This is a genomic window from Nonomuraea sp. NPDC049400, assembly GCF_044466425.1.
Lineage (GTDB): Bacteria > Actinomycetota > Actinomycetes > Streptosporangiales > Streptosporangiaceae > Nonomuraea.
The window spans coordinates 1-57,671 of record NZ_JBITMP010000016.1; the positions used below are offsets into that span (position 1 = coordinate 1).

Below are 57,671 nucleotides of genomic sequence, written 5' to 3' on the forward strand. Positions count from 1 at the left end.
ATGACACTAATGTGACGATTGATGCTATTGCTGCTTAAATAGGCACAGATCGCAGAGTGGTCTCATTCTCATACACCACGATCTTGGACGCGGCCCGCCCAGCCTGCCCAAAGCCGTCTGGATCAACGAACCTATCAAGGAGGAAACCAACTCCGATACAGAACAAGTCGCCTGAAACGTCTCAAACGGTTTGACAGCTACCGGACGGCAGACGGGCAGGCGTGAGCATCGCGAGGGACGATCCGAGCGATCTGCGCTCACGATATACCGAAAATATACCGCGCCTCAGCAAGGTCAAGCGCACCTTGATCGGCAATCAAAGGAGCAGTAATGCAGCTCGAGTGGAGACAACCTTGAATGGTCTCGAATTCTATTTGCGCGGCGGAAGCGTCGAGTACCGATGCTCCGATGACCGGCTCGTTCCCCTCGCCGTCTTGCTCTCCTTCGACGTTGGAAACAACTTCGGACGCTGTCTGGACATCCTCGCCAGCGTGTCCAAGGCGACCGCGGGAGAGAAAGCGAAGGAGTACCCGGGAAACATCTACACGCCTACTTCGTCGGGGACACGGTTCACGTCGAGCACAACTTCTTGGAGAAAACGACCGAATACGGTCTTGGCGATGTCCAGCGCGCGGCCGAGGAGTACTGGACGGTGCTGCTGCGAAAGTCTGAGGATCCCGACGTCACCCGTTATCTTCGCCCGGACCTCCCCGAGGATCTCGCTTACCTGTACTTCTGGGAAGAGACTTGGCAGGAACCTCATCCGTACCGCGGCCGGCTCGGCATTCCCGCGTAAGGATAAGAATGATGAGCGGAAACGGGAGGAATTGCGACGGTTCGCTTCATATCATCGGCTCGTAAGCTGCCGCTTCATTTTCCATCGCCGTGATCAAGCAGAAATTTTCCGTGTGCCCCCAAAGCCATTTGTCTCGGGCTCATGCTTAGGCGTCAGTCCGAGAGGCGTGATTGGCTGAGAGCCCCGAAGGGGAGCAGGTCGGGAGCCACACACGAGGAACGAGTGTGAACCGGTCTGGACTCCATTGACCGGCCTAACCTCGCACCCGAGCCAGCGCGAACTGATCAAAACGCCAAAAGTCTCGTTCGAGTCCTATTGCGGGAGCTTTGGTAGAGCCTGAGTCGTTCCAGGAGCCACTACCCAGTTTGATCTCCGTTGCCGAAGACAGCATCCACGGTCTCAACGGAGCCCGAAATCCTCATCGACCACACCCAGCAGACGACTCGTCGCGACTGTCGCCCGCTCCACCCGGTAGTACCGAGCGAATGCATTTGTCATTCCGGTACGGATCGCGTTCGAGCGCAGAATAGCCCTCGGCCCCCGCTGATCACTCGAAGACGACCGCGTCCAGGGTGGGCCCGAACGCGTTCAAGCTCTCGTTGTTGTAGATGGCCAGGCGCTTGCCGTCCCAGAGCGCGCTGGTGCCGAAGCGTCCGAAGGAGGAGGTGCCGGTCAGATTGCGCAGGGATGTGGTCGAGTCGGAGGGCAAGGCCATGAGCGGGGTGTCCCTGCCGGTGGCGGGATCGATGGCGACCACCAGCCCCGGCACGCCCGCCCATGTGGACCTGCGGCTTCTTTTATGCCGAGTCTGCGGAGGCAGGGCTTCCTGGTAAGCGATGATCTTCCCATCGGTGACCGTGATCACGCCGAGCGTCCGGTTCTGTATCACCGGGGTGGTCCAGACCGTCTTGCCCGTCTCCAGGTCCACGGCGAACAGTTCCCCGTGGGTATTGGCATGATCGTGAGTTCCCTCGTGCTTTTCAGCGGATGGGTAGATCTTGGCGCGTACGGTGTGCAGGACGAGCTTCTCACCGATGATGGCGCCGCGCGGGCAGTGACGCAGGCCGGGGGCGTGCGGGTCGCAGGGCGAGGTGTCGCCGTGGGTTCCCTTCCACACCGTGGTGTGCCTACCGAACTCCCGATCGACCTTCCAGACCTCCGCGTCGCGGCTGCGCGGGTCGAGGGTGACCATGACGACGAGCGGATCGGCGGAGAGCACCTGCGCGAGCTTCGGCCAGTTCTCGCCTTCGCCCTGCGCCTGCGGCAACGACCACTGCCACGCACTCTCACCCGCCTCGCCGAACGCCTCGAGCCCCTCGCCGGTCGCTGGGCAGACGCGTCTGGCCAGCAGGAGCCCGTCGACGACAGTGAAGCGGAATCCCCGGCAGCCCTGCGTGGATTCGACCGTTTCCGGCGCCCCCGTCGCCAGGTCGAGGAGGTAGTAGCCGTGCCCCGCGCTGATCGCGACCCTTTTCCCGTGGACGACCGGCGCGTCGTACATGGCGGGCCGCGGACCGGAGCTGGGGAGCTCGGTCTGCCAGACCTTCTTGCCGGTGCCGATGTCCAGGAGGGTCAGGGTCGTGCAGTCGATCCTGGAACCGCCCCCGGTCGTGATCACCACCCGGCCATCCACTTGCTCGGCCGAGCTCGGACAGCGGTCGTCGGACGGCAAGCGGTACTCCCAGGCGAGCTTCCCCGTGGCGATCTCGTAGGAGACGACCTTGCCGGACTTCCTGTGCACGAAATGCGTCTGCGTGAACCAGGCCGCCCCCTGGTTCGACGCCAGCGCTCCCTTGCCGATAGCTGCGGCTGTCTTCACCTTGACGTCGGCGATGCCCAGTTTCTCCGCAGCCGCCGACCATGCCCGGTAACCGCCGGTCCCTTTGGGGCCATCATCGTATTCCCATATCAGGATGCCGGCGACTATCAGGACGCCGGCGGCGACCAGCATGACCGCGACCCCAATGACGTCGATGACGCTGCGGCCTGCCGTGCGATTGCGCCTGCGTATCGGAGGCTGACCGTACGGCTGCGCGCCCGAGGGCTGCCGGTGAGGTAGGTGAGGCGGAACGTGGTTCATTGAGCTCCTCGTGCGATCAACGCCGTGAAACGCTATATCCCGCTGGTATGCCGGCGGTATGTCGGGCCCCTGAGGTGTGGGTACGCACTGACAGCGTCCCGACGCCTGGCCGAGGCTGAGCCACGCGTACTGATGACGCTCGTTGAAAGTGCTCAGTCCTGCTCGTTGAAAGTGCCCACCCGGGAGAACTCGCCGGTGGCGGTCGTTCCGTCGCTGGTGAGCTCCCCCGACGCTACGGGTGTCGAAGATCCGTTGTTGTCGGGGGAGCTCACAAGGAGATGCTCACACAGGGGGAAGATGTGGAAGCACATGCGTTGCGGAAGAGGGGCTGGTCGATCTCGGCGATTGCCCGGCATCTGGGCCGAAACCGCAGGACGATCAGGGCCTATCTGAACGGGGAGCGTGAGCCGGGCAAGCGCCGCCCGGCGGGGCCGGACGCGTTCGCGGTGGTGGAGGAGTACTGCCGGATCCGGCTGCGGCAGGATCCGCATCTGCAGGCCACGACATTGTTCGAAGAGATCGCCGCGATGGGGTATGCGGGCGGGTACTCCTCGTTCACGCGGGCGATCCGGGAGCGGGAGCTGCGTCCGCACTGCGAGCCGTGTCATCAGGTCAAGGGCCGCGATGTGGCGATGATCGATCACGAGCCGGGAGCCGAGACGCAATGGGACTGGGTGCATCTGCCGGATCCGCCCCGTGGGTGGGGGTGGCGCAGGGAGGCGTATCTGCTGGTCGGGTCGCTGCCGTACTCGGGCCGGTGGCGGGGCTGGCTGTCGGCGTGTCAGGATCAGCCGCATCTGATCCAGGGCCTGCATCAGGTGGCCGAGCGGCTCGGCGGGCTGACGCTGGGATGGCGGTTCGACCGGATGTCCACGATGTGTGACCCCAAGAGCGGGCAGGTGCTGGCCTCGTTCGCGGCCGTGGCCAAGCATTACGGGGTCTCGGTGGCGATCTGCCCACCCCGTCGGGGACAGCGCAAGGGGTCGGTGGAGAAGTCCAATGACATGGCCGCGCAGCGGTGGTGGCGGACCGTGGCCGACGATGTGACGGCCGAGCAGGCGCAATCGTCGCTGGATGCGTGGTGCGCCCGGACCGCTGATATGCGGGTGCGCTGCCGCAGAAGATGATGGTGGCCACCTTCGCCGGCGCTGAGCCGCTGGCGCCGTTGCCGCAGCCGTTCCCGGCGGTGCTGAGCGTGTCGCGGACGGTCTCGCCGCAGGCGCTGGTGGCCTTCGACGGCAACTTCTACTCCGTTCCACCGGGTCACCGCGACCAGCAGGTCACCGTCACCCGGACGCTGGGCGCCGAGACGATCGACATCGTCTCATCGGCCGGCAACACCCTGGCCCGGCACCCGCTGGAGCCGGTCGGCGCGCACGCGATCGTCCGCTCCGATGAGCATGTGCTGGCGTTGGAGAAGGCCGTGCTGGCCGCCACCTCTGATGATCGAGGGCCGTGTCGCCGCAAGCGGCGCATCCCGCCCTCACCGCAGGCGCTGGCCGAGGCCGAGCAGGTCCGGGCCCGCCTGGCCGGGCAAGCACTGCCCGGCCAACTCGGCGGCCAACTCGGCGGCGGCCCAGAGCAGGCCACCAGCGACATCTAACACCCGCGGCCCCGGCCCGCCAGATTCTCGCCTGCCGACCGCCATGCCAGGGGCGAGGTCACCGGGCCGGGGCTTGCCGATCACACCCATTAACCAGGGGGAACACCATGACCACCACCACGACGATCACCGCGTCGGCCACCGCGACCGGCGATCCGCCCGCGACGTCGGCGCAGATCTATCAGCGGCTGCGCGCCCACCTGGCGTTGTTGAAGATGACCGCGGCGGCCGAGGCACTGCCGCAGGTGCTGGATGCCGCTCGCCAAGAGCAGACCTCGCCGCTGGAGGCGATCGAGGCCCTGCTGGCGGTCCAGGTCGCGGCGACCGAGCACCGCCAGCAGGCCTCCCGGCTGCACTTTGCCAACCTGCCCGCCCCATGGAGCATCGACGACTACGACTTTTCCGCCCAGCCCGGCGTCGATCAGGCCCTCATCCGCGAACTGGCCACCCTGCGCTTCCTCGACGACGCCGCCAACGTGCTGTTCATCGGCCCGCCGGGCGTGGGCAAGACGATGCTGAGCATCTGCCTGGCCCGGCTGGCCGCCCAGGCAGGCCACAAGACCTACTTCACCACCTGCGACGACCTCATCCGCCGGCTGCGCAGAGCGATCGCCGAGCAGCGGCTGGCCACCGTACTGCGCTTCTTCGTTCAGCCCCGCCTTCTGGTGATCGACGAGTTCGGCTACCGCCGCCTGGACGAAGACGGCCGCTCTCTGCTGTTCGAAGTGATCAACGCCCGCTATCTCAAGGGCTCGACCATCACCACCTCCCACGTCGGGATCAACGGATGGGCCGAGCGGCTGGGCGACCCCATGCTCGCCGCCGCCCTCATCGACCGGCTGCTGCACCGCGGCATCATCGTCGGCATCGACGGCATCGACGGCCCGTCCTACCGGATGCGCTCCCACCAAAGCCCGCGCCAACGCCCTGCGCGCCGCCACCACCGGCCCGAACTCCAGGGCGGGCTCGTGATGCGCACCACCATCCGCTTGTGCGCCACCTGTGGCGAGGCGTTCACCTGGACCAGCCGCAACCCACGCCGCCGCTTCTGCACACCGATCTGCAAGGCCCGCTGGTGGCGCGCCGCCAACCACGCCGAAACAGCCGCGGCCACCTCAACCGGCGACCACACCACGCACGACACCACCGGCTCCAGGACACCGGCCAGTACGGCGCGTACGAGGAGTACGCAGGCTCGTACGGCAAAGGCCGTCACGCCCAGTCACGACCCGTACGTCGCCGGATGCGGCAGCGACCAGCCGCCGAGTCCGGTGCAGAACTGCCCGAACTGCCATCAACCAGCCGCCGTCATCAACTTGCTCGTCACGCCAGCCGCTGCGTACGTCAACACGCCGTCACGATCCGTGACAAACACCAGCTATAGCCGTACTGTACTGATCAACCAAGTGGGCACTTCCAATGAGCGGCCCTGGGCATTTTCGCTGAGCGTCATCAGCATCAGCGGCTTTTTGTCTCGCTGGGCAAATCAGCGTGCGAGGACATCAGCCTCCCGCTACTCCGAGAGTTTCCGGTAGGTTGTCGGCCGTCCTTGCCCCTAGTTGCTCGACTAGTCCCATTTCCCCTGGCGGAGAGCCCGTTCCGGGCTGAAAATCGGGGGTGGTCGCCCGCCGACGCCGTAGCTCTATGGTCCACCTGAGGCCGTCGTCTAGTCGGGCGCTGGGAGCCTGCCATGGGCCCTTCATTGTCGCTTCGAGCACGCGGATTAGCACGCGGATTAGCACGCGGATTAGCTTCCGTAAACGCCCCTGGCTTTTGCGGGCGGCTGTGGTTGTCCACCGAGCCAATGGGAGGAACCGGGGTGCTGGTTGAGACCAACGACGACGAAGAGATCGTCCCAAGGATCGCCGCGCTCGACATCGGGAAGGCCGAACTGGTGGCCTGCGTGCGCCTGCCCAGTGAGACCAGCTCCGGTAAACGGCTGCAGGAAGTCATCACCTACTCCACGATGACCCGGTCGCTGCTGGCCATGTCGGATCGCTTCCGCTGCCTGGGCGTGACCCGGGTGGTCATGGAAGCAACGTCCGATTACTGGAAACCCGTCTTCTACCTGCTGGAAACAGCGGGGTTCGAGGTATGGCTGGTCAACGCCAGGGACGTCAAGCACCTGCCCGGCCGGCCCAAGAGCGACACGATCGACGCGGTATGGCTGTGCAAGGTCGCCGAACGGCAGATGATCCGCCCAAGCTTCGTGCCACCGCCCGAAATCCGCCGCCTGCGCGATCTAACCCGCTACCGGGTGGACCTGGTCGGCGCGGCCACCGCCGAGAAGAACCGCGTCGAGAAGCTCCTGGAAGACGCGCACATCAAACTCAGCGTTGTCGCCTCCGACATCTTCGGCGTCTCCGGCCGGGCCATGCTCAAAGCGCTCATCGCCGGTGAGCGCGACCCCAAGACGCTGGCGCAGATGGCCCGCACCCGGATGCGCACCAAGATCGGCGCCCTGGAGGAGGCATTCACCGGCCACTTCACCGATCACCACGCCTACCTGCTGGGCAAGATGGTGGCCCGGGTAGAGGCAATCGAGGCCGACATCGCCGATCTGGACCGCGCGATCGAGGAGGTGATCGCCCCTTTCGCCGACGCGGCGACGCGCCTGGATGAGATCCCCGGCGTCGGCCTGATCGCCGCTCACACGATGATCGCCGAGATCGGCCTGGACATGAGCCGCTTCCCCACCGCGGGCCATCTGTGCTCCTGGGCCAAGTTCACCCCGATCATCAAAGAGTCGGCTGGCAGGAAGAAAGGCAAGAACTCCACCGGCCACGGCAACCGCTACCTCGCCCGCGTCCTGGGCGAAGCCGCAGTGGCCGCAAGCAAGACTCCCACCTTCCTCGGCGAGCGCTACCGCCGCATCGCCCGCCGCCGCGGGAAGAAGAAAGCCGTCGTCGCCGTCGGCCGCTCCATCCTGATCATCGTCTGGCACCTACTGTCCGACCCCGACGCTCGCTTCCACGACCTCGGCACCGACTTCTACGACACCCGCATCCGACCCGACCGCAAGAAACGCACCCACATCCGCCAACTCGAAGCCCTCGGCTACCGCGTCATCCTGGAACCAGCCCCCTGACCAACCCGGCTGATCACAAACCCTGACACACCGTCGTACGCCAGGGTTCGCTGCCGCGTGCCCAGTTACTCTCCGATTTTCGGATTAGACACGTGGCCATCGAGAGATGACTGGCATCCCCGAGCCAGCTGCCCGAGCATCGCACGGACGACGAGTTCCCGATCGACCTGATGCCGAGGCGCTCCCCAACCGGCGCCGCCGACGCCATCAGCCTCCTGATCGAGCGCCTGCCAGGCGTCTCGTTTGCCGTGGCGAGACCCTGAATCACCCAAGATCCATTCTGTCGGGACATCTCGCTGCCGAGCGCGGCTCTCCTCCTCGTACAGCCGGGTCGGCCACATTTATTGCCGGGTCCGGACCGGAGGTCCGGGGCGTAGGTCACCGAGGCCGGTAGCCCTTCCTCTTACGGCGGGCCGGCGCGGCCCGGCGGCCGGAGCCGTTCTGTGCGGGTTTTTGTGCCTGCCGCTGTGCCGGTTTCTCCGCAGGGGAGGCGGGGGTACGGCCCCGCGAGCTGTTCACGGTCCGGCCGCGGACGATGCCGATGAAATCTTCCACCAGGTCAGTGGTCGCGTCCGTGGGCCAGGCCAGCGCGACCTGAGACTGCGGCGCGTCCGGCACCGGCCGGTAAGTGAGATCCTTGCGGTGGTGGAGGCGTGCCAGCGACTGCGGCACGAGGAGAAGCCCGGTGCCGGCCGCCACCAGCTGGACCGCGTCCGCCGTTGTGGCCGGGCGGGTGAACGCGGGCTGCCCGGGCCGGACCGTCCACTCGATGGTGTCGTCCAGAGGATGGAACACCTCGTCGTCGGTCAGGTCGGCGATGACCACCTCGTCGACGGCGGCCACCGCGTGGTCCTTGGGCACCACGACCACCGTGGTCTCCACGTAGAGAGGAATCACGCTGAGCCCGTCCCGGTCGACCGGCAGCCTGACGAATCCGGCGTCGGCGCCGCCATCCCGCAGGAGTCCCACCACCTCGGCGGCGGGAACCGCGACCAGGGTAACCGGCACATCGGGCATCCTCTCGGTCCAGATGTTGACCCATTTCGCGGGTGTCACCCCGGGCACGTACGCCAGCCGGAACACCCTGCCGGTCTCCCCATCAGTCACGTCCTCAGGGTACCGATGTCAGGGGGACCCGTTCCGACTGGCTAATCTTGGCGCCATGACCTCGCCCAAACCGAAGCCCATCCAGACGATGAAGCCCGAGACCGCGGCCAAGAAGCTGGGTATCCTCCTCTCGGCCACTCCCGCCGAGTTCCGGGCGGGAGTCATCTCCAGGGACGAGCTGAACGAGTTGCAGTCGTCGCCGCCCGCCTGGCTCGCTGACCTGCGCCGCAACGGCCCGCACCCCAAGCAGGTCGTCGCCGCGAAGCTCGGGGTCTCCATCTCCGGCCTGACCAGAGGCGGGATCACCGAACCGCTCACCACCGCTGAGATCGACGCGCTGAAGGCGGAGAATCCGGCGTGGCTGGAGCGCGAGCGGTCCATCCAGGCCGAGACCCGCAAGGAAGCACTCCGCCTCAAGCAGCGCTAGACAGCTGAGATCCGCACGTCTCCGACCCTGGACGAGCCCGTCGGATGAGCCGCGCGAATTAAAGAGCCAACGTGCAGGTCGCAGCTGGTGCGTGTCAGATCATGCCTGCGACCGGAGATCTTCGGCTCTGAGGTGATCAGCGCGTCGGCAGTTCCACAGCCATTCCTATAGCGTCGTCCTCGCTGACGGAACCGTCGCAGCCGCGTCCACCCCACATCAACAGTTGGTTTCCGGCGATCACGGGCGTCATCTTGGCAGGGCATCCGCCCGCGAACGCGACCGTCCTTGACGCTGAGTGCAGTCTGGCTGTGCGAGGGTCGTAGGCTGCGACACCTTGCGACGACGCCGACCAGATGCGGCCGCTCGCCATCCACATGCGGTTCGGTGGCCTGTCCCCATGCAACTCGGCTTTCGAACGGAAGACGCGGGAGGAAAACCGGCCCACCTCGCGCCATCGGGTGCCGTCTCCCAACTCGACCATGCGGCTTCGACCGCCTTCACTGAAGATCCCTATCAGGCCGGTCCCATTCCACAGCAGCCCCGCAAAATCCACGCCGGAGCCCAGTGGCAGCTTCGTCGCCCGTTCGAGGCGAGCCAGGCCGCGGTCCAGTCGTTGCGTCATCAGCACGTTTCTGGACGGGTCGAAGGTGAGCGCGACAACCCCGGCGCTGTCACTCACTATGTCGATGACGTGCACCCCGTTGCCCTCGATGGCGCGCCACCGCCTGTTCTGCTGGTCGAAAACCAATAGCGGAACGGCGGGTTTGCCAAGAGGGATGCTGTATCGGGCGGGGGTGAAGATGATACTGCTGCCGTGAACGTGCGGCTCGGCCGCAGACAGCTCCGATGGAGCATCTGGAAGGGCGCGCCACACATTTTTCTGCGGGCTGTACGCGGCGCCGTCACGCAACAGTCCCGACGCATCACCGCCCCAGATGAGCAACTCCGAACCGCTCCACACAGCCAGGTGCTCGCTACGGGGAGAGAGCGATGTCTTGGGCATCATCCGCCACAAACGCGTGGTCGGACTGTACAGGGCACCGTCGGTGAGATACCGGGGCCGCGCTTTGTCGCCGTTCCACCCGCCCCACACAGCCAACTCGCTACCCGTCCAGGTGACAGAATGACCGGTCCGGGCAGCGATAGGAGCTTTCGGGAGCGCAATCGGAGTCACGTGCAGCTTGTCGCCCTCGGAGGGCTCCTCGCTCCGATCGAGGAAGACGGCGCCGCCGGCGACAATGCCTCCGACTGCCGCGGCGCCAACGGCCAAGAAGTTACGACGAGTTATCGGCAAGCGCATCTTTCCCACCTCCAGGACTCGCGGGCTCTGATCCTATTGGTCGGGCTTTTCACCGGCCAGCCGCTTCAAGCAGACGTCAAGCTGGTCGAACGATGCATGCGCACGCTCCCTCGACGATATCCAAATAGCGCGCCCACGTGACAGAACGGATTTTGCAATGAGTGCCGCCGGAGTCACTGTGTCGCCCGAACCGGTCACGATGCAGCGCGGTTCCTTGCCGTAGACGAGTTCGGCGGGCTCGTGCTTCAGCAGGAAACAAGAGGCATGCTTGGCCTCGAGCACACTGGTGACGGAGTTGTACTTCCCGTAGGCGTACGGCCACCCTTTCGCCGCAGAGCAAACCTCTTCGAGGTAGGCGAGATATGCGGGCGACACAGCACCCGCCCCGTAAATCCCCCAGTACTGCTGTGCCAACCGCTGGGCGGCTTGGGCATCCGAGTCCAAGCCGGCGAGGCGCCCGGTAGCAGCAAGTGTTTGCGTATAGCCCACTTCGACCAACGCCGACAAGTAGTCGAAACGCCGCTCGACCCCCGCGATCGAGAGCGCTCGCGGCATGCCCTGGTGGCCGGTCACCCTTCTTTGCATGTCTTCGATGGCGCGTGCGCGTGCGTTCACGATCTGCCGGCCGTCTGCTCCGACCGGGAAGGGGCGGGTCAGGATGGACCAGTCCAGGTTGATGTGACGCAGATAGCCCAGCCGCACGGCACCGAACGAGTGGCCGATGAATCCGGAGTACCGCAGCGACTCCTGTGCGGCCACCTGCTGCAGGATCTTGTTGTAGCTGTCGCCGGTGAAGCCCCAACTCCGCCGCGAATCCTCGGGAAAGCAGTCGGTGGCGACGTCGGCCGAGTAGTCCATCAGCGAGTTTCCGTCGCGGTCACGGATCCATCGAACAAGCTCGCTGAGAGCCTGCGGGCAGTTACTCGGCGAGGCCTTGAGCACCCACGGTTCTTCCAGGAAGAGCAGATTGTAAGCGAGGCCGAGATCGTTGATGGTTCGCGCAAGCTGGGGCAGGCGGATCTGGCCGCTCATGACGGCTACACCTGGGCCACCGACATCCACGATGACAGTGTTCTTCGTGGGGCGAGACGAGCGCAGCAGCGAGTATCTGTAAGGCTCGCCGTCCACCTGGACGCTCGCACAGGCCTCCCGAGTTCCGCCTTCAGCGCAAGGGTCACCAGACGGCGCGGTGGACCGGGCGGGCGCGGGATTGGCCGGCGAATCGGTCGCGGAGCATCCGCTGATGCAAAGCAGGAGCAGGAGCAGGGCGCTCCGCATGGTCCGAAGCGCCCTGTGCCGGTGGGAGAAGCCCTTCAACGACTTACCAGCCGTCCTCTTTCCACAGCAGGGTCTTCTCGTTGGAGATCCCCCAGTCCACCTGCGCCCAGAGATAGTCGGCGTAGATGGGGTTCAAGTCTTCGTCGGCCGACTTGGCGTAGATCGCCGCGCCGAAGTCGAGAGCCAACTGGCCGGTCTCCTCGCCGTTGAAGTCGATCCCCATGGCCTTCGTGGTCGCGTCCGGGAGCACTGACGTGGAAGTGCACTGGTGGATCGGAATCTCAACCCCGGCGTAGTCCGGGAACGAAAGCGATACGTTCATCGTCTCTTCGCAGGTTTTCTGCCCGCCGGCGGGCGTCCATTTGTAGAGGCTCTCCACCCGATCCTCATACCCCTTCCAGGGGCGAGACCGGAGCGTGAAGTCGACGGTCCTGGGGCTGTTCGTCGGCCCTTCGGCCTGCTGGAACACCGCCCACCGGTTGTAGATCCACTTCCTCGTGGTCGGGTCCTGATACTTCTCGTAACACGAAGTGGCGTTGTGGTCCTGTGGCTCCTCCCCGGTCCAGTACTCCGGGTCCCACCACAGCTCGACGCACTCGTGTCCCATCTGGAACATGTCCTTGACGTTGAACGCGCCGTCGAATCCAGCACCACCCTGCCGGCCGGAGGAGGGCGCGTCGGGCGCTTCGGCCATCATCACCCCGATGGCCTTCTGCCCGTCATTGGCACCGGCGCCGTCGCCGACCGCCACGTCGATGCGCTCAGGCTGCCGCGAGCCGTCCCACGCCAGGCGGATCTGGCCGTTGCCGAACGGGTCCGCGACGGAGGCGACCTTGACATCGGACGCGTCCAGCAGCCTGCCCGAGCGGGCCTGCTTGTCCAGATACTTCTGCGCCACGTCGGCGACTTGGGGGTTGGCGGACCTGCTACGCAGGGCCTGTGCGGCAGTCTGCGTGGCCGCCTTCAGCTGAGTCGAGCCGATCGATGCCCGCTGCGGCTCCGCAGCTGCCTCCGCGACACCGGGAGACGCCGACACCGCGGAGATCGCGAGTCCGAGGGTAAGAGTAAGGATTCCGCCGAGTAACGCCCGCATGCATGACCTTTCTCTCGGAACATGTGCAGACATGGTTTTCTGCGCACGATTAGAGACCTTGACATGCCTTGTCGGAGCGAACAAGCGCTACAGAGTAGCCAGACTATTACTCGCCGTTATAAATGCGCGCATATCTTATGGATCACCAGGCTGTATGAATCTGGTGTGATCTATGTCACAGCCGAGCGGATCTCAAGCATCGCTTGCTTTCCCCGTAACGGTTCAGCTTGAGTAACCAATTGCACGGCAATCGGCAACGCCGAGCACCGGCATTACAGAAATGCCATACTGCGACATCGTCCGATTCGATCGGAATCCAGAGCCGCGTGACGATCGCGTACTTCGCTGCGCCGTTCGTGGCGATCGGCTCCCGCAGGTGTCTGCACGAGCCTCACCTGCCGAGTCTCCACAGCGCCGCTCGGCCCCCTGCGGAGGTTTTGGCGTCCTTGGATATCGAGCCGAGTGCATAGATTGTGCCGTCGCGCGTCACCAGGTCGTACACCACCGCGCGGGCGCCATCCAGCACGGGGATGAATTCCAGCGTCCACCGCCCGCCGGACATATGCCACAGAGTGCCGCGCTCGCTGTCATACCTTCCACACGCCGGAGAGGTTACGCATCGCCAAGGGTCGCCTCGGGAAGGCGTCCTCACCCCTCCTCGGCGTCATGCTCCACCCATGCGAAGCTCCCGAGCTCCCAGAACTCCGCAGGATCGGTCCGCACCGCCGCCTCCACATAGCGGGTGCCGACGTCCCCGTCGCCTGCGGCAGCCGTGTCCATGCCGGCCGTCCCAGCGGCGGGCCGCCAGGTGGTCGCCCATGGCCTCGGGCGTGCCGTGGAATGCCCACAGCGCGCCATCTGGCGTGATGGTGCCGCCGTCGAGGTTGCCTCGGGAGTCGTCGGGCATGACCAGCCGCCACCTGGACCCCCGCGCGGTGACCGGCCGCAGTTGGTCGGCCGCTCTGGGGATCCCGGGACAGGCGCCGGGCGAGACGGCGGCGGGGTCGGCGACCTTCTCAGCCAGCGCAGGAGAGCTCGCACGAGACATTCCGGCCGTGTGCGAGCTCACCGCCTGCTCGCGGCCGACCCGCGGTGTTGCGCTCGGCGTCGAAGTCGGGCGCCGCCGTTCACAAGAGCCGCGCTCGCTCGCCGAACGGATTCCACCGGACAACGATGAGCCCGCCATATTGTGCGGCCAGTCTGCGGCGCAGACCCTGGTCGAAGGCATTCGTCTCCAGGACGACCCGGTTGAGCTCCGCGCTGATCCCCATGCCGAGGGCGGTGGATTCGCGGATCGGCCCGTCGCTCTCGTTCACCCGGTTCAGCGCCGCCTGGCTGTTCTCCACCTGCCGCACCTCCGGCACGATCGAGTACGTCACCCGTTTCCCCTCCGACCAGTACGCACCCGAGATCACCGGAGAGGCCAGCGCACGTCCCCGCGCAGTGACGTAGGGAGCGACGAGCCGGTACGGTCCGCCGTGGGCGATGCAAGGGGGCGCGAGATCGTCCGGATAAGCCTCGGCCCTCAGCCGCGCCGTCTCCTGCGCCCGGTTGAACGGCTCGATCCCGTCGTACGACCTGAGCAGCACGGGCGACACGACCTCGTAATACACCTCGACCGCATCAGCCGTGGCGGGCTGCACGACCACCCGCCACTCGCCCGGCAGGAACACGGGCGCCGCGGTGACGGTGTAGACCACGAGAAGCGTGAAGATCGTCTTCAGTCGCATGCGCGCCGAGTGTAAGCCAGATCCACCACGCCGGCGCGGGCGATCATCAGGTGAGGATCAGCGGTTCGCCGTTGGCGAGGACGTACTTGAGCACCAGGTTCTCGACGTGCTCCACCACGCTCGGCGTCGCGGTGGTGCCGAAGTCCACGTCGGTCAGCGTGATGCCGCGGATCGGCGCGTCGGCGTAACCGCGCAGGTTGAGTGCCCGTTTGGCGGTCCGTACGGTCATGTCCCGCACGTCGATCCCGCCCACCGTGGGGTTGAAACCGTGCCCGGGACCCTCCTCGTAGTAGAAGTTGATGTCGATGACCGAGCCGCCGACCTGGCCGATCTCGATGTCCCTGGCGTGGAAGCCCTCGACGAAGCCGCCGCGCACGGAGTTCGTCTTGAACCGCAGCGCGATGTCGAGGTTGGGGCTGGACATCGAGCAGTCCCTGATGAAGACCTCACGCACGCCGCCGGACATCTCGCTGCCGATCGTCATGCCGCCGTGCCCGTCGCGGAAAGTGCAGCCCTCGACCACGATGTACTCGCTGGGCACGTTCACCCGGCGCCCGTCGGCGTTGCGCCCCGACTTGATCGCGATGCAGTCGTCGCCGGTGTCGAACGTGCAGTCGCGGATCACCACCATCCGGCTGGACTCGGGGTTGCAGCCGTCGTTGTTAGGGCCGTGCGTCTCGACCGTGACGTTCTGCACGAGCACGTTCTGGGACAGCGTGGGGTGGATCTCCCACATCGGCGAGTTGACGATGGTGACGCCCTCGATCAACACGTTCGCGCACCGGTAGGGCTGGATGAAGGACGGGCGCAGGTAGCCGCCCTCGCCGTACAGCCGCTGCGCGACCGGCACCCCCTGCTCGGCCTGGGCGAACAGCGCGGCCCTTGCCGCGGCTTGGCGCGGCTCGCCCGGCTCCCAGCCGTAATCGCCCGATCCCTTCCAGGGCCACCAGTGATCGTTGTCCGCCTGCCCGTCGAGCACGCCGGAACCGGTCACCGCGATGTTCCGCTGGCCGTACGCGTAGATCAGCGGGGAGTAGTTGTAGAGCTCGACGCCCTCGAACCTGGTCAGCACCAGCGGGAGGTACGCCTTCGGGTCGGTGCTGAACAGCAGCCTGGCGCCCGCGGTGACGTGCAGGTCCACGTTGCTCAGCAGGTGGATGGCACCGGTCAGGAACTGTCCCTCCGGCACGTCCACATGCCCGCCACCCGCCTCATGACAGGCGCCGATCGCGGAACGGATGGCCGCGGTGCAGTCCGTCACCCCGTCCCCGGCGGCGCCGTAGTCCCTGATGTCGAACCGGCGCCGCGGGAACCTCGGCCCGCGCACCCGCGCCACGACATGGTTGGCCCGCGCCCAGGGGTCGCCCCCGACCGGCGGAGCGGGTGCGGCATGCGCGGCTCCCGTGTGGAGAACCGGGACGGCGAAGGGGGACATCGCCATGGCGCGCATGGCGTTGCGGCGGCTTAACATGGGCGGCTCCCTAGTTGCGGCGGCTTAACTTGGGCGGCTCCCTACCCGCTCGGGACGCCCGGATCATATGCCAGCCCGTCGCAGTGATCTAGATCTCTCTGCGGTATCCGCCGACGCGGACCGTAGAGAGCCCTTGACTCTCATGCAGCCCGAGACCCGACGCTAGTGGCGTGAGCAACGACGACCTGTTGAGCATCGGCGCCTTCGCCCTCGTCAGTGGCCTGTCGATCCCCGCGCTGCGGCACTATGACGAGGTCGGACTCCTCAAGCCCGCCTTCGTCGATCCGGCCACGGGCTACCGCCGCTACCGATCAGAGCAGACTCAGCGAGCTCGGTTGATCGGCACCCTGCGCAGGATCGACCTTCCCATCGACGCCATCCGCGAAGCCCTTGATCAACAGGACGAGGAGGTCCTGCGCCAAGTGCTCGCCCGGCATCAGGCGCACCTGCTCGAACGTGCTCACGCCCTGTCCCAGATGGCCTGCACAGTCGGCCAATACCTCGAACATGGAGTCCCCATGCCCACCGTCAGCAAGCCCCGCATCGTCCAGGTCATGATCCACTTGAGGGACCGAGAGGAGGCCATCGGCTTCTACGAGCAGGCATTCGATGCCACGTTCAACCCCGAGATCTCGTCGTTCCAGTTCGGGACGTGGCCCAGTGACGAGTTCTTCCTGGTGACCATCGCTGACCCTGACCGCGACCTCGCAGACGCGGGTCCGGCACGCTTCGGGCTCCTTGTGCGGGACGTCGACGCCGCCCACCGACGGGCGCTCGACGCCGGAGCGAGCGAACTGTATCCGCCCACGGACGCCCCCTGGAAGCCCCGGTCCTCGTGCGTGATCGATCCCAGCGCCAACCGGATCGACCTCTACCAAGGCTGAGCTCGCCCACCCCGCCCCGGAAGGCCCGCGAGCAGGGTGGACGAGCCCGTACGTCACGGGCGGATCTTCAGCTCGCCGGTGAAGGTACGGCCGTCGGTCAGATGCCCGGTGACGGTCACGGTGACGGTGCCGGTGTAGCCGGCCAGCGCCTTCTCGATGGCGGCGCCGTCCACGCGGAGCCCGCCGTGCGGCAGTGCCGTGGCGCCGAGCTCGACGATCTTCCCGTCGGCGACCGCCCGGACCGTCCCGGGCAGGATCCCGGCGCGAGCGCCGGCGTCCTGCCCGGCTGAGCCACGGTGGGGCAGTGCCACGTCGAGCCGGTCCTTGCGGAGGTGGAGCCGGGCCTGGAGCGGGGAGCCGGTGGTCAGGTACGGCGCCGGCGGCGTGGCCATCCCGGTGCCCAGGAAGAAGGCGGTGTGCGGGGGCTGGTTGTAGCCGACGTTCTGCCAGACGATCCCCGACTGGTAGACCGGGTCGTGCATGAGCGCAGGGAAGCGGTGATCCGTCGCGTACGGCGTGCTGTAGAGCCGCAGCGCGGTGGAGTCCTCGGTCCGGACGATCAGTTCCTCGCGCCAGTCGCCCAGGAGGTCGGCCTGGAGCGAGGGGTTGCCCTTGGTCGTGTTGTTGGAGTAGGCGCCGGTCGCGGTGAGCATGTTGACGGTGGTCTGCGTGGCCGGGTCCCACTTGCCGATGGTCGGCACCCCGGCCAGCTTGTCGGCCGAGTAGTCGTGGTCGAGGATCTCTCTGGACAGGTCGCCGTCCCACCAGATGGAGTTGCTGATCGCCGGCGTCTTCGCCGAGATGAGCTCGCCGGTGGCGGTGCGGAGCCCGGCCCCGGTGGAGGCCCAGGCTTCCTCGCCCGGATGCGCGGGGTCGATGTCGCCGGTCAGGCCGCGGCCGGTGTCCTGGCCGGTCCTGACGCACCAGAGGATTTCGCCGCTGTCGGCGTCGTGCATCTCCAGCCCGCACGGCATGTCGGTGTGTTCGTGCACGCCGACGATCTCCAGGCCGGGGTGTGCCGGGTCGAGGTCGCCCAGGTGCATGGCGTCGCCGTGCTCCAGTTTGGTGGTGTAGAGCCCGGTGCCGTCGTCGTCCAGCGTCATCGCGCCGTAGGCGATCTCGTCCCTGCCGTCGCCGTCCACGTCGGCCACGGACAGGTTGTGGTTGCCCTGGCCGCCGTACCCGGGGTTGTCGGAGCTGGAGAAGGTCCAGCGCTTGGTCAGCTTGCCGCCCCGCCAGTCGTAGGCCACGAGCATGGTCTTGGCGTAGTAGCCACGGGTCATCACGATGCTGGGCAGCACGCCGTCCAGGTGGGCGGCGGCGGCGAGGAAGCGGTCGGAACGGTTGCCGCCGGTGTCGCCCCAGTCGGCCAGGTTGCCGCGGGCCGGCTCGTAGTCGACGGTGGCGAGCGCGGCGCCGCTGCGCCCGTCGAAGACGGTCAGGTACTCCGGCCCGCTCAGGATCCGGCCGCCCGTGGTGCGGTGGTCGGCGGCGGCGTCCCCGATCACGGTCCCGGCGCCGTCCACGGTCCCGTCCGCGGTCTTGACCACGAACTCGGCGCGCCCGTCGCCGTCGAAGTCGTCCACCAGGAACGGGCTGTAGTGGGCCCCGGCCCGGACGTTGCGGCCCAGGTTGATCCTCCAGAGCCTGGTCCCGTCCAGCTCGTAGGCGTCGAAGACGGCCGCACCGGTGTAGCCGCCCTGGGAGTTGTCCTTGGAGTTGGACGGATCCCACTTGAGCACGATCTCGTACTGCCCGTCCCCGTCCAGGTCGGCGGCGGCCGCGTCGTTCGCGCGGTAGTCGTAGCTGCCGCCGCTCGGGGTCACTCCCCCGGTCGGCTTGTCCAGCGGGATGTCCAGGTACGGCGCCGCCCACGGCCGCACCGGCGCCGAGCGGCGGCCCACCCGGCCGTCCAGCACGGCGGCGACGGTGTAGGAGCCGGTGCCGCTGTCCAGATAGTTCGTCTTGCCGGTCGTGGTGAGGAGCTTCCCGTCCCGGTAGAGCTTGAAGCTCACCTCGGCCGGGTCGGTGCCGAGCATGCGCCAGCTCACCAGCGTCCCCTGCCCGGTCGGTACGGCGACCAGGCCACGATCGAGCTTCGCCATCCGGCGCAGCGGATAGGCGGTGACCGGCGAGGTCAGCGTGGCCGAGGAGGCCGACAACCCGCCCGTCCCGGCGGCCACCACCCGGTAGCGGTGCCGGTCGCTGGGCACGATCTCGTCGGTGTAGCCGGCCTCGGTCACGACGCCGATGCGCTTGTCGTCCCGGTAGAGGTGGTAGAGCAGGGCGCCCTCGACCGGCCGCCAGCGCAGCGTGATCTTCTTGCTGGAGGCGGTGACCAGTTCCAGGCTCTCCGGCGCGGCCGGGGCGGGCTGGGTGGCGTCCTTGACGGTTACGGTGAGCGGCGCGCCCAACGTGCCGCCGGGCACGGCGACCGCGTAGACGTAGGTCAGGCCCAGCTCAGGGGTGCTGTCGGTGAAGGCGGGCGCGGAATTGCCGCCCAGCTTGGTCCACGGACCGGCGGTGCTCCCGGCTCGGTAGATCTCGTAGCCGGCGGTGCCGGTCGCGTTCCAGGCGAGCGTGACGCTCGGGGTGGCCGTCGCCTTGATCTCGGTGGCCGCCAGTCCGGTGGGGGCGGTGGCCGGTTTGACCAGGACCGCGTTCACCCGGCCGTCCCTGCCGAAGGCCAGGTCGAGCCGGCCGTCGGCGACCAGGGCGGTCCCCGTGTAGTCGCCGTACGCGCCGGTGCTCGCGGTGATGGTGCCGCGGTCTTCGCCTTCCACGGCGAGCGTGGTGGCGTTCGGGGCGATGGCGTCCCCGGAGATCACGGTGAGCTCGTACTCGCCGTTGGGCACGTCCACGGCGAAGCCGTACGAACCGGAAACGGTGAAGTCACGCGTCACCGGGTCGGCGGTGCCGCGGTCGCGGTAGCCCACCGCCCGGTCCAGGCCGTAGCCGAGGTCGGCGGTGTAGAGGGTGTTGTGTGCGACGCGCGTGTAGCCCTCGGCCAAGGGGCTGGACGTGGAGCCGAAGTCGAACTTGAGTCCGGGGGCCGGGTCGAGGGGGGCCGCCACGGCGGGGGTCGCCGAGACGGTCAGCGTGACCGCGGCGGCGATGAGTGCAAGCCTCACGGGCGTACTCCTGCGGAGTGATCTTAGATTAGAACGTTTTTAGCGGCCCGGAAAGCGCTTGCCAAGGCTTTACTTTGCGGCGCCGATCCGCTAATAGCCCAAGATCAAGACCGAGGTGGGGCCACCGAGGCGCGTTGGATGAGCTCGGAGCGCAAGGTGTGCATGGCGCGAGCCGGCTCGGCGCCGCCCAGGGTGTCGAGGAGGACCTCGGCCGCCTTGGCGCCGAGCTGGTGCACCGGCTGGGCGATCATCGTCAGGGGCGGGTCCATGACCGCCGCCCACGCGCTGTCGTCGAACCCGATCAGTGCCACATCGTCCGGATAGGACAGCCCCGCCTTCCGCAGGGCGCGCAGGGAGCCGGTCATGCCGTCCGTCTCCGTGCAGAACACGGCGGTGACCCGGTCGGGGAGGGCGAGCATGCGGCCGACCTCCCCCACCACCCGCTCCTCCGTCTTGGGCCCGACCATCACCAGCTCGGGGTCGAACGGGATGTGCGCGTCGTCGAGCGCGTCGAGGTAGCCGCGCAACCGCTCGCCGTCGGTCCACAGGTTGCGCGAGGCCGCCGCCAGCAGCTCGCGCCTGGTCGACGGCGGCTGCGCCACCGGCGGCCCCCACACGAACCCGATGCGGCGGTGGCCGGCCGCGATGAGCACCTCGACCGCCTCGCGGGCCGCGTCGCGGTTGTCGATGACGACCGCGTCGAGGTCGAGGGCGGCCACCGCGCGGTCGACGAGCACGACGGGGATGCCCCGGTCCATGGCCGCCCTGATGTGGGCGACCTGGCCGCGGTCGAGGGCGGCCGAGGCGACGATGACGCCGTCGACCCGCTTGTCGATGAGCACGTTGGTGGCCGCGATCTCCTCCTGCAGGTTCTCGTACGTGCTCAGCACGATCACGTCGAACCCCCGCGCCCGCGCGCTGTCGGAGATGCCCCGCAGCAACCCGGCGAAGAAGGGGTTGCCGATGTCGGCCACGATCACGCCCAGGGTGTGGCTCACGCCCGTCGACATGCTGCGCGCGAGCGCGTTGGCGCGGTAGCCGAGTTTCTCGGCCGCCGCGAGCACCCGCGCGCGCAGCTCGGGGCTGACGTAGCCGTAGCCGCCGAGTGTGCGGGCCGCCGTGGCGCGGCCCACGCCGGCCTCGGCCGCGACCTCGGAGATCGTCGGCCCCTGGCCACGGTCAGCTGGCATGGATCCCTTCCCCCGTCCTGATCAGCCCATCACATCGTAGTCAGCCGGCCGTGGCCGAAGGCGCCCTCGACGAAGCACTGGTCGCGGGCCGATTCGGCCCCGCGGCGCAGCGCCCGCGCGATCTGGTCGGGCTCCGGCCGTGCCGTGGAGGTCCAGCCGTCGCGCAGCAGCGAGACGGCGAACCCGGCGAGGAAGGCGTCGCCGCAGCCCATCGTGTCGACGATGCCGTCGGCGCGCTGCGCGGGAGCGCTCACCAAGGCGTAGCCGTCGTGGGCGACGGCGCCCCCCACGCCGCGGGTGCCGACCGCGAGCCGGGCGCCCCGCCGTACCGCCTCGGCGAGGAGGTCGCCGGTGGCGGCCTCGTCGAGGTCGGAGCAGGACAGCAGCACGAGATCGGCGTACGGGCAGACGCGGTCGAGGTAGGCGGGCCTGCGGTACTCCTCCTCGCTGGACAGGTCGAAGCTGACCAGCGTGCGGAGCGCGGCCAGCTTCGGCAGCTCGGGCTCGCTGCGGGAGTAGACGCTCGAATGCACGAGGTCGAAGCCGCTCACGTAGCCGAGCAGGCCGTCGTTGAGCACGAGGGGCTCGCGTACGGTGACGCCGCCGCCGTTCCAGCCGAGGAAGACGCGGTCGCCGTCGTCGACCCGCAGGTGGGAGACGCCGCTCTCGCCCGCCCTGACGACGCAGGCGTCGATCGAGACCCCCTCCGCGGCGATCGACTCCCGCAGGAAACGCCCGAGCGAGTCGTCGCCGAAGACGCCCAGGTAGGCCGACTCGAGGCCGAGGCGGCGGGCGTAGACGGCGACGTTGACGCTGTTGCCGCCGGGGTAGTCGACGCCGCGGTCGATGAACCGGTCGACGATGTTGTCGCCGAAGCCGAGCACTCGCATGAGGGCCTCAGTAGTCCATGACCCGGTAGTAGCGGCGCAGGTCGAGGGAGTGGTCGCGGACCCGCTCCAGGTGCTTGCTGACGCGGCTCATCACGGTGTCGAGCACGAGCGGCGCGAGCAGGCCACGGAACTCGGGGCTGATCCCGGTGAGCGGGTAGTCGCGGGTGTCGAAGACGGTGACGTCCTTGGAGACGCGCCGGGCGAAGGTCTCGGCGCGGTCGGTGATCGGCCGCGTCTCGTCCTCGCCCTGGAAGACGATCACGCTGGTGTGCTCTTCGAGCAGCTCGAGCGAGCCGTGGAAGAACTCCGCGCTGTGCACCCTGGTGGTGCGCAGCCACTGCATCTCCTCGAGGATGCACATGGAGTAGAGGTACGTGAACCCCCAGAGGTTCCCGCCGCCGATGAGGAAGTGGTAGTCGCTGTCCTTGTGCGCCTCGGCGAACGCGGCGGCCACCGGCTCAGCCTGCTTGGCGACCTCGACGAGGATCCCCGGGATGCCCTCGAACTCGGCGGCGAACTTCTCGTATCCGTCGAACTCGCCCCGGCGGGCGAGCAGCCGGGTCATGAACAGCAGCAGCTGCATGTCGAACGGCCAGGTCTTGGGCTGCGAGACGAGCGCCGTGTCCGCCTTCGTGGCCACGGGCGAGTCGGGGTGGCCGGTGAAGGAGACCGTGAAGGCGCCCTTGGACTTGCAGTACTCGATCGCGCGGACGGTGTCGTCGGTGGTGCCGGAGACCGAGGTGAAGATCGCCACGGTGTCCTCTCCCAGGCGGGCGTCACCGGAGACGATCAGCTCGGCGGCGATCGCGGCGCGCACGTCGAGCGTCGAGCTGCGCCGGGCGAGGTGCTCGTACGGCCACATCTGAGCGTAGGTGCCGCCGGCGCCGACGAGGAGCACGTGCTTGAACCCCTCGTCCACGAGCCGGTCGACCAGCTCCTCGATCCGTGGGCGCAGGCCCACCGCGCTCGCCACCTGGGAGAGAAATTCCGGCTCGTTGAACCCGAGCATCTTCGCATCCTTTCCGGGGAAATGTCACGCGACCGACCTGATACCGGTATCACGCGGCAGTCACGTTGACACAGTGAGCCGGGATCCGTCAAACATCCCCACTACCACCAGCGGCTACAGCAGAGATTCCGGCACTCGAACAAAAGATCTTGGCGACTGGGGCTGGTACCGGTATCAGACGCCATGTAAGGTCGGCCAACACCAAAGGCGTTCCTGAAAGAGAAAGGAAGCCCATGCGCCCTCGCGCACTGCCGACGTTCGCGGCACTCCTCGGGACACTCACGCTGGCCGCCTGCTCCGGCGGCGGCCCCGCACAGGCCCCGGCGGCCGACCCGGCCGCCACGCCGGAGTTCTCCGGCACGCTGAGCGTGCTCACCAAGTTCGCCGGTGACCCGACGGACTCCTACTTCGAGGACCTCGCGACCGAGTACCGGAAGAAGCACCCGCAGGTGAAGATCGAGCTGATCCAGGAGACCGACCAGAGCGTCAAGGACAAGCTCAAGACGCTCACGGCCTCGGACGCGCTGCCCGACGTCTACTTCACCTGGACCGGAAACTGGGCGGACAACTACATCCGCGGCGGGCGCGCCGCCGACCTCACCAAGGTGATCGGCCCCGGCACGGAGTGGGGCAAGACGTTCAGCCCTGGCTCGCTGGCCGCCTTCGCCCGCGACGGCAAGAACTACGGGATCCCGCTGTACGGCAACGGCAAGTTCATGGGCTACAGCAAGAGCGCCTTCGCCAAGGCCGGGGTCGAGGCGCCCAAGACGTTCGAGGACCTCGTCGCCGCCTGCGGGCCGCTGCGCAAGGCCGGGTACGAGCCCGTCGCCTTCGGCAACAAGGACGGCTGGCCCGCCCTGCACTACCTGCAGCAGCTGTTCGCCTACAACGTGCCGGACGCCGTGCTCCAGGCCGACTTCGCCCCGGCCACGGCCAAGCTCGACAACCCGGGCTACGTCACCGCGCTCAACCAGTTCAAGACGCTGGTCGACCAGTGCACGGACACCAAGAGCGGCACGAACGGCGTGCTCTACTCCTCCGCGCAGGAGGCCTTCGCCAACGGCAAGGCCGCCATGTACTACCAGGAGATCCTGGAGTTCGACAACGCGACGTCGAGCAACCTCAAGCCCGAGGACTTCGGCATCTTCCAGCTCCCGGTCCCGAAGAACGCCCCCGGCGACCCGGCGGTGCTGGAGGGCTCGCCAGAGGGATATCTGATCAACGCCAAGTCGCCCAGGGTCGCGCTCGCCGTCGACTTCATGAAGTTCGTCACGAGCGCGCAGAACGCCAAGACGCTGTCCGCGCCGCCGTACGGGCAGCCCAGCACGGTCGTCGGCGCCGTCACGCCGGAAACCTCAAGCAAGGCCGTCTACGAGGGCGTCCAGCTGGTCAACAAGGCGCCGAAGCTGGCCATCTGGCTGGACATGGTCACCGTGCCCGAGGTGGCGGACGCGTGGCTGGCCGGCGGCGAGGCGATCGTCAGCGGTGGCAAGACCGCCGAGCAGGTGCTCGAAAGCGTGCGCCAGGCCTCGGCCGAAGCCAAGTAGGGAGACCGCACGTGCGCGCCACGCTCAGGCTGGTGTGGGTCCTGCCCGCACTCGTGCTGGTAGGAGTGTTCGTCTACCTGCCGCTCGTGCAGAACCTGCAGTTCAGCACGCTCAAGTGGGACATCTACAGCGGCAGCCAGGAGTACGTCGGGCTCGGCAACTACGCCAAGCTCGTCGACGACCCGGTGTTCTGGTCGTCGCTGGGCAACAACGCGCTGTACGCGGTGGTCTCCGTCGTGTTCCAAGTGTTCGGCGCGCTCCTGCTCGCCGCGCTCATCGAGAGCATCGGCAGCGAGCGCTGGCGGCGCGGTCTGCGCGCGGTCTACTTCATCCCCTCGGCGATCTCGCTGACCGTCGCGGGACTGCTGTTCTACTTCCTGTACGAGCCGAACCTGGGCCCGCTCAACCACGCGCTCAAGGCCGTGGGCCTCGGCCAGTTCGCGCAGGCGTGGCTCGGCCAGGAGAGCACGGCCATGTCGGCGATCGTCGCGATGAGCCAGTGGCAGGGCTTCGGCTACTCCACGCTGCTGTTCGCGGTCGCGATCCAGCGCATCCCCTCGGAGATCTACGGCGCCGCCGCCATCGACGGCGTCGGCCCGGTCCGCCGGTTCTTCCACGTGACGGTGCCGCTGGTGCGCGAGATGACCGGGCTCATGGCGATCGTCACCATCTCGGGCGCGCTCCAGGTGTTCAACGAGGTCATGGTGATGACCGCCGGCGGGCCGAACAACTCGACCCAGGTGCTGGGCACCTGGCTGTACCGCAGCGGGTTCGTCCGCAACAACTTCGGCTACGCCGCCGCGGTCGCGACCGTCCTGTTCGTGATCACGCTCGGCATCGCGGTGGCACAGCTGTGGGTCACCCGCAGGAGAAGGGTGGAATGGTGACGCGCCTGAGCTTCCTCGGAGCGATCGCCCGCGTCTTCATGTGGGCCTTCCTGCTGGCCCTCGCGGTGGTGGTGCTCTATCCGCTGCTGTGGATGACGCTCAACGGGTTCAAGACCAACGCCGAGCTGTTCGGCGACCCGTTCGCGCTGCCCCTGCACTGGAGTTTCGAGAACTACCAGAAGGCGTGGAACCGCGGCGTCAGCGACTACCTCACCACCAGCGTGCTGGTCACGCTGACCTCGACGGTCGCCACGGTGTTCGTCAGCGCGTGGGCCGCCTACGGCCTCACCCGCGTGAACGTCCCGCTCAACAGGACGCTCACTGCGGCGATACTCGGCGGGCTCATGCTCGCCCCCACCGTGGCGCTCGTGCCGCTGGTGAAGATGTTCCAGGCGATGGGGCTGTACAACACGTTCTGGGCGCTGCTCATCCTCTACACCGCCTTCCGCGTGCCGTTCACGACCTTCCTCATCCGCGCGTACATGATCGACCTGCCCCGCGAGGTGGACGAGGCGGCCGAGATGGACGGCGCGGGCCGGTGGACGGCGTTCTGGCGGATCATCCTGCCGATGTGCAAGCCGATCCTCACCTCGACGGTGCTGCTGCACATCCTGTTCACCTGGAACGAGTACCTCTTCGCGATGATCTTCACCAGCGGCGCCGGCGTGCAGACCCTCCCGGTGGGGCTGACCAGCCTGATGAGCAAGCACGGCACCGAGTACCCGGTCGTCTTCGCCGGCATGGTGATCGCGGCGCTCCCCGTGGTCCTGCTCTTCTTCCTCGGCCAGCGCTACATCGTCAAGGGCCTCGCCGACGGGGTCGGCAAATAGGCGAGCGGGCACGGCTCAAGGGGCCGTCCACTCGAGCAGCCGGTCCACCGGCCACGTGTTGACGATGCGGTCCGCCTCGATGCCGCACCTCGCCGCGCGCTCGCAGCCGTACCGCAGCCAGTCGAGCTGTCCGGGCGCGTGCGCGTCGGAGTCGATCGCGAACACGCACCCCATCTCGTACGCCAGCCGCATCAGCCGCTTGGGCGGATCGAGCCGGTCGGGCCGGGAGTTGATCTCCACCGCCACCCCGAAGCGGCGGCAGGCCTCGAAGACCAGCTCGGCGTCGAACGACGACTCCGGGCGGCGCTCGCCCCGCTTGCCCCCTGCCTGCACCACCCGCCCCGTGCAGTGGCCGAGCACGTCCACCAGGGGGTTCGCGATGGCGGTGACCATCCGGCGGGTCATGTCGTCGCCGTCCATGCGGAGCTTGGAGTGGACGCTGGCCACCACCACGTCCAGCCGCTCCAGCAGCGCGTCCGACTGGTCGAGCGAGCCGTCCAGGTTGATGTCCACCTCGATGCCGGTCAGGATCCGGAACGGGGCCAGCCGCTCGTTCAGCTTGGCCACCACGTCGAGCTGGCGCTCGAGCCGCTCCGCCGACAGCCCCTTGGCCACGCTCAGCCGGGGTGAATGGTCGGTCAGCGCCATGTAGGAGTGGCCGAGCCCGATGGCCGCCTCCGCCATCTCCTCGATCGGCGAGCCGCCGTCCGACCAGTCCGAGTGGCTGTGCAGGTCCCCTTTCAGCGCGGCCCGCAGCGCGGCGGTCTCCTCGTCGAGTTGTACGCCCTCGGTCGCCCGCATTCTGCGCAGATAGGTCGGAACCTGACCATCCAGCGCTTCGTTGATCACCAGTGCGGTGACCTTGCCGATACCCGGCAGGTCACCGAGTCCTCCGGTGCGGGACAACCGTACGAGCTCGTCCCCGGGCAGGTCGGCGACGACCCCGGCGGCGCGGCGGAAGGCCCGCACGCGATATGTGGGCTCTCCGGCGCGCTCCAGCAGGAAGGCGATCTCGCGCAGGGCCTCAACCGGTTCCATACGTCACTTCATACCCCCGGCAAATGACCACTTCCAGATTGAACGCGGACAAGCACCACCGATAGGCTGATCGGCCCATGAAAGCAGGAGCTTGATGGCACCACCGCCCCAGCATCAAGAGGCGCCAGAACGCAAGTCGTCCAAGGCCGTCGCACTGACAGTCGTCGGCGCGCTGTCCGTGACACTGGTCGCCGTCTGGGCGATCGCGGAGTCGAACGACGACGACGACGTCACCGCCGACTGCGTCATCCTCGTGGAGGACGACACCTCCATTCCCACGGACGACTTCACCACCGCGACCCCGACCCCCATCCCAGGCTCCTACCAGGTCGTCGACGACTCCTACTGCGAGGACGACGACGGCCACAGCTCGTACCGGTTCAGCAGCGGCAACTCGCACGGGGCGTACCACTGGTACTACGGCGGCACCAGGAGGGGCGACCGGGTGTACGACGGCACCACCTACCGCCCGTCCGACGTGAACATCTCCAGCCGCTCGGGCAAAGACATCCAGCGCGGTGGCTTCGGCAACCGCTGGAGCAGCGGGAGCTGACACGTGCGCCGTGAGCATGGCACTCCCAGGCCGGGCTGGGAGAAGACGATCGAGAGCCAGGGCCTGGCCTACCACCGGGCCGCGCATCCGTCGGGGCTGACCCGGCCCTACTGGGACGAGTCCGTTCACTACGTCTTCTCGCTGGACGAGGTGGAGGCACTGGAGGAGCAGGTCGAGGAGCTCCACGGCATGTGCCTGCGCGCCGTCGAGCACGTGGTCTCGACGAAGCGCTTCGCCGACTTCGCCGTCCCCGAGTGGGCGTGGGAGGAGGTCGCGCGCTCGTGGGAGCGCCGCGACCCCCACGTGTACGCCCGCTTCGACCTGCGCTACGACGGCACGGGACCGGCGAAGCTGCTGGAGTACAACGCCGACACGCCGACCTCGCTCGTGGAGTCGTCGGTCGTGCAGTGGTTCTGGCTGCAGGACGTCCATCCGGACGCCGACCAGTGGAACTCCGTGCACGAACGGCTCATCGACCGCTGGCGCGAGTTGCGGCTGCCGCCGGGGCCGACGCATTTCGCGTTCACGAACGCGGACGAGACCGGCGAGGAGGCCATGACGGTGGCCTACCTGCAGGAGACCGCCGCGCAGGGGGGCCTGCAGACCATGGCCATCGCCATGGAGGACATCGGCTGGGACTCGCTCAACCGCCGTTTCGTGGACGTCGAGCAGCACCCCATCCGCTCGGTGTTCAAGCTCTACCCCTGGGAGTGGATGCTGGCCGACGAGTTCGGGCGGCACGCCGTACGGCACACCACGTGGATCGAGCCACTGTGGAAGACGCTGCTGTCCAACAAGGCGCTGCTGGCCATCCTGTGGGAGCTCTTCCCCGGCCATCCCAACCTGCTGCCCGCCTACCTCGACGGGCCGCGCGAGCTGACCTCCTACATCGCCAAGCCGCTGCTCGGCAGGGAGGGCGCCTCCATGCGCATCGTCACCCCCGAGGGCGGCCAGGAGACGCCCGGCTCCTACGGCCAGGAGGGCTACGTCTTCCAGGGCTTCGAGGCGCTGCCCGAGTTCGAGGGGCAGCGGCCGGTGCTCGGCGCCTGGGTGGTCGCCGACGAGGCCGCCGGACTGGGTATCAGGGAGACGAGCGGCCTGATCACCGACGACACCTCCTCGTTCGTCCCCCACCTCATCGCCTGATAGGAATCAACGTGACCCTTCTCGAGACCCTCGCTCGTGGCGCGGGCGCCATCGCCGCGTACGCCGCCGTCGGCGTGATCCTGATGATCGTCGGCTTCTACGTGATCGACTGGGCCACCCCCGGCAAGCTGAGCGAGGTCATCCGCACCGACCGCAACCCCAACGCCACCCTGCTCACCACGTCCGCCCTGGGCGCCGTCGGCCTGATCGTGGCCTCCTCCATCTGGGCCTCCGGCGGCCGGCTCGCGGAGGGGCTGGCGGGCACGGCGGTCTACGGCCTGGTCGGCATCGTGGTGCAGACCGTGGCGATGCTGGTGTTCGACCGGGTCGTGGGCATCTCCGTACGCGACCTGGTGAAGGAGCCCGAGCTGCAGCCGGGCGCGCGGCTGCTCGCCGTCACGCACGTCGCGATCGGCCTCATCACCGCGGTCGCGGTCATCTAGCCCCCGTACGGCGGTCCTGGCCGCGGCGGGGCGGCCGTCGCGGTCATCCGGGTGGAGCTGGCACTCTAGGAGACGTGACAGACCGGACCCGAGAGGACACCACGCGCAGGCTCGAGCGGGCCATGGGCTCGCTCGGCACGGCCGCGATGGCTCGCATGGACGAGCAGCTGCCGTGGTTCCGCGCGCTCAGCGCGGAGGACCGGTCGTGGGTGGGGCTCGTGGCGCAGGCCGGCATCGCCGCGTTCGTCGAGTGGTTCTCGACCGCCGGCGAGGATCGCCCCACCCCCAGCATCGAGTTCTTCGGCACGGCCCCGCGCGAGCTCAAGCGCTCCATCTCGCTCCAGCAGACCGTCGACATCGTCAGGGTCGTGGTGGAAGTGGTCGAGGCGCAGACCCACGAGCTGGCCGCGCCGGGCGGCGAGGACCAGCTCCAGCAGGCCATGCTCCGCTACACCCGCGACGTCGCCTTCGCCGCCGCCCACGTCTACGCCCGCGAGGCCGAGGCCAGGGGCGCATGGGACGCCAGGCTCGAGGCCCTGATCGTGGACGCCCTCGTACGCGGTGAGGTCGACGACGGCCTGCACTCCTGGGCCGCCGCGCTGGGCTGGACCTCCTCCCCCGTGGTCGTCATCGCCGGCCACGCCCCCGACGACGACCCCCGCGCGGTCATCGACAGCCTGCGGGAGAAGGGCCGCCGCATCGGCATGGACCTGCTGGCCGACGTGCAGGGCGACCGGCTGATCGTGATCGTGGGCGGCGCGGGGAGCGTCAACGACGCCGCCAAGCAGGTCGTGCACCGCTTCGGGATGGGCCCCATCGTCATCGGCCCCGAGGTCCCCGACCTGCACGCCGCCGCGCGCTCCGCCAGGGCGGCGCTGGCCGGGCTCAAGGCGTCGTGCGGCTGGCCCGACGCGCCGCGGCCGGTGCACGCGGAAGAACTGCTGGCCGAGCGGGCGCTCGACGGCGACGACGACGCCAGGCAGCAGCTCATCGAGAACGTCTACCTGCCGCTCGCCGGCACGCCGCTGCTCGACACGCTGGCCACGTACCTGGAGCAGGGCACCTCGCTGGAGGCGACGGCGCGGCTGCTGTTCGTCCACCCCAACACCGTCCGCTACCGCCTGAAGAAGATCACGGAGCTGACCGGATACCAGCCCACCGAGGGCAGGTCGGCCTTCACCCTTCAGGTGGGCCTGATTCTCGGGCGGTTGTCGGAAAGCGCCGTAACGTGGCGCGCCCTAACGTAATCGCGGCGAAACCCCCACTGTAGGCTTCCTACAAAACCCCCCGGATGAAGTTCGTGCGGATCATTATCCGCGTGTCGGAGTTCTACAGGGCAAGGTGGGTTTTGTGCTTGTACTCGTCGCTCCGGGCCAAGGTGCCCAAACGCCAGGCTTCCTGTCCCCCTGGCTCGAGCTGCCCGGTGTGGCCGACAGAATCGGCGCCTGGTCGGAGGTCGTCGGGCTCGATCTGATCACCTACGGCACGACCGCCGACGCTGACGAGATCCGCGACACCGCGGTCGCGCAGCCGCTGCTCGTGGCCGCCGCGCTGGCCTCGGCCGAGGCGCTGGGCGCGGCCCCCGACGTGCTCGCCGGCCACAGCGTGGGAGAGTTCGCCGCCGCCGCGCTGGCCGGGGTGCTCACCCACGAGCAGGCCCTCACGCTGGTCCGCGAGCGCGCCAAGGCCATGGCCAAGGCCGCCGCGATCACCGAGACCGGCATGACCGCCATGCTCGGCGGCGCCGAGGACGAGGTCCTGGCCGCCATCGAGAAGCACGGCCTGACCCCCGCCAACATCAACGGCGCCGGTCAGATCGTGGCGGGCGGCACGCTGGAGCAGCTGGCCGCGCTCAAGGACGACCCGCCGGGCCGCGCCCGGCTCATCCCGCTGAAGGTGGCCGGCGCGTTCCACACCGACCACATGGCCCCGGCCGTGGAGAGCCTGCGCGAGGCCGCCGCCAACGTCGTCCCCGCGGACCCGCGCGTCACGCTGCTGTCCAACTCGGACGGACAGGCGGTCGCCGGCGGCGCCGAGTTCGTGGAGCGGCTGGTCAAGCAGATCAGCAGCCCCGTCAGGTGGGACGCCTGCATGCGGACCATGGCCGCGCTCGGCGTCACGAAGATGATCGAGCTGCTGCCCGGCGGCACGCTCACCGGCCTGGCCAGGCGCGGCCTGTCCGGCGTGCAGACCGTGGCGCTGAAGACCCCCGACGACCTCGAAGCGGCCAGGGAGCTGATCAAGTGAAGATCCCCGACATCGCCCCGGGCGGCAGGATTCTCGCCTTCGGCCACTACCAGCCCGCACAGGTCGTCACCAACGACGACCTCGCCAAGACCATGGACACCAACGACGAGTGGATCCAGTCCCGCGTCGGCATCAAGGAGCGCCGGGTCGCGCCCCATGGCGAGTCCCTCGAGGACATGGCCACCATCGCCGGCGGCAAGGCGCTGGCCGCGAGCGGCCTGTCGCCGGAGGACATCGATCTGGTCATCGTGGCCACCTGCACGCTCGAGACCCAGATCCCCAACGCCTCCGCCATCGTGGCCCACCGCCTCGGCATCCAGTCGCCCGGCGCGTTCGACGTGAACGCCGCCTGCGCCGGGTTCTGCTACGCGCTCGGCACCGCGAGCGCCGCCGTGCGGGCAGGCTCGGCCAGGAACGTGCTGGTCATCGGCGCGGAGAAGCTGTCGCAGTGGGTCGACTGGACCGACAGATCGACCGCCGTGATCTTCGCCGACGGCGCGGGCGCCGCGGTGGTGGCTCCGTCCGAGACCCCGGGCATCGGCCCCGTGGTGTGGGGCAGCGCCGGCGACAAGTCCGAGGCGATCATCGTCAAGGACCGCGGCGGCTTCCTCCACCAGGAGGGCCAGACCGTCTTCCGCTGGGCGACCACCACGCTCCACCCGGTGGCACTCGCCGCCTGCGAGCGCGCCGGCGTGGACCCCTCGGAGCTGTCCGCGTTCGTGCCTCACCAGGCCAACCTGCGCATCATCGAGGCCATCGCCCGCAAGCTCGGCGCCGACCAGGCCGTGATCGCCCGCGACATCGTCACCGCGGGCAACACCTCGGCCGCCTCGATCCCGCTGGCGCTCTCGCGCATGCTCGAGCGCGGCGAGGTCCGCTCCGGCGGTCTCGCGCTGGTGCTCGGCTTCGGCGCGGGCCTGACCTACGCCGGTCAAGTGATCGAGATCCCTTAGCCTCCTCCATCCATCAAGAGCTTGTACGGCACAGCCGTACAGAACCCAGAAATCAAAGGAGAACCATCGACATGGCTGCCACCGAGCAGGACATCCTCGCAGGCCTCGGCAAGATCATCAACGAGATCACCGGCATCCCGGCCTCCGACGTGACCCCCGAGAAGAGCTTCGTGGACGACCTCGACATCGACTCCCTGTCCATGGTCGAGATCGCCGTGGCCGCCCAGGACGAGTTCGGCGTCGAGATCCCCGACGACCAGCTCAAGAACCTGAAGACGGTCAAGGACGTCCTCAACTTCATCCAGGGCTGACCCCATTTCCATTCTGACTAGCAAGGAGCGCGAAACGTGAGTGCGAACCGGGTACGTGTCGTCGTCACCGGGCTTGGCGCGACGACGCCCGTCGGTGGAGACGTCACCTCGACCTGGACGGCGCTCCTCGCCGGTCAGTCGGGTGTCCAGACCCTCACCACGGACTGGATCGACGCCGTTCCCGTGAAGTTCGCGGGGACGGCGGCGGTCGATCCCACCGAGGTGCTGCCCCGGCCCGAGGCCCGCCGCCTCGACCGCAGCGAGCAGTTCGCGCTGGTCGCCGCCAGGGAGGCCTGGCAGGACGCCGGCGCTCCCGAGGTGGCTCCCGAGCGGCTCGGCGTCGTGGTCTCCAGCGGCATCGGCGGCATCAGCACCACGCTGAGCGCCTACGACACCTGGCGCGAGCGCGGCTGGAACCGGCTGTCGCCGTTCACGGTGCCGATGCTCATGCCCAACGGCCCCGCCGCCTGGATCGGCCTCGACCTGGGCGCCCAGGCCGGCGTGCACGCCACCGTGTCGGCGTGCGCGTCCGGAGCCGAGGCCATCGGCCACGCGATGGACATGATCAGGGCCGGCCGCGCCGACGTCGTGGTCGCCGGCGGCACCGAGGCCGCCATCCACGGGCTCAACATGGCCGCCTTCGCCGCCGCGCGGGCCATGTCCACCCGCAACGACGACCCGCAGGGCGCGTCCCGGCCGTGGGACCGCGACCGCGACGGGTTCGTGCTCGGCGAGGGCGCCGGCATCGTGGTGCTGGAGTCCGAGGAGCACGCCAAGGCGCGCGGCGCGCGGATCTACGCCTACTGCGCCGGCGTCGGCTACTCCGCCGACGCCCACCACATCACCCAGCCCGAGCCCGAGGGCCGCGGCATCATCATGGCGATGACGCAGGCGCTGACCGACGCCGAGATCACCGGCCTCGACGTCAAGCACGTCAACGCGCACGCCACCTCGACCCCCGCGGGAGACGTCGGCGAGGTGCAGGCGGTGGCCAAGGCCATCGGCACCCACCCGCTGGTGACCTCCACCAAGTCCATGACCGGGCACCTGCTCGGCGGTGCCGGGGGCATCGAGTCCGTCTTCACGATCAAGGCCCTCCAGGAGCGGGTCGTTCCCGCCACCATCAACCTCGACAACCTCGACGACGGCATCGACGTGGACCTCGTCTACGGGGCCAACCGCACGCTGCCTGAAGGCGACATCGCCGCGGTCAACAACTCGTTCGGGTTCGGCGGCCACAACGTGACCGTCGTGTTTAAGGGGGCTTGACATGACCGTGCTGGACAACCGGGTGGCGACAGACGACTCCGAACAGGAGCCTGCCGATCCCCGTGATCCAGTCGTCCGGCTGACCGCGCTGCTCGACGAGGGCTCGCTGCGGCCGATCACTCCCCAGGACAAGAGCGGTGTGCTGGCCGCCATGGGCCGCGTCGAGGGTGTTCCCGTCGTCGCCTTCTGCAGTGACGCCCGCTTCCAGGGCGGCGCGATGGGCAGCGAGGGCTGCGAGCACATCGTGCACGCCTACGACGTGGCCGTCCGTGAACGGGTGCCGATCATCGGGATCTGGCACTCCGGCGGTGCGCGACTCGCCGAAGGCGTCGAGTCGCTGCACGCCGTCGGCACCGTCTTCGCCGCCATGACGAAGGCGTCCGGTGTGGTGCCGCAGATCTCCGTGGTCGTCGGCCCGGCCGCCGGCGGCGCCGCCTACGGCCCCGCGCTGACCGACCTGGTCATCCTGGCCGACTCCGGCCGCATCTTCGTCACCGGCCCCGACGTGGTCCGCAGCGTCACGGGCGAGAGCGTCGACGCCGCGGCCCTGGGCGGCCCCGAGCCCCACAGCAAGCGCAGCGGCGTCGTGCACGTCGTCACCAAGACCGAGACCGACGCGTACGTCAAGGCGCGCCAGCTCGCCACGCTCCTCGGCCACCAGGGGCGGGTGCGCACCGGAGAAATCGAGGAAGTGGACTTCTCCACGCTGCTGCCCGAGTCGGCGAGGCGTGCCTACGACGTCAAGCCGCTGGTCAACGGCCTGCTCGATGAGCCGGGCACCGAGCTGCACCCCAAGTGGGCGCCGAACATCGTCACGACGCTGGGCCGCCTCGGTGGCCGGACGGTCGGTGTGATCGCCAACAACCCGATGCGGCTGGGCGGCTGCCTCGACGCCACGTCCGCCGAGAAGGCCGCCCGCTTCGTTCGTATGTGTGACGCCTTCGGCGTGCCGTTGGTTGTCCTCGTGGACGTGCCCGGTTACCTGCCCGGGGTCGGCCAGGAGCACGACGGGGTGGTCCGGCGGGGCGCCAAGCTGCTGCACGCCTTCGCCGAGGCCTCGGTGCCGCGGGTCACGCTGGTGACGCGTAAGGCGTACGGCGGGGCGTACATCGCAATGAACTCCCGCGCGCTCGGCGCCACCAAGGTGTTCGCCTGGCCCACCACCGAGGTGGCGGTCATGGGGGCGGTGGCGGCCGTACGCATCCTCAAGCGGCGCGAGCTGGCCGCCGCGCCGGAGGAGGAGCGGGCGGAGCTGGAGCAGCGGCTGGCCGACGAGCACGAGAAGCTGGCCGGGGGGCTCGTACGCGCTCAGGAGCTGGGGGTCATCGACGAGGTGATCAAGCCCGCGGAGACGCGCGGCGCCATCGCCAAGGTCCTCGCCCAGGCCACACCTGCCCGCGGCGCCCACGGCAACATCCCGCTGTAACCCTCTCCAGGCTCTTCCGAAGGACCTCGCCGACATCGGCGGGGTCCTTTTGACGTGCTCGTTCGGCGAGTCCGCGCCCCACCTTCGCCCTTTGGCGGAGTTTGGCGGGGCGTGTGGCTGGGGCGCGCTGGTGTGTGGCTGGGGCGGCGGCGCACCGCGGGCGGACCCGTGCCGAGTTCCCAAGAGGCCCCGCACCGGCGTCGGTGCGGGGCCTGCGCGGTTGAGGCGAACCCGTGGCGGGGGTCAGACGGCGGCGTGCAGCCAGCGGACCGGGGCGCCGTCGCCCGCGTACCGGAACGGCTCCAGCTCCTCGTCCCAGGGCCGCCCGAGCATCTTGTCCAGCTCGTCCTCCAGCACGCACCGCCCCTGGGCCGCCATCATCATCGCGGCTCTGAGCCGGTCTTCTGGGATCATGATGTCGCCCGAGGCGCCGATGACCGCGGTGAAGGCGCCGAGGGTCGGCGTGTAGGCGTGCCGGGACCCGTCCACGCCGGGCGAGCCATCCTCGGTGATCTCGAATCGGAGGCGCTGCCAGCCCATGAGAGAGGAGGCGATGGCCGCGGCGATGCCCGCGCGCCCCTCCCATTCCGCCTGCGCGCGCACGACGTTGGGCGCGGCGGGTTGCGGCGTCCACGTCAGGTCTACGGGCACGCCAAGGACACCCGCGACTGCCCATTCGATGTGAGGGCACAGCGCGGGCTGAGCCGAGTGGACGTAAAGGACGCCACGAGCAGACACCGGACCTCCCGTTTCGGTACGAGGTGCGCCTTCCCCAACGGCCTCGCCCCAGGATGATCACAAGTGACTAGGGAGAGACTACCGTCGGTCGCTATCTGACACCAGAGGGGGGCCATACCAACTTGGTGCGGGAGCGGCATGTGACAGTTGCACGAGCGGGGATACATACCGCCTCATGGAAATCCAATCTGTCGGCGCGGCGTTCATCCGGCCTGGTCAGCTGCTGACCGACCGCACGGCGCTGTCCGCCGCGTCGCGCTGGACCCAGGCGGTCTCGGAGGCGGACGGCGTCTGCGTGATCCACCTGTCGCCCGGCGCCGACCCCTGCGAGATCACGGCCGAACTACGCGAGAAGGGCCTCAGAGCGTCGCCGAACCACGTGTTCCGCGGCCAGCCCCTGTTCTTCGGCGGTCCCGCGTCCAGACCTTTCCCCGTTCCGCCCATCCACCACAAACCGGGCCGATCCCACTCGGACGTGGTCGTGGGCCTGCTCGACACCGGCGTGGCCAAGCACCCGTGGTGGGCCGGCAGCGACTGGTACGGCCAGACCGCCCCCGAGGACGCCGACGCGACGGAGGGCTCGCAGGCCGGCCACGGCACGTTCATCGCGGGCCTGCTGGCCCGCCGGGCGCCGGGTGCGGCGCTGCGCGTGCACCGGGTGCTCGACGGCGACGGCATCGGCGACGAGGCGACCGTCGCACGCGCTCTCCACCGCATGCTCGAGCGCCCGCCGCACGTGCTCAACCTCTCCTTCGGCGGCCACACCTTCGACGACCGGCCGCCGCAGTTGCTGGGCGACGCCATCGCCGCGCTGCAGGACACGGTGACCGTGGCCTGTGCCGGCAACACCGGGTCCGACCGGCCGTTCTGGCCCGCGGCGATGCCCGGTGTGGTGGGCGTGGCCGCCGTGGACGCGTCCGAGGAGCGCAGGGCACCCTACTCCGGCCACGGCACCTGGGTGGACGCCTGCGCCCGCGGCGACTGGCTGACCAGCAGTTTCCTGGACGGAGGCGACTTCGCGGGATACGCGACGTGGAGCGGCACGTCGTTCGCCACCGCCCTGGTGGCGGGGGCCGTGGCGGACGCGGCCAAGAGCGAGCCGGCGAAGGAGGTGGCCCGGCGGCTCTTCGACTCGGAGGAGACCCGGCAAATTCCCGATCTGGGAGTTCTCATCCCGGCGAGTCTGTAGAGTTTACGCTCAGTCCTCAAGCAATCACGGGGAGGCATGATCGCCTGCTCGTGCCGGACGGAAGGAGGCCGCATGCGGGATCCAGCGGAGTTGCTCGTCGCGGCCGCCGGGGGAGACCGGTCGGCTTGGGACGAGCTGGAGTCCACGTTCGGGCCGCGCATGTGGGCCGTTGCCCGCGCGTGCGGCCTGAGCCCATCCGACGCGGCGGATGCGGTTCAGGGCTCCTGGCTGCGCCTTCTGCAACATCTCCAGAGCATCAGGGATCCGGCGGGGGTGGGAGGCTGGCTCATGACGACCGTGCGCCGAGAAGCTTTCCTGCTGCTGCGGAAGGAGCGCGCGGGCGTCTCCTCCTTCGAGGTCGTCGAAGACCCTGACCCGGAGTCCGCCGTCCTGGAGGCCGACGGCAGGCGCCTGCTCTGGAAGACGGTCTCCACCCTGCCCGAACCCTGCCGGTCACTCCTCCAGCTGGTCGCTAATGACGTCGGCAACCAGCAGATCGCGGCTCGGCTCGGGTTCCCCATCGGCAGCGTCGGTCCGACCAAGGCCCGCTGCCTCGAAAAACTGCGCACTCTGCTCTCACTACAGGAGACAGCGCAATGATCAACGATGAATACTTCCTGGCGGCCCTCCGGTTGGCCTCCGGGAACGACCCGATTCCCGGTCACGTGTCCGCCGCCGCACGTGACGCCTACGGGCTTCGGGTCCCGGGAGCGGTCACGGCCGCCCCCGGCGAGTGCGCCGCAGCCGGCGGCGTACGCGATGGCGAGGGCTGCCACCTGGTGCGCTTCGTCACGGCGGACCTCACCTTCGACCTGGAGGTGACGATCGGCGACGGCCTCATCGATGTCGCTGGACATATCTCCCCAAACCCAGGAGAGGGAGCTCTCATCGATGTGAAGACCCCCCATCTGACACTCACCCGGCGGATCAGCCTCACCGGCGAGTTCGCCGTCACCGGACTGCCACCGGGCTGGCTCAGCGTGGTCTGCCACCGGGTCGGCCAGAATCCCGTCCAGACCAGATGGGTACGCATCCGTCCCTGACCCTCCCGACCTGACCTCCAACCGACCAGCCGAGAGAGGCGCGTCCCTCTCTCGGCCGTTCCGCTCCAAGGCCCGACATGAGCGCGACACCAGATCAACCCGGCGACCGCGACCCGCTCGTCGTGGCGGCCGAGGCCGCCGTCATGCGCTCCCTGGTCGATCCCGATCACGCACTCCAGGCGGGCCGCTTCGTCCTGTCCGCCGCGCGCCGGGCCCGTAACCCCGAGGCCGAGGCCGTCGCGCTCAGGGCCATCGCGCTGGCCGCCCGCGAGCTGGGCGATCTCCGCGACGCCGAGCACCACCTCCGCGAGGCCATCGCCACCGAGGGCGCCCCGCCGGAGCGGGTCGCCCAGGCCCGCCTCTCCCTCGTCACCGTGCGCACCGAACGCGGCCACCCGCTCCAGGCCCTCCGCGTCGCCGCCCAGGCCTGGTCGCACCTTTCTCCGCTCGACCGCGCCAAGCTCGAGACGCAGCGCGCGGTGGCCCTGGCCCGCCTCGGCCGCCACCAGGAGGCCATCGCGTCCTGCGACCGCGCGCTGCGCGTGCTCGTGAGCGCGCCAGGCACCATCGACGACCGCAGGTTCCTGGCGGGCGGGCTGCTCAACCGCGGCCTCGTCCACTCCTATCGTGGCGACTGGGACGCCGCCATGCGCGACCTCACCGCCTGCCTGGAGATCTCCCAGCGTTCGGGGCTGCGGCACCTGGCCCGCCTGTCCGCCGCGAACCTGCCCTTCCTCGCGGTACGCCGCGGCGACATCGCGGGGGCGTTCAAGCACTACCGCGAGGCCGAGGACACCCTGTTCGGCTTCCCGGAGCGGCTGGCCACGATGCGGGCGGACTTCGCCGGCGCCCTGCTGGCTGCTCACCTGCCCGGCGAGGCCAGGGCCATGCTGAGCCTGGCCGTGCCTGACCTGGAGGCGTCGGGCGCGCACGTGGCGCTGGCCGAGGCGCGGCTGAAGCTGGCCCAGGTCGAGCTGCTCACCGGCGACCCGCACCGGGCGCGGCAGGTGGCCGAGCAGGCCGCCGCCGAGCTGGCCGCGCAGGAACGAACCTCGTGGCTGCCGCTGGCCAGGGAGGTCGTTCTGCGCGCCCGCCTGGCGCTCGAACCCGTCACGCCCGCCCTGGTCGCCGAGCTGGTCGCGTGCGCCGACGAGCTGGAGGACGGGCTGGCGCATCTCGAAGGGGCGGCCGCGTTGCGGCTGGTGGCGGCCGAGGCGGCGCTCGCCCTGGACGACCACCCGACGGCCTCGGCGCAGCTCGCCATGCTCACCGAGCACGCCGAACGTGAGGAGCCGTGGGCCCCGGCAGGCACCCAGCTGACCTCGCTGGCCGCGGAGCCCACGCGGACACAGGAGATCCCGGTGCCCGTGCGGCAGCACGCGCTCGCGCTGGAGGCGTCGCTGCAGGAGGACGCCACAGGGGCGTTCCGGGCGGTCCGTAACGGGCTGTCGGAGGTGAGCGAGCGGGTGGAGACGTTCGACGACCCTTCGCTACGCGCCCACGCGGCCAGGGCCGGGGAGCGGCTGGCGGCGTTCGGGCTGGGGCTGGCGGTGCGGGGAGGGTGTGCGGAGGAGGTGTTCGAGTTCGCGGAGCGGTGGCGGGCGGTCGCGGCGCCTTCCCACGCGTGCTCGCCGGTGGCCCCCGACCGGGTGCGGGCCATGGTGGGGTCCGGGACGCTGGTGGAGTTCGTGGCGGACCAGGACGCGCTGCTGGCCGTGGTGATCACTGGGGAACGGGCGGTGCTGCGGCGGGTCGGCGACGTACGGCCGATCAAGGAGGCGATCGTCCGCCTGCGTTACGCGCTACGCCGGCGGTGCACCGCGCCGTGGCAAGCTGGCGGACAGGACTCCTGCGACGTGGGTAACGCCGGGGCGGCGGGCCTGGAAGTCGAGCGGTTGTTGTTGCGCCCGCTGCTGGCCGAGCTGGGTGACGGGCCGCTGGTGGTGGTGCCGGTGGGCGCCCTCCACACGGTGCCGTGGGGTGCGCTGCCGTGCCTGCGCGAACGTCCGGTGACCGTGACCGCCAGCGCGGCCGCCTGGGCACACGCCCGCGAGCTCGGTCTCGCCCGCCGGGGCGGGCCGCCGGTGGTGGTGGCGGCAGCCGGACCCGCTCTGGCGCACGCGCACGCCGAGGTGGCCAACGTGCTGGCCTGCCACCCGGACGGCCGCGAGGTGCCGGGGCACACCGGGGCGGTGCTGGAGGCGCTGGAGGTGGCCGATGTGCTGCATCTGGCCGCGCACGGGGTCTTCCATGCACGTAGCCCGCTGGTGTCCGGGATCACCTTGGAGGACGGCTCGCTCATGGCGTACGACCTGCTGGACATCCCCCGGTCGCCGGGGCTGGTGGTGCTGTCGGCCTGCAATTCCGGGATGTCGCGCACGCCGGTCGAGGGGGCTCCGCTGGGCCTGCCGGGGACGTTCCTGGCCAAGGGGTCGTCGTGTGTGGTGGCCGGGCTGGTGCCGGTGCGCGATGAGGGGGCTCGGGCGCTGATGAGCGTGTTCCACGAGCTCGTGGCGGCAGGCCACCCACCGGACGCGGCCCTGGCGTCCGCCGCGGCCAAGACGGGTGAGACCGGCTTCGTCTGCTTCGGCGCAGGCGACCTGCCGTTGTACTGACACTGGGTGGTACGGGCCCGCCACTCTCGCCGCGGACCCGCCACTCTCATCACGGACCCGCCACTCTCATCACGGACCCGCCACTCTCGTCACGGATCCCCGCCACTCTCGCGGCCCGTTACCGATGCGCGGAGGTCAGCCGGTGGCGACCGGTCTGGAGGGATCGGCGACCCAGTTGGACCAGGAACCCACATAGAGCGCGGCGGGCAGGCCCGCCACCGCCAGCGCCAGCACCTCGTGTGCGGCCGTCACGCCGGAGCCGCAGTACGCGCCCGCCTGAACGCCCTCGCGGACCCCGAGCCCGGCGAAGCGGTCACGTAGCGCGGCGGGGTCGAGGAAACGGCCGTCGGGACCCACGTTCTCGGTCGTGGGCGCGCTGACGGCCCCGGGAACGTGCCCGGCCACCGGATCGATCGGCTCCACCTCGCCCCGATAGCGTTCGGCGGCCCGGGCGTCGAGCAGCACGCCCTGGGTGGCCAGCGTGCCCGCCTCGTCAGCGGTCAACATCGGCATCCCGCCCGGCCTCGCGGTGAAATCCCCCTCGGCGAGGTCGGACCCCGGCACGTCCTTCGTGGTCGGGAGCCCGGCCTCGATCCACGCGGGCAGCCCGCCGTCGAGCACGCGAACGTCCTGGTGGCCGAAGTAGCGCAGCGCCCACCACGCCCTGGCCGCGACCGTGGATCCGGCGTCGTCGTAGACCACCACCGGCCGCCCGTCCGACACCCCCAGCCGCCGCATCGCGCTCTGGAACGCGCCCGCTTCGGGCAGCGGATGACGCCCGCCCTCGCCGGGAGGCGCCGCGAGGTCCTTGTCCAGATCGCAGTAGACGGCGCCCGGAATGTGCCCCTCGCGATAGGACTCCACGCCGGGCGGGCCGCCCAGCCGCCAGCGAACGTCGAGCACCGTCACGTCGTCGAGCGCGGCGAGTCCGGCGGGTGTGATCAGCGGGCTGGTCAAGTGCGTACCTCCAGGAGCGGGACATACTGCTCGGCCGCCGTCATCGAACCGTGGTATCCGATGAAGAGCGCCTCGATCCGGTTGCGGGTGGGGGCGGTGATGGCCAGGTCGGTGTAGGGCACGGCCACGACGTCGCCGATGCGTTCCAGCCACGTGTCCCGCACCCGTGGCCCGAACCACCCTGACTCGACCGCCTCCTGTCTGGACACTACCCAGGCTTTCCCCCGAAGGGTGTCGCGCCACGCCTCCAGCACGCCTTCCCCGGCTCCCCGCTCGGCGTAGACGTGCCTGGCCCTGGCCTCCCCGCCGAGCAGCGCCACGCCTTCCGTCAGCTCGGGAACCCTCTCCGCGTCGATCTTCTCGGTGGCGTTGACCATGCCGTGGTCGGCGGTCACGTACAGGGCGGACCCGGGTGGCAACCCCTCGGCGAGCCGGCGCGCCATGTCGTCGACGACGGCGAGCTGCCTGAGCCACTCCTCGCTCCCCCAGCCCGTCATGTGCCCGGCGGCGTCCAGATCGCCGTAGTAAACGGTGAGATGCGCCGAACCGGCCCGCATCGCCTCGTGCACCCGCGCGACGCGGTCGTCCACGGCGTCGGCGGCCACGTAACGCACGCCTCGGTAGACGGCCCTGGTCAGCCCGGTGCCCTCGAACTCGGCGGGACCGACGTAGACCGAGTCGATCCCGGCCCGGACGGCGCGCTGGTAGACGGTCGGGGCGGGCTGCCACTGGTCCGGATCCATGGTCAGGCCGCCGGGCAGGGTCCAGCGCAGGCAGTTGAACAGGTGGCCGGTGCCGGGCACGGCCAGCGTCAGCCCGAGCATGCCGTGCTCGCCCGGCGTCAGGCCGGTGCCGAGGGAGCAGAGGCTGGTGACGGTGGTGGCGGGGAATCCGGCGGTGAGCGTCCTGCCCGCCAGCGAGGAGAGGAACGGGGCGGCCTCGGCGTGCGCCCGCAGCAGCTCGGCCCCCAGACCGTCCACCAGGAAGAGGCAGACGCGCTCCGCGGGCTCCAGGACGAGCGGAGGATCGGTCGCTGCGGTGAGGGCGGTGGCAGCGTCGCGCGCGTCCGGCGCGCCGGACGTATTCGCCGTGATGGGGGTGTCCGCCACCGGGTTCGGCGTGCTCACCGTGCCGGGCGCGTCCGCCGTCGTCTTGGGAGCACTCACCGTGCCGGGCGCGTCCGCCGTCGTCTCGGGAGCACTCACCGTGTCAGGCGCGTTCGCCGTATCGGGAGTGCCAGGCTCGCGCACGCCCAGCGCCGCCAGCATCGCATCAGGCAGATCTGCCAGCGACCCGCCGCCGTACACCGGCACCAGCATGCCCATCATCCTATGCCTTCGAGGATCTCTCCCTTTTTCTCCCGGGTCTTCCGCCCCTCCCATCGCCAATCACCGGGCGCTGACCGGTGGCGGTCAGGAGGCGGCGCGGGCGGTGGCCTCGGACAGGGCCTTGGCGAAGGCGAGGACGTGGGTGACCGCCTCGGGGCCGTCGGCCGCCTCACTGACCCTGAGCGACAGGTCGTCGGCCGTGATCGCGCCCGTGTAGCCGTGGTCGGCCTCGCAGTTTTCGTCGCCGCACGTGGCCGGCTCCAGGTCCACGTGGGAGATGGCGCCCCAGCCGATCGTGAGCGTCGCCTCCGTGGGAGGGACGCCCGGCACGTATGAGGCCGGGTCGGGGACCACGCGGGTGACGGCGACCGACTGGACGCGGCTCAGTCGTACGGCCTCCGTGGTCGTGGAGGCGTGGGACGTCGAGACGCCCTCCACCGCGGGGTGCTCGTCGGTGTGGCAGACCAGCAGTCGCGTCGCCGACAGCACCAGCACGGTGACGTGCCTGCGCACCTCCATCGCGGGATCGAACGTGGCCTCATGATGGACCACGAAGGCGGTCACCGCCTCCTTGCCCAGCGCGGATTCGACCGCGTCGGTGACGAGGTCGGGGTAGTAGCCGCTGCGCTCGATCGCTTCGCGCAGGCCCGCGGCGGAGACTCGGGTTTCCCTCATGGGTCCATCCTGCCAGGGCCGGGCAGTACACTCACCCGCCCCATATAACGCTCTATAACGTCTTTTATCCAGGCATCAGGCGGCACTTGCGTTCACTTCTTTTGCCGCCATTCGCCGTCATTCGCTGAGAGCTGATCAGGAGAGCCTCCGGGGGCCGCCGTCGAGGCGCGGGCCCGCCGGAGTGCGCAGGGTGGCGCGGGCGCCGAGGATGATGACGTTCGACTCGCCGACGAGCACCTGGTCCAGATCCAGCCTGGCCACCTCGGGCAGGTCGCCGGCCAGGCGGCCGACGCGTACGAGGAGGTCTTCCAGGGCGTCCACGGCCACGGGCGGGTAGCCGTACTGGCCGAAGAGCAGCGGGGCCGCCCGCACGGAGCGCACGAGCGCGGCGGCGTCCTCGCGGGTCAGGGGGGCCAGGCGGAACCCCTGGTCGAGCAGGAGGCGCGCGGTCACCTCGCCGAGCCCGAACGACACGACGGGGCCGAACGCGGGGTCCTCGACGGCGCCCACGACGGTCGGCACGGCGGGCTGCGGCGCCATCCGCTGGACCGCCAGCTCCACCGCCTCGCCCAGCTGATCGGCGAACCCGGCGAAGGCGTGGCGCACCATCTCGGGGCCTGTCAGGCCGAGCCGGACAGTGCCCGCGCGGCGCGAGGCGCCGGGGTCGGCCACCTTGAGCACCACGGGCCACCCGAGCCGCTCGGCCGCCGCCACCGCCTCGTCCGGCGACCGCACCACCTCGGCCGGCCAGACGGTCAGGCCGTAGCAGGACAGCAGCTCGGTGGCGTCGACCTCGACCGGCGGCCCCGGCTGGGCGAACACACCCGCCGCCGCTTCGCCGGCGACGCCTCGTGGCCCGGGCGCGCCCGCCGATTCGCCGGCGACGCCAGGTGCCGAAGCGGGCGCGTCACCCGGAGCGACGGGCGGGGTGGGTGCCGTGGTGGACAGGGCCGTGCGGACCAGATCTTTGGCGCGGGCCGTGTCGATGTCGTCGAGCTCGGGTGGCGGCACCGCCGGGTGGGCGCGCCACCTCGCGTAGCGGACGACGTGCGCCAGTGCCCTGACCGCCTCCTCAGGCGCCGCGTACGACGGGATCGAGCCGCGCGACGGCGTCACCTCGCACCCCGGCACGAGGGTCTCGACGCGCAGGGCCGGGTGCATGCCCAAATGGCCCTGGAACGTCGCGAGCACCGGCTTGGCGGAGCCTTTGGAGACCCGTAGCAGCTCGGCCGCCACCTCGTCCGTGTCGCCGGGAATGGGCGGCATGTAGATCACGACGGCGGCGTCCACGTCGGGGGAGGCGAGTTCGCCGGCGAGCGCCGTACCGAACTCCGAGGCTCCGGCGGCGGGACCCAGGTTGACCGGCGGGCGCGGCTCGAGGCCGACGGCGAGGCAGGCGTCGGCGGCGAGCAGGCCGAGGGCGTCGGAGTTGGTCACGAGCGCGACCCTGGGCCCGGCAGGCAGCGGTTGATACGCCAACAGCTGGCCGACGTCGAAGAGCTGGATGAGGTCGTCGACCCTGATCAGCCCCGCCTGCTCGATCAGCGAGCTGATCGCCGAGTCCGGCAGACCCAGCTCCTCCGCCGAGTGCCCGGCGGGGGTGCCGCCGCTCTTGACCACCACGACGGGCTTGCTCCGGGAGATGCGCCTGGCCAGCCGGGTGAACTTGCGCGGATTGCCGAGCGACTCCAGGTAGAGCAGGATCACCTCGGTCGAGTCGTCTTCCTCCCAGTACTGCAGCAGGTCGTTGCCGGAGACGTCGGCCCGGTTGCCGGCGGAGACGAACGACGAGATGCCCATGCCGCGCTGCGCCACCCGCTGGAGCAGCGCGGTGCCGAGCGCGCCCGACTGGCTGAAGAAGCCCACCTTGCCCCGGCATGGCAGGGTGGCGGCGAGGGTGGCGTTGAGCTTGACGGCGGGGTCGGTGTTGGCGATGCCGAGGCAGTTGGGGCCCACGACGCGCAGCCCGTACGAACGCGCGAGGCGAGCCAGCTCGTCCTGCCTGTCCTTGCCCTCCGGGCCGGTCTCCCCGAACCCCGACGAGACCACCACCAGGCCGTGCACGCCCTTCTCCGCGCACTCCTTGACCACGTCGATCACGCCGGAGGCGGGCACGGCCACCACGGCCAGGTCCACCTCGCCGTCGATGGCCCCCACGCTCGGGTACGCCCGCACGCCCGCCACGGCCCGCACCTCCCGGTGCACCGGATAGACGGGGCCGGTGAAGTCGGCCGCCAGCAGGTTGCGCAGGACGGTCTGGCCGACCCCGCCGGGCTCGCGGGAGGCGCCGATGACGGCGACCGAACCTGGGGTGAGCAGCCTGGCGATGGACCTGGACTCGGCCCGGTGCTCGCGCGCGAGCGTGACCTCCGTCGAGGTCTCGGTGGGGGTGAGGTCGAGCGTCATGCGTACGACGCCGTCCTCGAACTGGCTCTGTGCCGTGTAGCCGGCCTGGCGCAGCAGGCCCGTCATCCGCATGTTGGCGGGCAGGACGTCGGCGACGAAGCGTCCGATGCCGCGCTCGCGAGCGGTGGCCGCCAGGTGCTCCAGGAGCACGGAGGCCACTCCCCTGCCCTGGTGCGCGTCCTCGACGAGGAAGGCCACCTCGGCCTCGCCCGGTCCGGTGCGGTCATAACGGATGACGGCGACCATCTCGGTGCCGATGGTGGCGATCAGGGCGACGCGGTTGACGTAGTCGACGTTCGTGAACCGCTCGACTTCCCTGTCGGAAAGCCGGGGCCTCGGCCCGAAGAACCGGAAATAGATCGACTCGTCTGACAGACGCGAGTAAAAAGAGCGGAGGCGGTCTGCGTCGGCGGGTTTGATCGGACGAACATGGGCCGTGCCGCCGTCGGCCAGGACGACATCGGCCTCCCAATGGGCCGGATAGTTTGCCTCCACAATCACGAGCGTAAACCCGCATCCCATATGCCAAGACCGGGGTCCCCGTTGGGCAACGCTTGTGCATCGACTGCAGCCCGGTGTCATGGGTCCGCCCCACGGGCAGCCCGGAAGCTGTTAGTTTTGCCGTGGCCAGGCTCGTTCTGAAGGCAGCAAGGTGGTGACATCATGACGCGGGTCGTCGTGGTGGGCGATCTCATGACCGACGCGGTCGCGCGCGCCCGTTATGCGCTCGCCAGGGCGAGCGACACCCCGGCGATCGTGACCATGCACGGCGGCGGCTCGGGGGCTAACATCGCCTCGTGGCTGGCCGTCGAGGGTGCCGAGGTGGCCTTCATCGGCCGCAGGGGCGCCGACATCACGGGGCGAAACCGCGACATGGAGCTGATGGGCTACGGCGTGGACGCCCGGCTCGTCATGGACCCCGAGCGCCCCACGGGCACCTGCGTGGTGCTCGTCACGCACAAGGGCGAGCGCACCATGCTCTCCGACCCGGGCGCCAACGCGGCGCTGTCGCCCGAGGACCTGCCGCGTGACCTGTTCACGGGCGGCTCGCACCTCCACCTGTCGGGCTACACGCTGATCAACGAGGGCTCGCGTGACGCGGGCCTCGCGGCGCTCGACATGGCCAGGCGCAGCGGGATGTCGATCTCGGTCGACTGCGCCTCGTCCGCACCTCTGGACCGTACGGGGGCGGAGCCGTTCCTGGAGTGGACCAACGGGGCCAAGCTGCTGTTCGCCAACATCGAGCAGGCCAAGGTGCTGACCGGGCGCGACGACGCCGAGGCCGCCGCCAAGGTGCTGACCGCGTGGTTCCCGCAGGTCGTCATCAAGATGAACGCCGAAGGCGCCCTCTGGTACAGCAACGGCCGCCCCGATCCGGTCCGCGCGCCCGCCGAGCCGGTCGACAAGATCGTGGATGGCACGGGTGCCGGAGACGCGTTCAGCGCCGGCTTCCTGCCCGCCTGGCTGGCGGGCAAGCCGCCGGCGGAGGCGCTCACCTCGGGCTGCCGGCTGGCGGCGAAGGCGATCATGCACCTGGGCGCCCGCCCGCCGTTCTGACCGGGCCTTGACCTGGGCGCCCGCCCGCCGTTCTGACCTGCCTGTTCTTCCTGGACGCCCGGGCAGCGGTCACCCTTGCGGATGCGCCTGATCGGCGCTCTGGGCGGTCAGGGGCGAGTTCCCCGTTGCCGACAGCTCTCCGCCGCTATGGTGGGCAAGTCGGGATTTAGTGCGACATAAGGGAGCCGGATGCAGGGCGTGCGTCCGTTACGGCCGGGCGACCCCACGTCGGTCGGCTCGTACGAGGTCACCGGCTTTTTGGGCGAGGGCGGCCAGGGCAGCGTCTACCTCGGCATCTCCCCCGCCGGCGAGCGGGTCGCGATCAAGCTGCTGCACGCCAGGTTCGCCGACGACGAGCAGGCGGTACGCCGCTTCCGCCGCGAGGCGGAGGCGGCGCGGCGGGTGGCGGAGTTCTGCACGGCTCGCGTGCTCGAGGTCGGAGCCGTCGACGACCAGCCGTACATCGTCGGCGAGTACGTGGACGGGCCGTCCCTGCAGCACCACGTCACCAGAGAAGGGCCGGTGCAGGGGCCGGCGCTGATACGACTGGCGATCACGACCGCCACCGCGCTGATGGCCATTCACGGGTCCGGAGTGATCCACCGGGACTTCAAACCGAACAACGTCCTGCTGGGCCCCGACGGCCCACGGGTGATCGACTTCGGGATCGCGCGGGCGCTCGACATCAGCCAGAGCCTGACGACCGGGATCGTGGGGACGCCCGCGTTCATGGCGCCCGAGCAGTTCCTCGGGGAGGCCTCGCCGGCGAGCGACGTGTTCGCCTGGGCGGGGACGATGGTGTTCGCGGCCACGGGGCGGGGGGCGTTCGGGCTCGGGCCGCTGCCCGTGGTGATGCATCGCATCCTCAACCTGGATCCCGATCTGTCGGGCGTGCCGGGCGAAATAGCGCCGCTGCTGTGGGCCTCCCTGGCCAAGGATGCCCGGCATCGGCCCACCGCCGAGCAGCTGATGCGGGACCTGATCCGCGCCGGCACCGCCAGCCTGCCGGGCACGACGCCGCAGCCGGGCACGACGCCGCAGCCGAGCGCGACGCCGCAGAGCGGCGGGCCTTGGGGCGGGGCGCCGCAGAGCGGCGGGGCGCAGGCCTACGGTCCCCCGCCCTATCCGGTGAGCGGGCCCGTGACGCCGTCCCAGCAAGGGCCCACGACCCAGCCCGCGCGGCGACGGCGGGCGGCGCTGATCACGGTCGGGGCGGCGGCCACCGCCCTGGTGGCCGGGGTCGCGGTGTGGCTCGTGGCGCAGACGGGTGTCACCATCACGCCGACCCCCTCCCCCACAGCACCCTCACGGGAAGCGGGCTTCGGCACGGCGGTGACGTCGGTCGCGAACCCCTCCACGAAAACAGGCGGCACCTTGCGCGTCGTCTCGTCGCAGCCGCTGGAGTCCACCGATCCGGGAAACATCTACCAGACGCAATCCCTGAACCTGGTCCGCCTCTACGGACGCGCGCTGACGATGTTCAAGCCCGCGCCGGGAACCGCCGGCACGCAGATCGTCCCGGATCTCGCCGAGTCGCTGGGCGTGCCGAGCGCCGACGGCAAGACCTGGACCTACAAACTCCGACAAGGCGTGAAATTTCAGGACGGCACCCCCATCACCGCCAAGGACGTCAAGTACGCGATCCTGCGCAGCATGGACGCCGACCTCCCGTCGGGCTCCACCTACTTCGACCTCATGCTCGACCTCCCCGCCGGCTACCAGGGCCCCCGCAAGTCGCGGGGCATGAACACCGACTCGGCCATCCAGACCCCCGACGACCGCACGATCGTCTTCCATCTCAAGCAGCCGTACTCCACGTTCGACCAGGTCGTACAGCTCCCGGAGACCGTCCCCGTACCGGAGGGCGAGGACACCGTCCCGGCCTCGGGCCCCTACAAGATCGAGAGCGTGTCCGCCGACAAGAACAAGGTCGTCCTCACGCGCAACGACCAGTGGGACGCCTCCACCGACCCCAACCGCAGGCCGCTCCCCGACCGGTACGAGATCGAGTACGACACGACCAACGCGGAGCAGCGGCTGCGCAGCGGCGAGGCGGAGTTCGGCCCCGTCATCGGGCAGGAGGAAGTGACCGGCGTGCTCACCGACCCGGCGCTCAAGAAGCGGGCGGACGTGCCGGTGACGGCGGTCGTGCGGATGCTGGCGATCAATCCGGAGGTGGCGCCGTTCGACAACGTCGAGTGCCGCCGGGCCGTGGTCCGCGCGCTCCAGCTCAAGAACCTCGCCCCGATCTACGGCGCCGCACAGGCGGAGCAGAAGGTGCCGACGTCGCTCCTGCCGCCCGTGATCGCCGGTCGCCGCCGGCCCGATCCCGATCTCTCGGCGGACGGCGACCAGCAGGCCGCCAAGCAGTCGCTGGCCGCGTGCGGGCAGCCTGCCGGGTTCGCCGTCACGTACCTCTATCGGGACCAGCCCGCAGACCAGAAGGCGGCCGAGGTCGTCCAGCAGAGCCTCGCCCGCGTGGGCATCCAGGTCACGCTGAAGAAGGCCCCCGTCGTGGAGTTCTACAAGGCGTACGGCGGCAACCCCGAATACCTCAAAGAGAACAAGATCGGCCTGATCGCGAAGGCCTGGGCACCCGACTGGCCGGATCCCGAGTCGTTCCTCACGCTGATCGCGGACAGCAGGCAGATCAACAAGGAGTACTCGTTCAACGTGAGCGTCCGCGTCAGGGCCATCGACTCCCTCATGGACCAGGCCAGGGCCGAGCTCGACGCGGGCAGGCGGGCCGGCTTGTGGAGCCAGGTGGAGTCGAGGCTCGCCCAGGAGGCCGTGCTCGTCCCGCTGGCCTGGACGAGCACTCTGCTGCTACGCGGGCAGAACGCCACGAACGTCCACGTCAGCCCGGTCTATGGCGACTACGACCTGCTGACCATGGGCGTCAGGTAGTGGTGGCCAGGGCGAGCGGCAGCACCGCCGGGGCGCCCGCGTGCCGCACGAGGGCCGCCGCGAGCGTCATCGTCCACCCCGTGTCGACGCGGTCGTCCACGAGCAGCACCGGCCCGCCGCACTGAGCGATCGAGGCGCTCAGCTCCTTGGGCATGGCGAGCGTGGCCCTGATCGCCTGCACCCGCTTGGCGCTGTTGAACTGCTGCCCGGGCGAGCCCGCCCGATATCCCAGCTCCCCCAGGTAGGCCAGCCGCCCCACGGACGCCAGCCGCTCGGCGAACCCGCGCACGAGCGCGGGCCGCGTCGCGGACGGAACGTTCACCACGGCGACGGGCCGCTCGCGCCAGTCCCAGCCCGACAGCACCTGCACCACGGCCTTGAACATGTCGTCGGCCATCGGCCCGTCGTCCCCGTTGAACAGCTCCCGCAGCCGGTTGCCCCACCCGATGTCGGTCAGCCGGCCGAGCGCCCGGCCGGGCTCGGCGCCCAGCTCGGGCTTGATCCGGCCGGACAGGTCGGACAGCCCGGTCGGCCACTGCTTGCGTGCCTCGATCTCGACACCTGGCCTGCTGAGCCGCTGGCGGGCGCTCTCGACGGCCTGCGCGCCGATCTCCGGCGAACGGTGCCGCCCGGTGCAGTTGTCGCAGCGCCCGCACGGCCTGGCCGCCTCGTCGTCGAGGTGCCTGCGCAGGAACTGCTCCCTGCACTCGGACGTGGTCAGGTAGCCGAGCATGGCCTCCTGCTCGGCCCTGCGCTCGGCGGCGATGCGGGCGTAACGCTCGGCGTCATAGGTCCACTGCTCGCCGGTGGCCTCCCAGCCGCCCTTGACCCGCCGGACCGCGCCGTCCACGTCGAGCACCTTGAGCATCATCTCCAGCCGGCTCCGGCTCAGGTCGACGGCCGTTTCGAGGGCCGGCGTGGACATGACGCCGCCTTCTTCGAGCGCGTGGAGCGTGGCGCGTACGACGGGCTCGGGCGGGAACGCCAGCGAGGCGAAATACGCCCAGATCTCCCGGTCCTCCACCCCCGGCAGCAGGATCACCTCGGCCCGCTCGACCCCGCGCCCCGCCCGGCCGACCTGCTGGTAGTAGGCGACGGGCGACTGCGGCGCCCCCACGTGCACCACGAACCCCAGGTCCGGCTTGTCGAACCCCATCCCCAAGGCGCTCGTCGCCACCAGCGCCTTGAGCTTGTTGTTCAGCAGCGCCTCCTCGGCCGCCAGCCGCTCCGCCGGGTCGGTCTGCCCGGAGTAGGCGGCCACCTCGAACCCCTGCTCGCGCATGTATCCGGCGATCTCGTGGGCGGCGGCGACGGTGAGGGTGTAGACGATGCCGGAGCCGGGCAGCTCGCGCAGCGTCTGGGCCAGCCACGCCAGCCGCTGCTCGGCGGTGGGCAGGCGCACGACGCTCAGGTGCAGGCTCTCCCGCTCCAACGGCCCGCGCAGCACGAGAGCGCCGTCCCCGTCGTCGTCGGGCAGGCGCATCTGCTCGGCCACGTCACGGGTGACGCGGGCGTTCGCGGTGGCGGTGGTGGCCAGGACGGGGATGCCCGGCGGCAGGTCCTCGAACAACGTGGCCAGCCTGCGATAGTCCGGCCTGAAGTCGTGCCCCCAGTCGGAGATGCAGTGGGCCTCGTCCACCACCACGAGCCCGGCGCTCTCGGCCAGCTCGGGCAGGACGTTGTCGCGGAAGTCGGGGTTGTTGAGCCGCTCGGGGCTGACCAGCAGCACGTCGACCATGCCCTCGGCGACCTGGCCGTAGATCTCCTCCCACGCCTCGGGGTTGGCGGAGTTGATCGTGACGGCCCTGATGCCGGCCCGCTCGGCGGCGGCGATCTGGTTGCGCATGAGCGCCAGCAGCGGCGAGACGATGACCGTGGGGCCCTCGCCGAGCTCGCGCAGGAGCGCGGTGGCCACGAAGTAGACGGCCGACTTGCCCCAGCCGGTGCGCTGCACGACGAGCACCCGCCGCCGGTCCACCACCAGGGCCTCGATGGCGGCCCACTGGTCGTCGCGCAGCACGGCGTGCTCGCCCGCCAGCGCCCGCAACCGCTCCTCGGCCTCTTCCCGCAGCATCGCGACATCGGGGGCTTCAATCATGCCCCCCTTGTTACCACGCCCTTTCGATGCCCGCGTCCCTCATGCGCCGCCGTCGGCGGCTGAGGGACCACAAAGCGGGGGCTCAAGCGGGGTCCGCGTGCTCGGGGAAGGCGTTGATGGTGACGCGGTGCATGCGGCGGCGCTCCGTGTAGTCGGCCACCGCGTAGTGCTGGGTCGGGCGGTTGTCCCAGAAGGCGAGGGTGCCGGGCCGCCAGCGCAGCCGGAGCTGGTACTCGGGCGAGCGGATGTGGTCGATCAGGAGCGGCAGCAGCGCCTCGTTCTCCCGATCCGTCAGGCCCACCAGGCGCGTCGTGGAGGCGCGGTTGACGAACAGGGCCTTTCGCCCGGTCTCGGCGTGCACGCGCACCACCGGGCGCTCCACCGGCGGCCATTTCGCCTGGATCTCGGCCAGGTCGAACGGGTGCCCCTTCGCGATCGCCTTCTTCATCGACATCGTGATGTCGTGCACGGCCGTCAGCTCGTCACACAGCCGCTGCAGCGAGGGCGAGAGCGTCTCGTACGCCAGGTACGTGTTCGCCCAGCACGTGTCCCCGCCCACGCTGGGCAGCTGTACGCAGCGGAGCAGGGAGCCCATCGGCGGGGTGGGCTCGAAGGTGTTGTCGCTGTGCCACTCGTCGCCGCCCTCGCCCTTCGGTGAAGTCTGGTCGAGGACGTGGATGGGGCTGGCGGAGTCCTTTTTGAAGGCGGGGTGGTTGAGCGTGCCGAAGTTCAGGGCGAACTGCAGGTGGTGCTCGTCGTCGATGTGCTGGTCGCGGAAGAACAGCACGAGGTGCTTGAGCCAGCCCGCCCGCAGGGTCGCGACCTCTTCTTGGGACAGCGGTTTGCGCAGATCGACCCCGGTGACCTCGGCGCCGATGTGCTTGGTCACGGGATGGAACTCGATCATGACGCCTCCGGGACGACGGGATCCTCGTGCGGCGAAAGTAACACCAAGCAATTGCTTGGTCAAGTGCCGTACGGCGCGTCGATCGAACACGTATGCGAGAAGTTGCTGGGATCAAGTATCATCTTGACGTATGGATACGCCACAGGGGACGTGGCTCGTGCCATCATCTCCAGGGGCGAACACGCCGGAACCCACACCGGTCGCGTGGCCGTACGCACCTCTGGCCGTCATCGCATCGCGATCATTCGGGTTACGTCGCCGCCTCACCCGCCGATCTGACGCTACTCCAGCGAGCTGACGGATACGGTTACCGCACAAGGACAGAAGGAGGATGCGCTTCCCCTCGGCGCGACGGCCGAGGCAGCCGCGCAGCACAAGATGGCCCGACGCACGACTGCACCCCCACCTGAGGACTTCGAGGAGCGGATCGTCGACATCGACGTCACCTCGGAGATGCGCACCAGCTATCTCGAGTACGCGTACTCGGTGATCTACCAGCGCGCCCTGCCCGACGCGCGTGACGGCCTCAAGCCCGTGCAGCGGCGCATCCTCTACTCGATGAGCGAGATGGGCCTGCGCCCCGACCGCGGGCACGTCAAGTCGTCGCGCGTCGTCGGCGACGTCATGGGCAAGCTGCACCCCCACGGTGACAGCGCCATCTACGACGCCCTCGTGCGCCTGGCGCAGCCGTTCTCCATGCGCCTGCCGCTCGTCGACGGCCACGGCAACTTCGGCTCCCCCGACGACCTGCCCGCCGCCATGCGTTACACCGAGGCCAGGCTGGCCCCGGCGGCGATGCTCATGGTCGAGTCGCTCCACGAGGACACCGTCGACTTCAAGCCCAATTACGACGGCCAGGAGACCGAGCCGGTCGTCATGCCGTCGGCCTTCCCCAACCTGCTGGTCAACGGCACGAGCGGCATCGCGGTCGGCATGGCCACCAACATGGCGCCGCACAACCTCGGCGAGGTCGTGGCCGCCGCCCGCCACCTGATCAAGAAGCCGGGCGCGACGCTCGACGAGCTGATGACGTTCGTGCCGGGTCCCGACCTGCCGACGGGCGGCTCGATCATCGGGCTCCAAGGAGTGCGCGACGCGTACGAGACGGGGCGTGGCACGTTCCGCATGCGGGCCAAGTGCGCGGTGGAGCAGATCACGCCGCGCCGCAAGGGCATCGTCGTCACCGAGCTGCCCTACAACGTCGGCCCCGAGCGGGTCGTCACCAAGATCAAGGAGCTGGTGACGTCCAAGAAGCTCCAGGGCATCGCCGACCTCAAGGACCTCACCGACCGCCACAAGGGCCTGCGGCTGGTCATCGAGATCAAGAACGGCTTCATCCCCGAGGCCGTCCTCGAGGAGCTCTACCGGCTGACGCCGATGGAGGAGACGTTCGGCATCAACAACGTCGCCCTGGTCGACGGCGAGCCGCGCACGCTCGGGCTGCGCGAGATGCTCCAGGTCTATGTCGACCACCGGCTCGAGGTGGTGCGCCGCAGGTCGGAGTTCAGGCGGCGCAAGCGCGAGGAGCGCCTCCACCTGGTCGACGGCCTCATCATCGCCCTGCTCAACATCGACGAGGTCATCCAGGTCATCCGCGCCTCCGACGACTCGGCGCAGGCGCGCACGCGGCTGATGGACGTGTTCGACCTGACCGACATCCAGGCCGCCTACATCCTGGACACGCCGCTGCGGCGGCTCACCAAGTACGACAAGCTGGAGCTCGATCAGGAGAAGCAGACGCTGAGCGACGAGATCGCGCAGCTCACCGAGATCCTCTCCTCGGAGGCCAAGCTCCGCCAGGTGGTCTCGGGCGAGCTGGCCGACGTGGCCAAGAAGTACGGCACGCCGCGCCGCACCGTGCTGCTGGAGTCGCCGGGCGTCACCCGCACCCCGGTCGCGGAGCTGCAGGTGGCCGACGACCCGTGCCTGGCGCTGCTGTCCTCGACCGGCCTGCTGGCGCGCACCTCCGACGCCTCGCCGCTGCCCGGCGAGGGCGAGCGTGCCGCGCACGACGTGCTGGTGTCGGCCGTGAAGACATCCGTACGCGGCGAGGTGGGCGTGGTGACGTCGCTGGGCCGGCTGATCCGGGTCCAGGTCGTGGACCTGCCGACGCTGCCCGCCACGGCCAACCCGCCGACCCTGTCGGGCGGGCACCCGGTCTCCGAGTACGTCTCCCTGCAGCCCGACGAGAAGGTGGTCGGCCTCGGCTCCCTCGACCCCGATGGCCCCGGCCTGGCCCTGGGCACGGCTCAGGGCGTGGTCAAGCGGGTGGTGCCCGACTACCCGGCCAACCGCGACGACTTCGAAGTGATCACGTTGAAGGACGGCGACAGCGTGGTGGGCGCGGTCGAGCTCGTCTCCGAGTCGCACGACCTGGTGTTCATCTCCTCCGACGCCCAGCTGCTGCGCTACTCCGCCTCGCTGGTGCGCCCGCAGGGCCGCCCGGCGGGCGGCATGGCGGGGATCCGGCTGGACGACGGCGCCCGGGTGATCTGGTTCGGAGTGGTGGATCCCGAGCGTCCCGCGCACGTGGTCACAATCGCCGGGTCCTCCACGGCGCTGCCAGGCACACAGGTGGGCGGCGGCAAGGTGTCCGACTACGCCGAGTTCCCCGCCAAGGGCCGGGCGACGGGCGGGGTGCGGGCCCAGCGCTTCCTGAAGGGCGAGGACGAGCTGCTGCTGGCCTGGGCCGGCCCGGCGCCGGCCAAGGCGGTCTCGAACGTGGGCAAGCCGGTGCCGCTTCCGGAGGAGCTGGGACGCCGGGACGGCTCGGGCGTCCGCCTCACCCACACCATCGGCGCCGTCGGCGGCGCCCTCGCCTCGACCACCGACTCTTTCACTCCAGAGGTCACGGCGTCAGCGGCCTCGTCGGAGGACGAGCGGCCATAGCGCTGACACTTCCCCGGGGCCGCCGGTCATTCTCCGGTCCGACACCGGCATGACACGATGCGGCCCCGGTCCGAGCTGCCACGACGTGGCCCGGGCCGGGGCCCCGTCATGAAATGCCGTCCACCTCCGATCTCATCTGGGAGAGCGCTCGTCGTGGCCTCGTGGCTGCCGGGCACCGAGGGCGACGGGGTGGCCGACCCGCTGTTCGGCGCGGGGCTGCGCACGGACCGGGCCCGCGACCGGCTCAAGGCCGCGCGTGACCGGCTCGCGTCCGGCGACGGTTACGCCAAGGCCGCGGCGGCGGTGCTGATGCTGTCCGGGCACGGCTGGAACGCCGACGGCCCGGTACGTGACACGCGTGCCGTCCTGGCCGCCCTGGGCACAGCCGCGGCGCTGCTCGAACGCTCGAAGACCGACACGTACGCCGTGGACGACGCCGTCGTGCCGGTCGCCAGGGACATCGCGCGGAGCGCGGGCAGGCGGCCCGACCTGCAGGCGGCGGCCGACCACGAGCTGGCGGCGGGGAACGTGCGGAAGGCGGTGGACCTGCCGGCCCGGGCCGCCCGCTGAAATGACTGGAGCTGACCCCGCGCCGGGCGGGGTCAGCCCCTCTCCCCAGAACGCGGCCCGCCGCC

General features: G+C 69.6%; 48 protein-coding genes. 27 read left to right on the forward strand and 21 right to left on the reverse strand.

The window, feature by feature from the left end:
- Positions 1–589 precede the first annotated feature (589 nt).
- Positions 590–796, forward strand: a complete 207-nt coding sequence (locus ACIBVN_RS25410; RefSeq protein ID WP_397140321.1) for a hypothetical protein — start codon at positions 590–592, stop codon at positions 794–796.
- Positions 797–1,343: 547 nt separating this feature from the next.
- On the opposite strand, the gene ACIBVN_RS25415 is transcribed toward ACIBVN_RS25410, so the two are convergent.
- On the reverse strand, positions 1,344–2,876 hold the full coding sequence (locus ACIBVN_RS25415; protein ID WP_397140322.1) for a PQQ-binding-like beta-propeller repeat protein: 1,533 nt from the start codon (positions 2,874–2,876) through the stop codon (positions 1,344–1,346).
- Between the two features lie 299 nt (positions 2,877–3,175).
- Between ACIBVN_RS25415 and istA the strand changes: the two genes are divergently transcribed.
- The 4 genes from istA to ACIBVN_RS25435 all read left to right on the forward strand — a co-directional run bounded on the left by istA (position 3,176) and on the right by ACIBVN_RS25435 (position 7,567).
- The gene (istA, locus tag ACIBVN_RS25420) at positions 3,176–4,003 is read left to right on the forward strand and encodes an IS21 family transposase (protein ID WP_397140323.1); all 828 of its coding nucleotides are present in this window, start codon (positions 3,176–3,178) and stop codon (positions 4,001–4,003) included.
- Positions 4,000–4,479 carry a Mu transposase domain-containing protein gene (locus ACIBVN_RS25425; protein ID WP_397140324.1) on the forward strand — a complete coding sequence of 160 codons (480 nt, stop codon included), beginning with the start codon at positions 4,000–4,002 and terminating at the stop codon, positions 4,477–4,479. The genes istA and ACIBVN_RS25425 overlap by 4 nt, the downstream gene beginning before the upstream one ends.
- A 107-nt stretch (positions 4,480–4,586) precedes the next feature.
- On the forward strand, positions 4,587–6,014 hold the full coding sequence (gene istB, locus ACIBVN_RS25430; RefSeq protein ID WP_397140326.1) for an IS21-like element helper ATPase IstB: 1,428 nt from the start codon (positions 4,587–4,589) through the stop codon (positions 6,012–6,014).
- A 284-nt stretch (positions 6,015–6,298) separates the two neighbouring features.
- On the forward strand, positions 6,299–7,567 hold the full coding sequence (locus ACIBVN_RS25435) for an IS110 family transposase (protein WP_397140328.1): 1,269 nt from the start codon (positions 6,299–6,301) through the stop codon (positions 7,565–7,567).
- Positions 7,568–7,945: 378 nt separating this feature from the next.
- On the opposite strand, the gene ACIBVN_RS25440 is transcribed toward ACIBVN_RS25435, so the two are convergent.
- A complete protein-coding gene (locus tag ACIBVN_RS25440) occupies positions 7,946–8,674 on the reverse strand; it encodes a LysR family substrate-binding domain-containing protein (protein WP_397140330.1) in 729 nt (242 codons plus the stop codon).
- 55 nt (positions 8,675–8,729) lie between these two features.
- On the opposite strand from ACIBVN_RS25440, the gene ACIBVN_RS25445 reads away from it, so the two are divergent.
- Positions 8,730–9,101, forward strand: coding sequence for a DUF5997 family protein (locus tag ACIBVN_RS25445; RefSeq protein WP_397140332.1), 372 nt, complete (start codon positions 8,730–8,732; stop codon positions 9,099–9,101).
- Positions 9,102–9,237: 136 nt separating this feature from the next.
- Here the strand turns inward: ACIBVN_RS25445 and ACIBVN_RS25450 are convergent, their stop codons facing one another.
- The 7 genes from ACIBVN_RS25450 to ACIBVN_RS25480 all read right to left on the reverse strand — a co-directional run bounded on the left by ACIBVN_RS25450 (position 9,238) and on the right by ACIBVN_RS25480 (position 15,973).
- Positions 9,238–10,401 (reverse strand): hypothetical protein, encoded by a 1,164-nt coding sequence (locus ACIBVN_RS25450; RefSeq protein ID WP_397140334.1) that lies wholly within the window; start codon positions 10,399–10,401, stop codon positions 9,238–9,240.
- A 33-nt stretch (positions 10,402–10,434) separates the two neighbouring features.
- Positions 10,435–11,433: a hypothetical protein gene (locus ACIBVN_RS25455; protein WP_397140336.1), complete on the reverse strand. Its 999-nt coding sequence runs from the start codon at positions 11,431–11,433 to the stop codon at positions 10,435–10,437.
- Positions 11,434–11,722: 289 nt separating this feature from the next.
- Positions 11,723–12,772: a hypothetical protein gene (locus ACIBVN_RS25460; protein WP_397140338.1), complete on the reverse strand. Its 1,050-nt coding sequence runs from the start codon at positions 12,770–12,772 to the stop codon at positions 11,723–11,725.
- Positions 12,773–13,163: 391 nt separating this feature from the next.
- Positions 13,164–13,334: a hypothetical protein gene (locus tag ACIBVN_RS25465; protein ID WP_397140339.1), complete on the reverse strand. Its 171-nt coding sequence runs from the start codon at positions 13,332–13,334 to the stop codon at positions 13,164–13,166.
- Between the two features lie 86 nt (positions 13,335–13,420).
- A complete protein-coding gene (locus ACIBVN_RS25470) occupies positions 13,421–13,552 on the reverse strand; it encodes a hypothetical protein (RefSeq protein WP_397140341.1) in 132 nt (43 codons plus the stop codon).
- A gap of 347 nt (positions 13,553–13,899) precedes the next feature.
- On the reverse strand, positions 13,900–14,502 hold the full coding sequence (locus ACIBVN_RS25475; RefSeq protein WP_397140343.1) for a hypothetical protein: 603 nt from the start codon (positions 14,500–14,502) through the stop codon (positions 13,900–13,902).
- A 46-nt stretch (positions 14,503–14,548) separates the two neighbouring features.
- Positions 14,549–15,973 (reverse strand): glycoside hydrolase family 28 protein, encoded by a 1,425-nt coding sequence (locus tag ACIBVN_RS25480; protein ID WP_397140345.1) that lies wholly within the window; start codon positions 15,971–15,973, stop codon positions 14,549–14,551.
- Between the two features lie 170 nt (positions 15,974–16,143).
- Between ACIBVN_RS25480 and ACIBVN_RS25485 the strand changes: the two genes are divergently transcribed.
- Positions 16,144–16,857: a MerR family transcriptional regulator gene (locus ACIBVN_RS25485; RefSeq protein WP_397140347.1), complete on the forward strand. Its 714-nt coding sequence runs from the start codon at positions 16,144–16,146 to the stop codon at positions 16,855–16,857.
- Positions 16,858–16,910: 53 nt separating this feature from the next.
- Here the strand turns inward: ACIBVN_RS25485 and ACIBVN_RS25490 are convergent, their stop codons facing one another.
- From ACIBVN_RS25490 to ACIBVN_RS25505, 4 genes are all read right to left on the reverse strand, one after another.
- Complete coding sequence (locus tag ACIBVN_RS25490; protein ID WP_397140349.1) at positions 16,911–19,988, reverse strand: hypothetical protein; 3,078 nt, start codon at positions 19,986–19,988, stop codon at positions 16,911–16,913.
- A 104-nt stretch (positions 19,989–20,092) separates the two neighbouring features.
- Complete coding sequence (locus ACIBVN_RS25495) at positions 20,093–21,178, reverse strand: LacI family DNA-binding transcriptional regulator (protein WP_397140350.1); 1,086 nt, start codon at positions 21,176–21,178, stop codon at positions 20,093–20,095.
- A gap of 29 nt (positions 21,179–21,207) precedes the next feature.
- Positions 21,208–22,068: a PfkB family carbohydrate kinase gene (locus ACIBVN_RS25500; protein WP_397140352.1), complete on the reverse strand. Its 861-nt coding sequence runs from the start codon at positions 22,066–22,068 to the stop codon at positions 21,208–21,210.
- A 7-nt stretch (positions 22,069–22,075) separates the two neighbouring features.
- Positions 22,076–23,077 carry an SIS domain-containing protein gene (locus ACIBVN_RS25505; RefSeq protein WP_397140354.1) on the reverse strand — a complete coding sequence of 334 codons (1,002 nt, stop codon included), beginning with the start codon at positions 23,075–23,077 and terminating at the stop codon, positions 22,076–22,078.
- Between the two features lie 233 nt (positions 23,078–23,310).
- On the opposite strand from ACIBVN_RS25505, the gene ACIBVN_RS25510 reads away from it, so the two are divergent.
- The 3 genes from ACIBVN_RS25510 to ACIBVN_RS25520 are packed head-to-tail and all read left to right on the forward strand — an operon-like array spanning position 23,311 to position 26,341.
- Entirely contained in the window at positions 23,311–24,624 is a 1,314-nt protein-coding gene (locus ACIBVN_RS25510; protein ID WP_397140355.1) for an ABC transporter substrate-binding protein, read from the forward strand.
- Between the two features lie 11 nt (positions 24,625–24,635).
- Positions 24,636–25,511 carry a carbohydrate ABC transporter permease gene (locus tag ACIBVN_RS25515; protein ID WP_397140357.1) on the forward strand — a complete coding sequence of 292 codons (876 nt, stop codon included), beginning with the start codon at positions 24,636–24,638 and terminating at the stop codon, positions 25,509–25,511.
- Positions 25,505–26,341 (forward strand): carbohydrate ABC transporter permease, encoded by an 837-nt coding sequence (locus ACIBVN_RS25520; RefSeq protein WP_397140359.1) that lies wholly within the window; start codon positions 25,505–25,507, stop codon positions 26,339–26,341. The genes ACIBVN_RS25515 and ACIBVN_RS25520 overlap by 7 nt, the downstream gene beginning before the upstream one ends.
- A 15-nt stretch (positions 26,342–26,356) precedes the next feature.
- Here ACIBVN_RS25520 and ACIBVN_RS25525 read toward each other — a convergent pair whose 3' ends face one another.
- On the reverse strand, positions 26,357–27,379 hold the full coding sequence (locus tag ACIBVN_RS25525; protein ID WP_397140360.1) for a PHP domain-containing protein: 1,023 nt from the start codon (positions 27,377–27,379) through the stop codon (positions 26,357–26,359).
- Between the two features lie 94 nt (positions 27,380–27,473).
- On the opposite strand from ACIBVN_RS25525, the gene ACIBVN_RS25530 reads away from it, so the two are divergent.
- The 9 genes from ACIBVN_RS25530 to ACIBVN_RS25570 all read left to right on the forward strand — a co-directional run bounded on the left by ACIBVN_RS25530 (position 27,474) and on the right by ACIBVN_RS25570 (position 35,727).
- A complete protein-coding gene (locus tag ACIBVN_RS25530; protein ID WP_397140362.1) occupies positions 27,474–27,932 on the forward strand; it encodes a hypothetical protein in 459 nt (152 codons plus the stop codon).
- Between the two features lie 3 nt (positions 27,933–27,935).
- The gene (locus ACIBVN_RS25535) at positions 27,936–29,078 is read left to right on the forward strand and encodes a glutathionylspermidine synthase family protein (protein WP_397140364.1); all 1,143 of its coding nucleotides are present in this window, start codon (positions 27,936–27,938) and stop codon (positions 29,076–29,078) included.
- 11 nt (positions 29,079–29,089) lie between these two features.
- On the forward strand, positions 29,090–29,521 hold the full coding sequence (locus tag ACIBVN_RS25540) for a DUF350 domain-containing protein (protein WP_397140365.1): 432 nt from the start codon (positions 29,090–29,092) through the stop codon (positions 29,519–29,521).
- Positions 29,522–29,643: 122 nt separating this feature from the next.
- The gene (locus ACIBVN_RS25545) at positions 29,644–30,768 is read left to right on the forward strand and encodes a PucR family transcriptional regulator (protein ID WP_397140635.1); all 1,125 of its coding nucleotides are present in this window, start codon (positions 29,644–29,646) and stop codon (positions 30,766–30,768) included.
- 103 nt (positions 30,769–30,871) lie between these two features.
- Entirely contained in the window at positions 30,872–31,768 is an 897-nt protein-coding gene (locus tag ACIBVN_RS25550) for an ACP S-malonyltransferase (protein ID WP_397140367.1), read from the forward strand.
- A complete protein-coding gene (locus ACIBVN_RS25555) occupies positions 31,765–32,721 on the forward strand; it encodes a beta-ketoacyl-ACP synthase III (protein ID WP_397140369.1) in 957 nt (318 codons plus the stop codon). The genes ACIBVN_RS25550 and ACIBVN_RS25555 overlap by 4 nt, the downstream gene beginning before the upstream one ends.
- A 71-nt stretch (positions 32,722–32,792) precedes the next feature.
- Positions 32,793–33,032, forward strand: coding sequence for an acyl carrier protein (locus ACIBVN_RS25560; RefSeq protein WP_367803095.1), 240 nt, complete (start codon positions 32,793–32,795; stop codon positions 33,030–33,032).
- Between the two features lie 36 nt (positions 33,033–33,068).
- Positions 33,069–34,301 (forward strand): beta-ketoacyl-ACP synthase II, encoded by a 1,233-nt coding sequence (gene fabF, locus ACIBVN_RS25565; protein ID WP_397140371.1) that lies wholly within the window; start codon positions 33,069–33,071, stop codon positions 34,299–34,301.
- A gap of 1 nt (position 34,302) precedes the next feature.
- A complete protein-coding gene (locus tag ACIBVN_RS25570) occupies positions 34,303–35,727 on the forward strand; it encodes a carboxyl transferase domain-containing protein (RefSeq protein WP_397140373.1) in 1,425 nt (474 codons plus the stop codon).
- Between the two features lie 243 nt (positions 35,728–35,970).
- Here the strand turns inward: ACIBVN_RS25570 and ACIBVN_RS25575 are convergent, their stop codons facing one another.
- Positions 35,971–36,465 carry a DUF3145 domain-containing protein gene (locus ACIBVN_RS25575; protein ID WP_349451716.1) on the reverse strand — a complete coding sequence of 165 codons (495 nt, stop codon included), beginning with the start codon at positions 36,463–36,465 and terminating at the stop codon, positions 35,971–35,973.
- Positions 36,466–36,640: 175 nt separating this feature from the next.
- Here ACIBVN_RS25575 and ACIBVN_RS25580 point away from each other — a divergent pair, with 175 nt between their 5' ends.
- The 4 genes from ACIBVN_RS25580 (at position 36,641) to ACIBVN_RS25595 (ending at position 41,312) form a co-directional block, all read left to right on the forward strand.
- Positions 36,641–37,654: a S8 family peptidase gene (locus ACIBVN_RS25580; RefSeq protein ID WP_397140375.1), complete on the forward strand. Its 1,014-nt coding sequence runs from the start codon at positions 36,641–36,643 to the stop codon at positions 37,652–37,654.
- 72 nt (positions 37,655–37,726) lie between these two features.
- Positions 37,727–38,254 carry an RNA polymerase sigma factor gene (locus ACIBVN_RS25585; RefSeq protein ID WP_397140376.1) on the forward strand — a complete coding sequence of 176 codons (528 nt, stop codon included), beginning with the start codon at positions 37,727–37,729 and terminating at the stop codon, positions 38,252–38,254.
- Positions 38,251–38,697, forward strand: coding sequence for a hypothetical protein (locus ACIBVN_RS25590; protein WP_397140378.1), 447 nt, complete (start codon positions 38,251–38,253; stop codon positions 38,695–38,697). Before ACIBVN_RS25585 ends, ACIBVN_RS25590 begins: the two co-directional genes overlap by 4 nt.
- Before the next feature lie 77 nt (positions 38,698–38,774).
- The gene (locus tag ACIBVN_RS25595; protein WP_397140380.1) at positions 38,775–41,312 is read left to right on the forward strand and encodes a CHAT domain-containing protein; all 2,538 of its coding nucleotides are present in this window, start codon (positions 38,775–38,777) and stop codon (positions 41,310–41,312) included.
- A 135-nt stretch (positions 41,313–41,447) separates the two neighbouring features.
- On the opposite strand, the gene ACIBVN_RS25600 is transcribed toward ACIBVN_RS25595, so the two are convergent.
- The 4 genes from ACIBVN_RS25600 to ACIBVN_RS25615 all read right to left on the reverse strand — a co-directional run bounded on the left by ACIBVN_RS25600 (position 41,448) and on the right by ACIBVN_RS25615 (position 47,200).
- Positions 41,448–42,269 carry a sulfurtransferase gene (locus ACIBVN_RS25600; protein ID WP_397140382.1) on the reverse strand — a complete coding sequence of 274 codons (822 nt, stop codon included), beginning with the start codon at positions 42,267–42,269 and terminating at the stop codon, positions 41,448–41,450.
- Positions 42,266–43,588 (reverse strand): alkaline phosphatase family protein, encoded by a 1,323-nt coding sequence (locus ACIBVN_RS25605; RefSeq protein ID WP_397140383.1) that lies wholly within the window; start codon positions 43,586–43,588, stop codon positions 42,266–42,268. The genes ACIBVN_RS25600 and ACIBVN_RS25605 overlap by 4 nt, the downstream gene beginning before the upstream one ends.
- 93 nt (positions 43,589–43,681) lie before the next feature.
- Entirely contained in the window at positions 43,682–44,272 is a 591-nt protein-coding gene (locus ACIBVN_RS25610; RefSeq protein WP_349451723.1) for a DUF5998 family protein, read from the reverse strand.
- Between the two features lie 135 nt (positions 44,273–44,407).
- Entirely contained in the window at positions 44,408–47,200 is a 2,793-nt protein-coding gene (locus ACIBVN_RS25615) for a GNAT family N-acetyltransferase (protein ID WP_397140386.1), read from the reverse strand.
- Positions 47,201–47,341: 141 nt separating this feature from the next.
- Here ACIBVN_RS25615 and ACIBVN_RS25620 point away from each other — a divergent pair, with 141 nt between their 5' ends.
- On the forward strand, positions 47,342–48,235 hold the full coding sequence (locus ACIBVN_RS25620; protein WP_397140388.1) for a carbohydrate kinase family protein: 894 nt from the start codon (positions 47,342–47,344) through the stop codon (positions 48,233–48,235).
- Positions 48,236–48,424: 189 nt separating this feature from the next.
- The gene (locus ACIBVN_RS25625) at positions 48,425–51,142 is read left to right on the forward strand and encodes an ABC transporter substrate-binding protein (RefSeq protein ID WP_397140390.1); all 2,718 of its coding nucleotides are present in this window, start codon (positions 48,425–48,427) and stop codon (positions 51,140–51,142) included.
- On the opposite strand, the gene ACIBVN_RS25630 is transcribed toward ACIBVN_RS25625, so the two are convergent.
- A complete protein-coding gene (locus ACIBVN_RS25630; protein ID WP_397140392.1) occupies positions 51,135–53,240 on the reverse strand; it encodes a RecQ family ATP-dependent DNA helicase in 2,106 nt (701 codons plus the stop codon). The genes ACIBVN_RS25625 and ACIBVN_RS25630 overlap by 8 nt on opposite strands.
- Before the next feature lie 82 nt (positions 53,241–53,322).
- A complete protein-coding gene (locus tag ACIBVN_RS25635) occupies positions 53,323–54,147 on the reverse strand; it encodes a TauD/TfdA dioxygenase family protein (RefSeq protein ID WP_397140394.1) in 825 nt (274 codons plus the stop codon).
- A 378-nt stretch (positions 54,148–54,525) separates the two neighbouring features.
- Between ACIBVN_RS25635 and ACIBVN_RS25640 the strand changes: the two genes are divergently transcribed.
- Together ACIBVN_RS25640 and ACIBVN_RS25645 are read left to right on the forward strand one after the other, a co-directional pair.
- Complete coding sequence (locus tag ACIBVN_RS25640) at positions 54,526–57,036, forward strand: DNA topoisomerase (ATP-hydrolyzing) subunit A (protein ID WP_397140396.1); 2,511 nt, start codon at positions 54,526–54,528, stop codon at positions 57,034–57,036.
- A 153-nt stretch (positions 57,037–57,189) separates the two neighbouring features.
- Complete coding sequence (locus tag ACIBVN_RS25645) at positions 57,190–57,606, forward strand: hypothetical protein (protein WP_397140398.1); 417 nt, start codon at positions 57,190–57,192, stop codon at positions 57,604–57,606.
- Positions 57,607–57,671 lie beyond the last annotated feature (65 nt).

Coding starts and splice junctions, on each gene's coding strand:
- ACIBVN_RS25415 (WP_397140322.1), bottom strand. CDS start 2,876: ATGAACCACGTTCCGCCTCACCTACCTCACCGGCAGCCCTCGGGCGCG.
- ACIBVN_RS25425 (WP_397140324.1), top strand. CDS start 4,000: ATGATGGTGGCCACCTTCGCCGGCGCTGAGCCGCTGGCGCCGTTGCCG.
- istB (WP_397140326.1), top strand. CDS start 4,587: ATGACCACCACCACGACGATCACCGCGTCGGCCACCGCGACCGGCGAT.
- ACIBVN_RS25445 (WP_397140332.1), top strand. CDS start 8,730: ATGACCTCGCCCAAACCGAAGCCCATCCAGACGATGAAGCCCGAGACC.
- ACIBVN_RS25450 (WP_397140334.1), bottom strand. CDS start 10,401: ATGCGCTTGCCGATAACTCGTCGTAACTTCTTGGCCGTTGGCGCCGCG.
- ACIBVN_RS25455 (WP_397140336.1), bottom strand. CDS start 11,433: ATGAGCGGCCAGATCCGCCTGCCCCAGCTTGCGCGAACCATCAACGAT.
- ACIBVN_RS25460 (WP_397140338.1), bottom strand. CDS start 12,772: ATGCGGGCGTTACTCGGCGGAATCCTTACTCTTACCCTCGGACTCGCG.
- ACIBVN_RS25465 (WP_397140339.1), bottom strand. CDS start 13,334: ATGTCCGGCGGGCGGTGGACGCTGGAATTCATCCCCGTGCTGGATGGC.
- ACIBVN_RS25470 (WP_397140341.1), bottom strand. CDS start 13,552: ATGGACACGGCTGCCGCAGGCGACGGGGACGTCGGCACCCGCTATGTG.
- ACIBVN_RS25475 (WP_397140343.1), bottom strand. CDS start 14,502: ATGCGACTGAAGACGATCTTCACGCTTCTCGTGGTCTACACCGTCACC.
- ACIBVN_RS25480 (WP_397140345.1), bottom strand. CDS start 15,973: ATGTTAAGCCGCCGCAACGCCATGCGCGCCATGGCGATGTCCCCCTTC.
- ACIBVN_RS25495 (WP_397140350.1), bottom strand. CDS start 21,178: ATGCCAGCTGACCGTGGCCAGGGGCCGACGATCTCCGAGGTCGCGGCC.
- ACIBVN_RS25500 (WP_397140352.1), bottom strand. CDS start 22,068: ATGCGAGTGCTCGGCTTCGGCGACAACATCGTCGACCGGTTCATCGAC.
- ACIBVN_RS25505 (WP_397140354.1), bottom strand. CDS start 23,077: ATGCTCGGGTTCAACGAGCCGGAATTTCTCTCCCAGGTGGCGAGCGCG.
- ACIBVN_RS25510 (WP_397140355.1), top strand. CDS start 23,311: ATGCGCCCTCGCGCACTGCCGACGTTCGCGGCACTCCTCGGGACACTC.
- ACIBVN_RS25520 (WP_397140359.1), top strand. CDS start 25,505: ATGGTGACGCGCCTGAGCTTCCTCGGAGCGATCGCCCGCGTCTTCATG.
- ACIBVN_RS25525 (WP_397140360.1), bottom strand. CDS start 27,379: ATGGAACCGGTTGAGGCCCTGCGCGAGATCGCCTTCCTGCTGGAGCGC.
- ACIBVN_RS25530 (WP_397140362.1), top strand. CDS start 27,474: ATGGCACCACCGCCCCAGCATCAAGAGGCGCCAGAACGCAAGTCGTCC.
- ACIBVN_RS25545 (WP_397140635.1), top strand. CDS start 29,644: ATGGGCTCGCTCGGCACGGCCGCGATGGCTCGCATGGACGAGCAGCTG.
- ACIBVN_RS25560 (WP_367803095.1), top strand. CDS start 32,793: ATGGCTGCCACCGAGCAGGACATCCTCGCAGGCCTCGGCAAGATCATC.
- ACIBVN_RS25570 (WP_397140373.1), top strand. CDS start 34,303: ATGACCGTGCTGGACAACCGGGTGGCGACAGACGACTCCGAACAGGAG.
- ACIBVN_RS25580 (WP_397140375.1), top strand. CDS start 36,641: ATGGAAATCCAATCTGTCGGCGCGGCGTTCATCCGGCCTGGTCAGCTG.
- ACIBVN_RS25585 (WP_397140376.1), top strand. CDS start 37,727: ATGCGGGATCCAGCGGAGTTGCTCGTCGCGGCCGCCGGGGGAGACCGG.
- ACIBVN_RS25590 (WP_397140378.1), top strand. CDS start 38,251: ATGATCAACGATGAATACTTCCTGGCGGCCCTCCGGTTGGCCTCCGGG.
- ACIBVN_RS25595 (WP_397140380.1), top strand. CDS start 38,775: ATGAGCGCGACACCAGATCAACCCGGCGACCGCGACCCGCTCGTCGTG.
- ACIBVN_RS25605 (WP_397140383.1), bottom strand. CDS start 43,588: ATGCTGGTGCCGGTGTACGGCGGCGGGTCGCTGGCAGATCTGCCTGAT.
- ACIBVN_RS25610 (WP_349451723.1), bottom strand. CDS start 44,272: ATGAGGGAAACCCGAGTCTCCGCCGCGGGCCTGCGCGAAGCGATCGAG.
- ACIBVN_RS25615 (WP_397140386.1), bottom strand. CDS start 47,200: ATGGGATGCGGGTTTACGCTCGTGATTGTGGAGGCAAACTATCCGGCC.
- ACIBVN_RS25620 (WP_397140388.1), top strand. CDS start 47,342: ATGACGCGGGTCGTCGTGGTGGGCGATCTCATGACCGACGCGGTCGCG.
- ACIBVN_RS25625 (WP_397140390.1), top strand. CDS start 48,425: ATGCAGGGCGTGCGTCCGTTACGGCCGGGCGACCCCACGTCGGTCGGC.
- ACIBVN_RS25630 (WP_397140392.1), bottom strand. CDS start 53,240: ATGATTGAAGCCCCCGATGTCGCGATGCTGCGGGAAGAGGCCGAGGAG.
- ACIBVN_RS25635 (WP_397140394.1), bottom strand. CDS start 54,147: ATGATCGAGTTCCATCCCGTGACCAAGCACATCGGCGCCGAGGTCACC.
- ACIBVN_RS25640 (WP_397140396.1), top strand. CDS start 54,526: ATGGCCCGACGCACGACTGCACCCCCACCTGAGGACTTCGAGGAGCGG.